The organism is Microbacterium sp. RURRCA19A, from assembly GCF_900156455.1.
Taxonomy (GTDB): Bacteria; Actinomycetota; Actinomycetes; order Actinomycetales; family Microbacteriaceae; genus Microbacterium.
The window spans coordinates 514,002-571,357 of sequence record NZ_FTNQ01000002.1 but is presented as its reverse complement, the minus strand read 5'-3'; the positions used below and the strand labels follow the sequence as shown (position 1 = coordinate 571,357).

Sequence of the window (57,356 nt, the reverse complement as noted above, 5' to 3'; positions counted from 1 at the left end):
GGGAATCCCTCTCGGGACCCCCGCCCTTCGCGGTGGTGCGGGTGCTTACCAGCTCGACTTGGTCACGCCGGGCAGCTCGCCACGGTGGGCCATGTCGCGGAAGCGGACGCGCGAGACGCCGAACTTCGTGAGGACGCCACGGGGGCGGCCGTCGATGACGTCGCGGCTGCGCACGCGGGCGGGCGACGCGTTGCGGGGCAGCTTCTGCAGGCCCACGCGGGCGGCCTCGCGGGCCTCGTCGGTCGCGTTGGGGTCGACCAGGGTCTTCTTCAGCTCGGCGCGCTTCGCGGCGTAGCGCTCGACGACGACCTTGCGCTGCTCGTTGCGCGCGATCTTGCTCTTCTTAGCCATGTGCTTAGCGCTCCTCTCGGAAGTCGACGTGCTTGCGGACCACGGGGTCGTACTTCTTCAGCACGATGCGGTCGGGGTTGTTGCGGCGGTTCTTGCGCGTCACGTAGGTGTACCCCGTGCCGGCGGTCGAACGCAGCTTGATGATCGGACGGACGTCCTGAGCCTTCTTCGCCATTACAGCTTCACGCCCTTCGCCTGCAGGTCACGGACGACGGCCTCGATACCGCGGGCGTCGATGACCTTGATGCCCTTCGCCGAAACGTTGAGCTTGATGTTGCGACCCAGCGACGGAACGAAGTAGGTCTTCTTCTGCACGTTCGGGTCGAAGCGGCGCTTCGTCCGGCGGTGCGAGTGCGAGATGTTGTGACCGAAGCCGGGAACCGCTCCAGTCACCTGGCACACTGCTGCCATGGTGATGTCTCCTTCTGTACCGTGACACCGGACGGTGTCACCCAAGATCCCTTGTCTGCACCCCGTTCCGGGCACAGCGCGAGGCCGGGATCGGAAGAAGGGGTACGTACTGCGTGCTGGAGTGCGCGCAGACAAGCGTTCAGTCTAGCACGCCCGGCGTGTCGCCTTGACGGGCGGCGGCTTCCGCCGCTCCCCGCCCCCATCGGAAGGTCGACACCGTCGGGTCGCCGCCGATCCAGAACCGCCACGGGAAGGCATCCGTCCCCGCGACCCCGGCCACGCCCACCCGTGGTCCCGTCGTCGGCGCCGCGGGTTCGTCGGGGAGGAACAGCCGCGCGCGGGCACCCGCCCGTTCGGCGCCCGTGACGGCGTCGATCCCGTCGTGGATCGGATGCCGCAGGCCCACGGCATCCCCCAGGCGTCCCGGTCCGCGGGCGAGGTCGCGCGGCGTCCGGACGACGCCTCCGCGCTCACGCCGACGTCGGTCGGCGACGTCGACGCCCTGGATCACCTCGCCGCCGCGCAGCAGCACACCGCCGGCGACGCCGTCGGGGCCGCACACGACGTTGACGCAGGAATGGATGCCATGGCTCAGGTACACGTAGAGGTGACCGGGTTCGCCCCACATCGTCGCGTTGCGCGCCGTGGGACCGCTGCGCGCGTGCGAGCCGGGATCGGAGCGGTCCCCCGTCCCGAGCCCGTGGTACGCCTCGACCTCGCTGATGCGCAGCAGAACGGTCTCGCCGTCGACGACGGTCTCGAGACGGGCGCCGAGCAGCGACGGCGCGACCTCGACCGGAAGCCCCGCGAGATCGTCGCGCGTGGCGGGTCGCGTCATCCGGGCGGCACCTGGCACCACGACAGGTCGAACCCCTGCAGGGCCGCGACCTCCTGACCCGAGTCGATCTCGACCAGGTGGGTCTGCAGCCGCCCGGGCAGGGGCAGCTGATAGCGGTCGAAGGGATTGTCGACGGCCTTCGGCGCGACCAGCACCGCGGCGTAGCGTCCGCTCGGCGACACGCACGTCTGCAGCACCGTGTCGGTGCCGGGAACCTCGAGCAACGGTCGCACGGTGCCGTCGGTGTCGACGTGCCCGATCGTCGTGGCGCGGTAGGCGCCGTCGGAGCCGATGTCGGCGAACGACCGGATCGTGCCAGCGCCCGTCCCCGGGACCGGCGTCGCCCGACCCGGCATCCCCGGCGGGTCGACGGGGTCTTCGAGCGGCTGCTCGGAACCGTCGGTCAGGTTGATCTCGCGGATGCCCTCGAGCCGCTCGACGATCGCGACCGAGGATCCTCGCGCGATGCCGTCGATCGACAGGGCGCTCCCCAGCGGGGCGGCGTTCCCGCCCTGCGCGTCGGTGAGCAGCAGTCGCGAGTCGAACGTCAGCACGAGCATGCTGTCGGTGTCGGGCACGAACCGCCAGTCGCCCACGCGCACGTCACCGCCGTTGAGACCGATCTCCACCGGCGGCGCATCGTCCGCGGCCGACGCCGTGAACAGCTTGCTCTCGCGCCCCCCGGCGGTGCCCAGGGTGGCATCCGAGAAGGTGAACCCGATGCGCTCGCCACGGTCGGCCGACTGCAGGTTCGAGACGAACCCGGGCCCCGGCAGGGCGATGTCGCGGGCGTTCTGTCCGTCGAGGTCCGTCACGATGACCCGCGCACGGTCGCCCTCGCGCACCGAGATGACGAGGTGGTTCGCGGTGGCCCGGAAGTCTTCGATGTGCTCGTGGGTGAACACCGGCAACCCGGCATCGCCCCGGAGGTCGGTGCGGAAGATCGTGTCGCCGTCGGCCGTGCCCCGCTGCATGAGGAACGCCGACAGCGGAGGAGTGCGGAAGGTCTCGGTCAACGTCGAGGCGGGCCCCGCGCCGAGGCCCTTCACGCCGTTCACGGTCACGGTGTAGTCGGAGTCGTCACGCAGGGGCAGCGTGAAGCGGATCCCGACGCTCCGGCCGGACGTGTCGACGGTGAACGGCGTCGCCGGCTCGACCTGGACCTGGGAGACGTCGATCTTCTCGAGCGACTGGGTCGTGGTGAGGATGACGCGGGCCCCGGATGCCGCGACGGCGGCGGCGGGATCGACCTGCACGTCCGTCACCCGCGGGCCCTGCGCCACCGAGACGACGCCGCCCACGCCGCCCACGAGGACGAGGGCGCCGATCACCGCGGCGAAGGCGAGCAGGTATCCGCGACCGCGACGTCGGCGCGTGCGGGCACGACGAGAGTCAGTACTCATACGGATCCGCCGGCTCGTCGATCGCGGCGACCTGGTCGGCGTGCACCTCGAGCGCGCCGTCGCCGGTGGACCGGACGGTTCCGGTCACCGTCACCCACTGCCCGGTCGACGGAGCGGACCCCGTCGCGGTGATCGGCAGCCGCGCCGTCTGGGCGTCGATGACGCAGTGCGTGATGACCAGGCGCGTGAGGTCGAAGCTCGCGCCGTCCTGCCCGGGGGTGATGAACCCGGTCAGGGTCACGGGCTTGCCGTCGAAGGTCTCGGGATTGGTCGCGTGCGCGAAGACCGCCGACCAGTCGCCGATGCCGAACTTCGAGGTGTCGCCCGACGCGGCGAGGGTCACCACGTCCGAGCCGACGAACAGCGGCGGAGCCCCGACGTCGCGCGAGACGGCGAGCTCGGCCGACAGCGAGGCGGGCGGGGTCAGCAGCACGGCCACCACCACTCCGGACGCGATGAGGCCGCCGCTGAATGCCGCGAGACCGGCCACCGTGAGGCGGGGCCGCGCGGCGAGGTGATCGTGGGCGGCGGCGTCGTGGGCGTCGGGGGCATCGCCGTGGTCGTGGTCCGCGTGCGCGAAGGCCTCGCGGCGCGCGCGGGCGGGCGCGACGGAATGCCCGTGCTCGTGATCGTGGCCGTGGTCGGCCTCCGCCCCGAGCGGGAGCGCGAACGTCGCGATCGCGCCGAGCAGGGCGACGACCGACATCCCGACGGCGAACCAGGCCGAGTCGGGGTTGACGTACAGCGAGATGCGACCCGTGATCCACAGCGCGATCGTGGTGACCGCGAGACACGCGGTCAGCCCCACGCCGAGCCACCGGGTGGCCAGAGCGCCCGTTCTAGACAAGGAGGTTCACCACCGTTCCCAGGGCGAAGGCCGACAGCACGACGATCGCCGTCAGCCCGACGAGCACGCGGGTGGTGAAGGTCGTGCGCAGCAGCGCGTACATCTTGAGGTCGACCACCGGGCCGACGACCAGGAACGCCACGATCGAGCCCGGCGTGAAGGTCGAGGCGAACGACAGGGCGAAGAACGCGTCCACGTTCGAGCACAGCGACACCACGACAGCCAGCACCATCATCGCCGCGATCGACAGGGCGGGGTCGGAGCCGATCGCCAGCAGCGCGCTGCGCGGGATCAGCACCTGCACGGCGCCCGCGATCATCGAGCCGATGATGAGGGCCGGCATGACCGAGCGGAGCTCGACGACGAGCTGCGCGAGCGACCGGCGCCCCCGGCCGCCGCGCTCCTGGACCACGATCTCGCACGTCTCGAGGAAGCGCTCGGTGAGGAGCTTGTCGGGATCGGGATGCCGGCTGTACAGCCAGCCGATGAGGTTCGCGACGAGGAACCCGCCGACCAGGCGTGCCACGAGGATGCCGTCGCTGAATCCGAACGCGGCGTGCGTGCTGATGATGACGATCGGGTTCACGATCGGCGCGGCCACGAGGAACGTCAGCGTGTCCGACACCCGGAAGCCGCGCATGAGCAGCCCGCGCGCGAACGGGACGTTGCCGCACTCGCACACCGGGATGAGCATGCCGAGCAACGACAGCACCGCCCGGCGCGCCCACGCTGCGCGTGGCATCCACCGTTCGATCGCCCCTGGCGGCACCCACACCTGCACGATGATCGACAGCAGCACGCCCAGCACCACGAAGGGCAACGACTCGATCAGGACGCTGAGCGCGAGGGTCAGTCCGTCTTGCGCGCGGGTGGGCAGGGGGGCGGTGAAGAACGTCGGGGCGAACGCGTCGATGAGGAAGAGCGCGGCAACGACGACCGCGCCCACGCCGAAGCCGACGAGGGTGCGCGTGACGCCGGAACGCGGGGGTGCCGACGCGACGATGCGACTACTCGTCGCCACGCTCACGGGCGCGCGCGAGCGCGCAGTCGGCGCAGACACCGAAGATGTCGACCACGTGCTCGGCCTGGGAGAAACCGTGCTGGGCGGCGGTGCGCTGCGCCCACTCCTCGACGGCGTCGGCCTCGATCTCGACGGCGACGCCGCACGAGCGGCAGATCAGGTGGTGGTGGTGTCCGCGGGTCTCGCACGCGCGGAAGAGGTTCTCGCCCTCGGGGCTCTGCAGCGAATCGGCGTCGCCCTGGGCCGCGAGTCCCGCGAGCGCACGGTACACGGTGGCCAGCCCGATGCCGGTGTTCTCGTCGCGCAGGGTCGCGTGCAGCGACTGGGCGCTGACGAAGCCGCCCGCACCCGCGAGCGCTTCGCGCACGCGCTCGCGCTGCCACGTGTTGCGCTGGACCATGCGGTCGAGTCTACCGAGGCCCGATGGTGAATCGGCTGGGGACTACGCCGCCCGGGTGGTGCGGTCGCGACGCGCCCCGATCACCCGGCAGACGAGGTAGATCAGGAACGAGATCGTGGTGATGTACGGGCTCACCGGAAGGGTTCCCGCCACGGCCAGGAGCACGCCGCCGACCGCGGAGACGAAGCCGAACGACGCCGCCAGCAGCGGCACCGACAGGGGACCGGATGCCACCCGCATCGCCGCCGCGGCGGGCGTGACCAGCAACGCCATCACGAGCAGGGCGCCGATGATGTGGACCGCGACGGCGACGATGAGCCCGAGCAGCAGCATGAACCCGAGCGACACGGCCGTCGTCGGGACGCCGCGCGCGGCGGCGGACTGCGGGTCGAGCGAGTCGAAGCGCAGCGGGCGCCAGATCATCAGCAGCGCCAGCAGCACGATCAGCCCGATGACGACGAGCCAGCCGAGCTGGGCGCTCTGCACCGACACGATCTGCCCGGTGAGCAGGCTGAACCGGGTGGCGCTGCGGCCGTTGTAGAGCGACAGGCACAGGATGCCGACACCCAGACCGAACGGCATGAGCACGCCGATGATCGAGTTGCGGTCGCGGGCGCGCGCTCCGAGCAGCCCGATGATCGCCGCCGCGATGAGCGACCCCACGATCGAGCCGGAGACGACGTCGACCCCGATGAGGAGCGCCACCGCCGCGCCGGCGAAGGAGAGCTCGCTGATGCCGTGCACCGCGAAGGCCATGTCGCGCTGCATCACGAACACGCCGATGAGTCCCCCGACCAGGCCGAGCACGGCGCCCGCGTAGACGGAGTTCTGCACCAGTTCGAGGATCGCGCCGTACTGGCTCACCCCGCCGAACAGGGCGTTTCCGACGTCGGACCAGTTCATGCGTCTTCCTCGTCGTGATGGTGGTGCTCATCGTCGGCGTCCGGAGCTCCGACGACGACGAGTCGTCCCCCGGCGCGGGTCACGAAGACGGGCGCGCCGTACAGCGCGGTCAACGTCTCGGATGTCAGGACCTCTTCGGGGGTGCCGAGCGTGAAGCGGCCGTGAGCGATGTAGAGGATGCGGTCGACGTGGGCGAGCACGGGATTGACGTCGTGGGTGACCAGCAGGACGGCCGCGTCCCGCTCGCGACGGTGGCGGTCGATCAGCCGCACGACGGCCTGCTGATTGGCCAGGTCGAGGCTCGTCAGCGGCTCGTCGCACAGCAGCAGCCGCGGGTCGTCGGCGAGGGCCTGCCCCACGCGGAGCCGCTGCTGCTCCCCGCCGGAGAGCAGCCCGACCGGACGGTCGGCGAACGCGGTCGCCCCGACGGCCTCGAGCAGTCCGTCGATGCGCGCACGGTCCTTGCGCCGCGAGAGAGGCAGACCGAATCGGTGCCCGTCGACGCCGAGACCGACGATGTCGCGTCCGCGCAGCGGCGTCTCGCGCGGCAACGGCCGCTGCTGCGGGACATAGCCGATGCGGCGGTTGCCGGCGCGGCGGACCGGCGAGCCGAGCGCCTCGATGGTGCCGCCGCTCAGCCGCTCGAGCCCGAGGATGGCGCGCAGCAGCGTCGTCTTGCCCGAGCCGCTGGGCCCGAGCACCGCAACGAGCTCGCCGGGCCCGACCTCGAGGTCGAGCCCGGACCACAGCTCACGCCCGCCCCGCTCGAGGGCGGCACCGCGGATACGCAGGGGGGCGGTGTCGCTCACGCCGCCAGGGCGTCCGACAGCGCGGTGATGTTGCTCTGCATCCACGAGAGGTAAGTCTGGCCCTCGGGGAGGGTCTCGGTGAACTCCAGCACCGGAATGCTCTTGGCCTTCGCCTCGTCCATGACCTGCGTGGTCTCGGCGCCACCGGTCTGCGGGTTGACGATCATGACCTTGATCTGGCCGGAGTCGATCAGCTGCAGCGACTCCAGCAGGGTCGCGGGCGGCACGTCCTGGCCCTCTTCGACCGACTCGCTGAACTCGTTGGGAGTCGCGTTCACCAGGCCCGCGGCTTCGATGAGGTAGACGGGCACGGGCTCGGTGACGAAGACCTTCGCGCCGGCATCCTTGGCCTCGATCTGACCGAGCGAGTCCTCGAGGCCGGCCACTTGCTGCACGAACGCGTCGGCGTTCGCGGTGAAGTCAGCCGCGTGGTCGGGCGCGAGCTCGCCGAGGTGCTCGGCGATCGCCTTCGCGAGGTCTTCGACCGTGTGCGGGTCGTACCAGACGTGCTCGTTGAAGCCCTCGATGTGGTCGTGACCGTCGCCCTCGGCGTGGGCGTGGTCGTCGGCGCTCTCGCTGGGCGCGGCGCTGGCATCGTCGTGCGACTCGGCACCGGGGTAGTCGTGGTTGTACTCCACGGCGGTGAGCACCTCGGCGGACGATCCGCTCGCGTCGATGAGCGATTCCATGAACGCGTCGTAGCCGGCGCCGTTCTCGATGACCAGCTGCGCCCCCTTGAGGGTGAGCTGGTCCTGCGCGCTCGCCTCGTACTCGTGCGGGTCCTGCGTCGGCGACGTGATGATCGACGTCACGTCGACGAAGTCGCCTCCGATGGACTCGGCGATCGACCCGTAGACGTCCGTGGATGCCACCACAGAGACCTTGCCGGATGCGTCGGTCGCGCCACCGGCCGACGGGGCGGTGCCGGCGCAGCCGGCGAGGGCGAGCACGGAGGCCGCGCCGAGGACGAGAGGGGCGAGGAGGCGTCGGGTCATGACCCCCACTGTATCGTTAGTGATAACCGTTCTCAAACTCAGGAGCTGACGGCTCTCTCCGTCACGCGCCGACGACGACCCCCACCGACGCCGCGAACTCGTGCAGGCCCGACGCCACCTCGAATCGCCGGCCGTCCGGAAGGTCGACCACACCGGTCACCCCCGTCGGCACGCGCACCTCGACCGTCAGCTCACCGTCGGCGACGCGCCACGCGATCGCGGCGCGTCCGTACGGCGTCTCGTGCTCCGCCGACGCGTGGGTCAGCCCACCCCCCGGACGCGGCGCGAAGACGATCCGCCGGTATCCGGGCTCGAGCGGCGCCAGTCCGCCGACGGTGCGGTGGATCCAGTCAGCCACCGCGCCGAGCGCGAAATGATTGAACGACGTCATGCCGCCGGGGTTGACCGTGCCGTCGGGGAGCAGGCTGTCCCAGCGTTCCCACGTGGTCGTGCCGCCCGAGAGCACCGTGTACATCCACGACGGGCACTCCTTCTCGAGCAGGAGGTCGTACGCGGTGTCGACGTGCCCCGACCGCGTGAGCGCGTCGGTGATCAGCGGGGTCCCCGCGAAGCCCGTCGCGATGCGGTTGCCGCCGGCGCGGACGAGCTCGGCCAGGCGTGCACCCCAGACATCGCGTTCCGCCGTGTCCGCGTACAGCTCGAACTCGATGGCCAGGGCGTACGCGGTCTGCGCGTCGCTGGAGAGGAGTCCCGACGCCGTCACGTACTCGCGGCGGAACGCCTCGCGCACCTCGTCCGCGAGCTGTGCGTAGATCGCCGCGTCGTCCGCGCGGCCGAGCACCTCCGCCGTCTTCGCGAGGTGACGGCTCGACCAGGCGAAGTACGCCGTCGCGACGAGGTACCGATCGGTCGTGGCATCCGCGGGATCGTGCGGCGGAGCCGCCGGGTCGAGCCAGTCACCCAGCTGGAAGCCGGTGTTCCACAGGCGTGCGGGCCCCGCGAGCCGGGAGACCAGATCGACCCACTTGCGCGCCGAGTCGTACTGGTCGCGGAGGATCCGCGCATCACCGAACTGCCGGTAGAGCGTCCACGGAGTCAGGACCGCCACGTCGCCCCACGCGGCGCCCGGGCGGATCGGCGTCCACTCCTCGCCGCCGGGGATGACCGGCACGTACCAGGGCACGGTGCCGTCCGGCAGCTGCTCGACGGCGACGTCGCGCAGCCACGAGCGGAGCATTCCGGAACAGTCGTAGAGGAAGGATGCCGCGGGCGCGAACACCTGGAGGTCGCCGGTCCACCCCAGTCGCTCGTCGCGCTGCGGGCAGTCGGTGGGGATGTCGACGAAGTTGTCGCGCATCGACCACCGCACGTTCTCATGCAGGCGGTTCAGCAGCGGATCCGACGACGAGAACCATCCGGTCCGCTCCATGTCGGTGTGGTAGACCCGCGCGGTGATCGCACCGGGCGCGATGTCGCCCGGCCAGCCCGTGACCTCGGCGTAGCGGAAGCCGTGGATCGTGAAACGCGGCTCCCACTCCAGGGCCCCGCCACCGTGCACGAGGACGTCGGTGGCATCGGCCCCGCGGAGGGGCCGGGTGTACAGCTCGCCATCCTGGAGCACCTCGGCATGACGGAGGGTGATGACGTGTCCCGGCTCGGCATCCACCGACAGGCGCAGGCGTCCCGAGATGTTCTGACCGAAGTCGAGGACCCATGCCCCCGTCGACGACCGCGTCACCTCGACCGGAGCGAGTTCCTCGGTGCACCGCACGGGCGGGCCCTCGGGCGCCACGAGCGTCGCGTGATCGACCGGGAGGAGCCGCGCGGGCGTCCACGCCGGGTCCTCGACCGTGGCCCAGTCCGGGGCGTCCCGTCGCGCGTCGAAGTGCTCGCCCTCGTACAGGCCGGTCGACACGATCGGGCTCGGTGCCGCCTCCCATTCGGCATCCGTCGCCACGACCGACCGTGTGCCGTCGACGTGCTCGATCTCGAGCTGCGCGATGAGACCGATGTCGCTGCCGTAGAGGTTCGGATAGCCGCCATGGAACCCCAGGCGCCCGCGGTACCAGCCGTCGGCAAGCCATGAGCCGATCGCGTTCGCTCCCGCGCGGAGGTGCTCGGTCACGTCGTACGTGTAATACCGGAGCCTCTCGCCGTAGACCGTCCAGCCCGGGGAGAGCGCGTCATCGCCCACGCGGCGGCCGTTGATCTCGACCTCGTACAGACCGTGCGCCGAGACGTACAGGCGCGCGCGCCGGACCTCCGACCCGACCTCGAACGCGCGACGGACGCGAGGCGGATGCCGCAGCTCCTCGGGATCCTCGTCCCACGCGGGCCCGACGACCCCGGCGACCCAGTCCGCGGCATCCAGCAGTCCCGCCTCCACCCGCGACGGCGGAGACCACGCCGACGCCACGTCGTCGTCGCCGAAGAGACGCACGCGGAGGATCGCGCCCTCGCGCGAGGCGAGCGGAGCGAAGGGCCAGTCGACCAGCACCGACTCGGCGCTGCGCACGGGACCGGACGTCTCGACGCCGCGCGCGGTCGTGATCTCGAGCTCGTAGCCGGTCTGCCGCCACCCGGCGGGGGCGGTGGTCTTCCAGGACACGCGCGGGGCAGCCACGCCGATGCCGAGGGCATCGCGGAGGTGTTCGAACGTGAGGGGGGATACGTCTACGGTCATGCGGTGGTCATCTCATCCTGCTGCGGGTGAACCATGGGCTTGAGGGCGGCGCGATCGCGCCCGGGGAGAAGAAGGGCATCGTGCACGGCGCCGAGGGGGTGCACGCTCGTCACGAGGCGGCGCAGATCCACCCGTCCGCTCGCGGCGAGCGCGATGGCATCCGGGTACTGGTTCGCGTAGCGGAACGTGCCGGTCAGTGAGATCTCGCGCGACTGGAGCACATCGAGCGGGAGCGTGACCTCGCCGTCCGCGGCCATGCCCACCAGCACGGCGCGACCGGCCGGCGCCAGCGCCGCGATCCCGGCGCGGATGGCCGCGGCGACTCCCGAGCACTCGATGAGCACCGTGCGGTCCGCGGGCAGCGGGTCGCTACGCGGGTCGACGGTCGTCGACGCGCCCAGGTCCGCGGCCACTGCGAGACGCTCCGCGGCCACGTCGCTCACGCACACCTCGGCACCCGCCGCGAGCGCCACCTGCAGCACGAGCAGACCGACGGGCCCCGCGCCACTGACGAGGACGCGGTCGCCGATCCCGATCCCCGCCTTCCGCGCGGCCCACAGCGCGACCGCGAGCGGCTCGATGAGTGCCGCCTCGTCGTCGTCGAGGGCATCGGGGACGTCGTGGGCGAAGTCCGAGGAGAGGGCGACGTGGGTCGCGAACGCCCCGTCCACGGGCGGGGTCGCGAAGAAGCGCACGTCAGGGCACAGGTTGTAACGCCCCGATCGGCACTGACCGCACCGCCCGCACGGCACGCCGGGCTCGAGCGCGACACGGTGCCCCACACGGGAGTCCCGCACTTCGGCGCCGACCGCGACGATGACCCCGGATGCCTCGTGCCCGAGCACGAGCGGATCCTCGACCCGTGTCGACCCGATGCGTCCGTCGCGGTACCAGTGCACGTCCGAGCCGCAGACGCCCACGGACCGGACCTCGACGAGCACCTCGTGCGGGGCGAGCGCGGGAACGGGCCGGGTCTCGACGACGGTCGTGTCGACCGCCGTCATCACTGCCGCGCGAAGGAACGGTGGGGCCGTCATCCCTTCACCGCGCCGCTGGCCAGGCCCGCCATGATGCGCTGGTTGAGCACGAGATAGATCGCCAGGATGCCGAACACGTTGATGCAGATCGCCGCGAACAGCGGGCCGTACTGCGTCGCACCGAACTGTCCGGTGAAATTGAGCAGTCCCACCTGGACCGTCCGCAGCTGCGACGAGTTGGTGAACGTCAGGGCGATGAGCAGGTCGTTCCAGAAGAAGAAGAACTGCACGAGACCGACGGTGACGATCGAGTTGCGGGCCATGGGCAGCGCGACCGAGAAGAAGGACCGGAAGATCGACGCCCCGTCCAGCGTCGACGCCTCGAACACCTCCCGGGGGATCGCCCGGAAGTACGTGGCCATCATGAACACCGTGAGGGGCAGACCCGTCGCCGTGTAGGTGATGATGAGCGGCCACAGTGACCCGGTGATGCCCGCCTGGAAGTACACCGAGAAGAGCGGGAGCAGGATCATCTGGCCGGGCACCATGATGCCCGCGAGGAAGAGCAGCAGGATGCCGCCCCGCCCGCGGAACACCATCACCTCGAGCACGAACCCGGCGGCGACGCCGAGCAGCAGCATGAGCGCCAGCGCGGGGAACACCGCGACGACGCTGTTGCCGAGGTACTGGCCGATGTTGCCGGTGACCCAGGCATCGACGTAGTTCTGCAGGTTCAGCTCGCGCGGGAGCGCCCAGGTGGGGGCGTTGAGGAACTCGTCTTGGCTCTTGAAGGAGTTCATGAGCAGCCAGAGCAACGGGAGCACCTCGATCGCCACCAGCAGGACGATGAGGACGGTGCCGGGGATGCGGCGGACCGAGCCCGCGCGCGAAGCCGGGCGGCGTCGAGGACGCAGCTGTTCGGAGGAGGTCGGAAGGGTGGCGGTGGACATGGCGGATCAGCCCTTCGTGACGTCGCGACGAGACGACCGGAAGATGAAGACGGTCACGATCAGGCACAGGATCGTCAGCAGCAGCGCGATCGAGGCGCCGTAGCCGTATTCGCCGTAGCTGAACGAGGTCTGGAACATGTAGAGGGTCAGCGGAGTGGTCGCCGTTCCCGGGCCTCCGTTGGTCAGGGCCACGATCGAGTCGAAGACCTTGAGGGTGCCGTTGATCGAGAAGATGATCGACGACAGCAGGACCGGCAGCGACAGCGGAAGCACGATGCTGCGCACCATGCGCCAGCCGTTCGCGCCGTCCAGGCGCGCGGACTCCATGATGTCGTCGGGGATGTCGAGCAGGCCCGTGTAGAGCAGGACCGCGTAGAAGCCCATCGACCGCCAGAGATCCATGATCACCAGGACGACGATCGCGCTGACGGGGCTGCCGAACCAGTCGATGGATGCCACCCCGAAGACGTTCAGCAGGGCGTTCACCGGGCCGGTCTGCGGCGCCACCTCGAAGAGCTTCTGGAACATGAGGGCGACGGCGACGGTGGGGATGATGACGGGGAAGAACACCAGGGTCCGGACGACGCTGCCGCGGTTGCGGAGGACGAAGACGTAGAAGAGCGCGAGCAGGTACCCGAGCAGCACCTGCCCCGCGGTGATGATCACCGCGTAGAGCAGCGTGAAGCGCAGGGCCTCGGCGACGCGCGGGTCCGTGAACAGGCGCACGAGGTTGTCGGTGCCGACGAACTCGAATCCCGAGATCGCGTTGCCCTCGAAGAGCGTGTACCCGAGCGACCACACCACCGGGATGAGCATGACGAGGGTGTAGACGAGGAGCGCCGGCCCGAGCAGCAGCGCGATCGCGCGGCGGTCGCCGAGGACTTTGTTCATGGGGATTCCTTCGGAGGGGAGGGGAGGCGGGGGCAAGGCTGGTCGCCCCCGCCTCGGAGGACACGTCAGCCCAGGTCGGCCTGCACCAGGCTCATGAAGTCCTGGGGAGAGGTCGCGCCGGTGAGCAGCTGCGCCGCGTTCTTCTGGCTCGTCTCGGTGGCCTTGGCGCTGAACAGCGCCTCGAACCACAGCACCGATTCCTTGGTGGAGGAGATCTGGTCCTGCACGAGCTTGGTCAGGTCGTCGACCTGGACGTCACCGTCGACGGTGAAGCCTGAGATGGTGTCGGCCTTCGACAGGGACTCGGCGCCGTAGTTGTTCGCGATGCAGGTGAGCCACTTGCCGGTGTTGTCGTTGTAGGCCTTGGCCGACAGCGCCATGGGCAGACCCACGTTCGCCGGCGTCTGGCTGGCGTCGCCCTTGCCGCCGGTGACGCTGGGGAAGGGCAGGAACCCGATGTTGTCCGAGCCGATCTGGTTCGCCGTCTCGTCGGCGAAGTTCGCCAGCGCCCAGCTGCCCATGTAGAAGAAGGCGGCCTTACCGGTGAGGAAGGTGTTGAACGCCGTGTCGTAGTCGATCGAGCCCACGCCCTGACCGAAGTAGCCGGCGGTGCCGAGGTCGGCGACGGCCTGGGCTGCGGCGACGTACTCCGGGTCGGTGAGCTTGGCTTCGCCGTCGGCGACCTTCTGCAGCGCATCGGGACCGAGGTCGCGGAAGATGTAGCCGCTGATCAGACGGGTGATCGGCCAGCCCTGCTCGCCCGAGGCGGAGAACGGCTGGACGCCCGCGCCCTGGAGCTTCGCGGCGGCTGCGGTGAGCTGGTCCCACGTCTCGGGAACCTGGATGCCGTTGTCGCTGAGGAGCTTCTTGTTGTACCAGATGCCCTCGATGTTGTACTGGTACGGCAGGACGTTGAAGCCGCCGTAGAGCTGCTCGATGGTGGAGATGGCGGCGGGCTGGATCTTGTCGATGACGCCCAGATCCGTGAGGGTCTTCTTCAGATCGAGGACCTGGCCGCCCTTGGCGAGCTCCTTCGTGAGGGCCGGGGCGTTGCCCGCCGCGTACTGCGTGGGCAGCGCGTTCTGGCCGGCGAGCAGCTGGAGTTTCTGGTCGAGCTGCGTCTGGGGGACCGTCTCGACCTCGAGCGGCTGCGCGTCGTTCTCGGCCTTGCACTGATCGGTGCTGAGGCTCGTCAAGAGATCGGGGATCGTGGTGTTCTCCTGGTTCACCAGGAACGAGAACTTCGACCCTCCGGCGGCGTTCCCGCCGCCACCGGCGCAGGCGGTGAGGGCCAGGAGCGCGGCGGCACCTGTCGCGACGATGGCGACCGTCCGGCGCGACCGCATGAATGCTGTGGACACTTTTCCTCCTCGAAAACGCGCCTCCGTCATTGAAGCGCTTCAAGAGGATTATGCAAGCCCCTCGCAGGTGAGTCAAGGATTTTTTGAAACGCTTCAGAGATCGGGGTTCGCGGCGGTCCGACGACCGACCGTGCTCTCCCGAACGACGAGTTCGGGCTGGAGCACCGTGGTGACGTGAACGTGATCCGCCCCGTCCTCGATCTCGGCCATCAGCAGCCGGACGGCTTCGCGGCCCATGTCGAGACCCTGCATCTGGACCGATGTCAGCGGGATCATGCCGCCCCATGCGGCCGAGTTGTGGTCGCATCCCATCACGGCCACGTCGCCCGGCACCTCGATGCTGTGCGCGTTGAACACCTGGATGATCGCCATCCCGAGGAGGTCGGTGACCGCGATGACCCCGTCGAGACGCCCGGCGCGCACCTCCCCCGCGAGCTCTTCCCCTGCCCGCAGACCGCCGGGAGGGTCGAGGTTCTCCGTCGGGACCTCCTGCAACGAGACCCTCCCACCCTCCTCCTCGACCGCACGCCGCACGCCGCGCCGGCGCAGCGCCACCGGCTGCAGGTAGTCGCGGCCGCCGACGAAGGCCAGACGGGTGCGTCCCATGTCGATGAGGTGGCGCGCGGCCAGGTACCCGACCTCCTCGTTGTCGATCAGCACCTGGCAGCAGTCGGCCTTGCCCGAGTCGTAGTTGAGGACGACGGTCGGTCGACCGTGGCTCCGGATGCGCGCGACGTCGTCACTGGCATCCTCCATCGGAGCCAACAGGATGCCGCTCACGCGGGCCTCGTCGAAGAAGTCCAGGTCGGCGCGCTGCTGATCCGCGCGATTGTCACTGTTGGCGACGAGAACGTTCATCCCCAGCTCGGCCGCGAATCGCTGGGCACCCCGCGCGATGTCGACGAACAGCGAGTTGCTGATGTCGATGACGACCAGACCGATGCTGCTCGAACGTCCCGCCGCGAGCTGCTGGGCGTTGGAGTTGCGGACGAAGCCGAGCTCGGCGATCGCCCCTTGCACTTTGGCGAGCGTGGCCGGCGAGACCTTGGCGGGGTGGTTCAGCACGTTCGAGACGGTGCCCAGGGCCACCCCCGCGACGCGCGCCACGTCCGCCATGCTCGGCGTGCGCATCCCGTTCGACACCCGCGCCCCCTTCGTCCGCCTCGACCGTCTGCTTCGGATGCTAGCTGATCCGGGGAGGGGGTTGATGCGTTTCAATGTCGGGCGGACCAGCGGGGATGCCGGCCCTCGAACCGGGCGGGACGGATAGCCTGGAACCGATGTCACGGGACGAGAACGCGCGCAGAAGACTGTCCCGGAGCACCCCGAACGGCGCGGTGGTCGCCGTGCTGGCCGTCGCGGGCCTGTGCTCGTCGTTCCTGTTCACCCTCGTGGTGCCGATCCAGGCGAAGCTGCCCGAGCTCCTGAACGCCTCGAGGGACGACACCGCCTGGGTCGTGACGTCCACGCTGCTCGCAGCCGCCGTCATCACGCCGATCGCCGGACGCCTCGGCGACATGTACGGCAAGCGACGCATCGTGCTCGTTCTGCTGGCCGTGATGATCGCCGGGTCGGTGATCGCGGCGCTCTCGCCCGGCATCGTCGGGTTGATCGTGGGGCGTGCCCTGCAGGGCGCGGTGGTCGGCGTCGTCCCCCTCGGCATCTCGATCATGCGCGATGTCCTCCACGAGAACCGGGTCGACAGCGCGGTCGCCCTCATGAGCGCCACCCTCGGCGTCGGCGGCGCCGTGGGCCTCCCCATCAGCGCGCTCGTCGCGGAGAGCACGGACTGGCACTGGCTGTTCTGGATCGCCGCCGCCCTCGGCGCCGTCGTGTTCGTCCTGGTGCTGTGGATCGTGCCGGTGAGCGTGCTGCGCACCGCCGGGCGCTTCGACTACGTCGGAGCGGCGGGACTCGCGGTCGGCCTGATCGGCGTGCTCCTCGCGGTGTCGCGCGGCAACTCGTGGGGGTGGACGTCGCCGCTCACCCTCGGCCTGGCCGCCGGCGGCATCCTGGTCCTGCTGGCGTGGGGCTGGTACGAACTCCGCATCGACGAGCCGCTCCTCGACCTGCGCGTCGCCGCCCGGCGTCCCGTGCTGCTCACCAACCTCGCCTCGATCGCGATGGGCTTCGCCCTGTTCACCTCGAACGTGTCGCACCCGCAGATCCTCGAGCTCCCGACCGCCACGGGGGTCGGTCTCGGCCTGTCCCTGTTCATCGCGAGCCTGGTGGTCATGCCCTCGGGTCTGGTGATGATGGTGCTCTCGCCACTGTCGGGCGCCCTCGCCCGGACCATCGGTCCACGGGTGCTCCTCGTCGCCGGTTCGGTGTCGCTGATCCTCGCCTACGGCTTCAGCCTGCTATTCGCGACCGAGGTGTGGCACTTCGTCGTGGCGAACATCCTCATCGGCTTCGGGATCGGCTTCGGCTACGCCGCGATGCCCATGCTCATCATGCGTTCGGTGCCGCCGAGCGAGACGGGCGCGTCGAACGGCCTCAACGCCCTCGCGCGCTCCCTGGGCACGAGCACGTCGGCGGCCGTGGTCGGTGTCGTCCTGGCCACGCTGTCGACGGGCGAGGGCGAGGCCCGCGTGCCGACGGCCCAGGCCTTCGACGTCTCGTTCGCCCTCGGTCTCGGCGCGGCGATCGTCGCGCTCGTCCTGGCGCTGCTCATTCCGGCGCGTCAGGCACCGAGCGAGAGGCATCCCGCGCTTCCCGAGTGACGTAGCCCGCCCGCGCTCCCCTTGCGTCCGACCATGAGTGACTGTACAGTCACTCACATGTCCACCACCACTCTCTCCACCGCCGAGGCGCGGCGCCCCCTCGTCACCGCGGCCGCACTGCGGACCTTCGCGAAAGGCGGCTTCCACGGCACCACGGTGGCGGACGTCGCACGCGAGGCGGGGATCTCCCCCGCCTACGTCTTCAAGCTGTTCCCCAGCAAGGAGACCCTCTTCGCCTCCGCCCTCGAGTCGTGCTTCGCACAGGTCTCGAAAGCCCTGGCGCGGGGGGCGGACGCGTCGGACGACCAGTCGCCGACAGGAATCCTGGATGCCATGGGCGGCGCCTACGCGGAACTCCTCCGCGACCGCGCCCTCCTGATGCTCCAGGTCCACGCCCTGTCCGTCGCCGAAGTGGAGGAGATCGGCGCCGCCCTTCGCGCCGGCATCGCGAAGGTGACGATGTTCGCCAAGGACCGCTCGCACGCCCCGGATGCCGACGTGCAGCGGTTCATCGCCTTCGGGCAGCTCTGCCACCTCATCGCGACCACCCACTCCGACGACGAGACCGCCGAATGGGCGCGGATCGTGGGTTCCGGCATCCGCCACCCGTCCTGATCGCCGCAGACCGCCGATCTCGGACTTTCATTTCTCCGTTAGTGAGTGATTGCACACTCACATCATCATCGAAAGGTCGCCTCCATGTCTCCCTCCCCCTCTCTCACCTCCCCCTCGACGGCGAGCGCGCGCAGCGCCCGCCCGTGGTGGGCCCTCACGGTCCTCGCGCTCGCTCAGTTCCTCGTGGTCCTGGACGCCTCGATCGTCAACATCGCACTCCCCGTCCTGGGTGAGCAGATGCACATGGACACCGCCGCCCTCGCCTGGGTCATCACCGCGTACGTGCTCGCGTTCGGTGGGCTCCTCCTCCTCGGCGGACGACTCGCCGACCGCTTCGGTCATCGCCGGATCTTCCTCGTCGGAATCGCCGGTTTCGTGGCATCCTCGACCCTGGCCGGACTGTCGATCACGAGCGGGATGCTGCTCACGGCGCGGGCCCTCCAGGGCGCGTCGGCGGCGCTGCTCGCGCCCGCTGCACTCGCCCTCCTGACCCACGTCTTCCCGGACCGCGGCGAGCGCACGCGCGCCCTCGGAGTGTGGGGCGCGGTCGCCGGCATCGGGTCGGCCGCGGGCGTCCTGCTCGGCGGTGTGCTGACCGCGACGCTCGGCTGGCAGTCGGTGTTCTTCGTGAACGTGCCGGTGGGAGTGCTGGTGCTCGTCGCGCTTCCGCTGCTCGTGGACCGCGACACCGCGGGCAGCACCACTCGCCTGGACGTCCCGGGGGCGGTGACCATCACCGCTGCCCTCGTCTCCATCGTGGGGGCGCTCTCCGCCGCGGAGCGCCTCGGCTTCGCCCACCCGCTGGCCCTCGGCCTCGCGGCTGTCGCGGTGGCGCTCGGCATCCTGTTCGTGGTCATCGAGCGCCGGACCGCCGAGCCGCTCGTACCCCTGACCTTCTTCCGCAGCCGCACCCTCCGCGCGGGCAACATCGTGATGCTCCTCGTGGGCGGAGCCACCGTCGCGCTCTTCTTCGCCCTGTCGGTGTACATGCAGGCGGTTCTGGGGGATGACGCCTTCGTGACGGGCATCAGTCAGCTCCCGCTCGCGGGCGCCCTGGTCGTCGTCGCGGGGATCGCACCCACCGTCATGGCGCGGATCGGCGCGCGGCCCACCCTGATCGGATCCCTCGTCGTGCTGGCATCCGGACTGATCTGGCTCTCGGCCGCACCGGCGGACGCGTCGTTCGCCGTCCACCTGCTCGGCCCCACACTCCTCGTCGGCGTCGGCCTCGGCGGCGCGTTCGTCACCGCGACGCACCTCGCGGTCGACGGCGTCACCGAGAGCGAGTCGGGCCTCGCCGGAGGGCTCGTGAACACCAGCCAGCAGATCGGCGGTGCGCTCGGCCTCGCCGCCCTGTCCACGCTCGCCGCAGCCCGCACGACCGATCTGCTGGGCGCGGGCGCCGCTCGACCGGAGGCGTTGACGGGTGGGTTCTCCTGGCTCTTCCTCGCCGCCGCGGGGGTCTCCCTGCTCGCCGCCGTCGCCGCCTCAGGCGCACGGGCAGAACGGCACTGACACGCTCGGGCCGCTCCCCCCCCATATGACAGTGGCGCCACCCCGGAGGGTGGCGCCACTGAGCGGGTCCACCCAGGAGGGTGGCGCCACTGAGCGGGTGCAGAGGTCAGCGGAGGATGCCGCCGAGGTCGAGCGCACCGTCGACCACGTCATCGACGCCCGAGGTGACGCCACCGACGACGTCGTTCACCGAGCCGGAGATGTCGCCGACCGACGCGCCGTTGTCGCCCGTGGAGACGCCGGCGTCACCGGTGGACACGCCGGTGTCGTTGCCCGAACCGACGGGGGCGTCGACCGGGGCGGTGACGTCGTTGCCCGAACCGATCTCGTTGCCGGAGCCGAGGTCGTTGCCCGAGCCGATCGGTGCGGTGGTGTCGTTGCCCGAACCCACGGGGGCCGTGGTGTCGTTGCCCGACACGACGGGGGTCTGGTTGCCCGACGCGACGTCGCCGTTGAGCGAGTCGCTGACGAGCGGACCCTGCACCAGCGGTCCGATTTTCGCGATGTCGCCCACCGCGGTCTGGGGGCTGGCGGTGAAGTCGCCGCTGTCGATGAGGTCACTGACCCACGTGTAGAACGGGTCGGACGCGTCGACGAACTGCGTCGCGGTCGTGGAGGCATCCGTCGAGGTGACGTTGTCGTCGGCCGAGGCCGGCAGTGCGAGTCCGGCGACGGCGAGAGCCGCAGCTCCGGTGCCGGCCGCAGCGATCATGCCGATTCGGGTCTTCGTGTTGTACGTACGCATCAGGTTTCCCTTTCCGTTTCCGTCTGCGGCGCTTCCGCCGCACGAAGGGTCATCCGGGGGCGATGCGGAATCGGATGGGCGGGATGCCGGCGGGAGGCCCTTCCTCCGGCGTTCGGGCGCGACGGGATCCGCGTCACGACGGCGATCGCGGGAAACCCTGGCAGAAACCTGGCAATGCCGATCCGGCACGGCATCCTTCGCTCGCGAGAGGGCTCGTCGCCACGGTACCGGCGGCGCCCGGCCCGCCTGTCGCTCACGCCGTGGCGGCCGGTGCGACCTCCGCGGAGAACCGGTGGTCGCCGGCTCCGACTTCCTCGGCGATGTCGCCGACACGGATCTCGGCCACGACGCCCTCGGGCACGGTGGCCACGAGGTGCACGACGGTTCCCTCCCGATGCCAGGACACCGCCACCCGCCCGTGCCGGCTGTCGAACGCGGTCTGCGCGTGATCGACGCCGTCGATCGGGTGAGGGGCGATCCGGACGCGCGAGTATCCGGGCTTCACGGGCGTCAGCCCTCCCAGGACGCGGTGCATCCAGTCGGCCACCGCGCCGAGCGCGTAGTGGTTGAACGAGGTCATCTCGCCCGGGTTGATGCTGCCGTCGGGCAGCATCGAGTCCCACCGTTCCCAGATCGTCGTCGCGCCCATCGTGACCGGGTAGAGCCACGAAGGGCACTCCCGCTGGAGCAGCAGCCGTCCGGCGACGTCGACATGTCCGGTACCGCTCAGGGCATCCAGGATGTACGGCGTGCCGGCGAAGCCGGTCGAGATGCGGTGACCGGATGCCACGACCAGGTCGGCGAGATTCGCACCGGCCCACGTCCGCTCGTCGTCGTCGAGCAGCCCGAAGACGATCGCGAGGGCGTAGGAGGTCTCGCAGTGGTTGCGCAACCGGCGTGCACCGCGATCGACGTAGGCATCGCGGAACGCCGCGCGGGTGCGGTCCCGCAGAACGCCGAGCTCGTCCCGCACCTCCGTGCGACCGAGCACACCGGCGATGCGGAACGTCAGGTCCGCAGAACGGTAGAGGCTGGCGGTCGCGACGAGGCCGCGGTCGGCTTTGGCATCCGCCGGGTCGTCCGGGGGCGCGTCGGGGTCGAGCCAGTCGCCGAACTGGAATCCGCGGTCCCAGAGACCGGATGCCGAGACCAACGCGTCGACGTGGCGCAGGTGTGCCAGCATCCCCTCGAAGTTCTCGACGAGCACACGAGTGTCTCCAGATGCCATCCACACCGCCCACGGCACCCAGACGATGGCGTCGCTCCACACGGCGGTCGAATCGACCGGGGCGATGTCCGCGGGCACGCCGACGTGCTTCAGGACGTCCGGCACCACGTACGGAACGACGCCGCCCTGGTGCTCCTGCTCGACGACGACATCACGCAGCCAGTCGCGGAGGAAGTCCTGGACGTCGAAGAGGTAGGCACTCGTCGCCGCGAAGACGGCGATGTCGCCCGTCCACCCCAGTCGCTCGTCGCGCTGCGGGCAGTCCGTGGGCAGGTCGACGAAGTTGCCGAGCGTGCTGTTGACGACGTTCTGGTGCAGCCGGTCCAGGAGCGGCTCCGAGCTGGAGAACGTCCCGGTCCGCCGCAACCGCGACCCGATCCGCACGGCCTCGAGTCCGCCGCGGCGCACGGCGTCCAGCCCGCCGGGCCACCCGTCGACCTCGACGTAGCGGAACCCGTGGAACGTGAATCGCGGCTCGAACACGTCGTCGCCGCCGGACAGGATGAACCGGTCGGTGGCGCGGGCCGAGCGGAGGGGACGGACGCCGATCTCCCCGTCCTCGAGGACCTCGGCGTGACGCAGCGTCACGATGTCGCCCGAGTCACCCGACACCCGCGCGCGCACCCAGCCGACGAGGTTCTCGCCGAAGTCGACGATGACCTTGCCGGATGGCGACAGCCAGGCGGCCCGCACGGGAAGCGTCTCGAGGGGCACGACGGGAGGGCCGACGTACGCCTCGAATCGCTCGCGCGGCTCTTCGACGACCCGGACATCGACCTCGTCCGATGTCGCCTGCCGGCGCCGGGCGTCGATGGTCTGCCCGTGGTAGAGGTCGTCCCGGACGGTGTCGCTGACACGGGCGGTCCACGTCTCGTCCGTTCCCCACAGCTGGACATGTCCGTCCTCGAACTCGAGGCGCACCTCGGCGATCGCGGCCAGGTCCTCGCCGTAGACGGCAGTGGCCCCCATCCAGGTCAGGGCTCCCCGGTACCACCCGTTCCCCAGGGTCAGCTCGAGCGTGGATTCCTGCTCCACGAGCGGGGTCACGTCGGTCTCGGCGACGCGCACCCGCCACTCATAGCTCGACCATCCGGGGGTGAGCAGGTCCTCCGACACGCGGGAACCGTTCATCACGGCATCCACGATCCCGAGGGCGGAGTAACGGAGCGCGGCCCGGGCGACACGACCGTGGCCCTCGTCGAGGGTGAGTCGGCCGACGAGGGTGGGAGCGCCGTCGACGGGTGCGGTCGGCGCGATCAGCCGAGAGATCGTGAACATGGGTCAGCCCTGGGTCGCCGTGTGTAGACCGATCTACATAACCGGGTGGAGGAGACGATAATCGACGGAGAAGAGCTTCGTCAACCGATCTACACCGGGGGCGAACAGACGGAAGGAGATCGATGCGCGATCCCGCCCCCTCCCCTGCGTCGGCGATCCGGGCGGCGACCATCGACGACGTCGCCCGCCACGCAGGCGTGTCCCGGGCTGCCGTCTCGAAGGTCATCCGCGACGCCTACGGGGTGAGCGACCGGATGCGCGAACGCGTGACCGCCTCGATCGAGGCCCTCGGCTATCGGCCGCGGGTGGCCGCCCGTGCCATGCGCGGGTCCACGTCGACGATCGGTGTTCAGCTGCCGCGCATGGACAACGGCTTCTTCACGCGCATCCTGACGGGCGTCGTGGACTCCCTGCGCGAGTCGGACTACCAGCTCATCATCGCCCCCATGACCGATGCGGTCAGCGGCACGACGGCACTCGAGAGCCTGTACGACCGACAGGTCGACGGGATCATCGCCGTGGCTCCCGGCATACCGCAGGCCTGGCTCGAAGACCTGGGGCAGCGCGTGCCCCTCGTCCAGGTCGGCCAGCACGACCACCCCCGCCACTACGACGTCGTCGTCGGAGACGATGACGAAGGGGCCCGTCTGGTGATGGAGCACCTCTTCGCCGCCGGTCATACGCGGATCGCGCACGTCACGAACGACGAACGGGTCCTCATCGAGCCCCGCACCGACCCGCACCCCCGACGCCTGCAGGTGTACGAACAGCTCATGCGGGAACGCGGACTCCCACCCGAAGTCATCCGCATCCACCCCGCCGAGGGTGACGCGCGCGACGCCGTCGCGGGTCTGCTCGATCGGGCGGTGCGTCCGACGGCTGTCTTCGCGGGGCACGATTCGCTCGCGCTGGCAGCGCTGGAGGTCGTCGCGAACCGGGGGCTCGGCTCCGCCGATGTCGCCGTGGTCGGCTACGACGACGTACCGATCGCCGCGCACCCGCTGGTCGGGCTGACGACGGTCGACCAGCACGGGAAGGAGATGGGGGCGACGGCCGCAGACCTGCTGCTCGAACGCATCCGCGGACGGGTGACCGTCGAGCGGAGGGTGTTCATGCCCGAACTACGCGTGCGGGCCACGAGCGGCCCCTCGCCCACCGCGGCGCAGTGAGGCCCCGTCAGTCCAGCAGCAGCGCCGGCTCTTCCAGAACGGATGCCACGTCCGCGATGAACCGCGAGATGCCGTCGCCGTCGACCACGCGGTGATCGAACGAACCCGACACCGTGGTCACCCAGCGGGGGCGCACCTCGCCGTCCACGACCCACGGCTTCTGCCGGATCGCGCCGAGGGCGATGATGCCGGCCTCGCCGGGGTTGATGATCGGGGTACCGGCATCCACTCCGAACACGCCGATGTTGGTGATGGTGAACGTGCCGCCGACCTGATCGGCGGGGCTCGTCTTGCCGTCGCGTGCGGTGAGCGTGAGGTTCTCCAGTGCCTTCGCCAGCTCGCGCGTGTTCATCGCCTGCGCGTCCTTGATGTTCGGCACGAGCAGCCCCCGCGGGGTCGCCGCGGCGATGCCGAGGTTCACGTAGTGGCGCACACGGATCTGCGCGCCGTCCTCGGTGTCGACCCAGGCGGCGTTGATCATCGGGGTGCGGCGCAGCGCCCAGATCACGGCGCGCGCCATGATCAGCAGCGGCGAGATCTTCACGTCGGCGAAGTCCGGCGAGGCCTTCAGGCGCTTGACGAGCTCCATCGTGCGCGACGCGTCGACGTCGACCCACACGGAGACGTGCGGGGCGGAGTAGGCGCTCGAGGTCATCGCGTTCGCGGTGGCCTTGCGGACGCCCCGCACCGGGATCGACTCCTCGCGCGCGTCGTCGACCGGCGCGGGCGCGGCGGGGGCTGCGACCGGGATGGTCTCCTCGCGCACGGTGCCCCATTCGGGCGTCTCGATGTTGCGGAAGACGCTCGCCTGCTCGGCGTGCTTCACGACGTCGTCGCGCGTGACCTCACCGGCGGGGCCGCTCGGCGTCACGGCCGACAGGTCGACGCCCAGGTCGCGGGCGAGCTTGCGGATCGGCGGCTTCGCAACCACCCCGACGGATGCCTTGACCGGCCGCTCCGCGGGCTTGCGACGCCGCGACGACACCGCGCCACCCGTGCCGTAGCCGACCAGGACGGCGCCGCCGGCGTCGTCGGGTTCGGGCACGCTCACCGGTTCGGCGGGCGCCGGGCCACCGGCATCCGTCGATCCGATCGTGATGATCGGCGCACCGACCTCGACGGTGGATCCTTCGGATGCCAGCAACTCGCCGACCGTGCCGGAGTACGGCGACGGCAGCTCGACGAGCGACTTGGCGGTCTCGATCTCGACGAGCACGTCGTTGACGGCCACCTCGTCGCCGGGCGCGACGCGCCACTGGACGATCTCGGCCTCGGTGAGTCCTTCACCGACGTCGGGGAGGACGAAGGTCTGCTCGGTCACGGTGATGTCCTTTGCTCGCGAGACTTCAGCTCACCGACGAGGCTGCGGCGCGATGTCGCGGTCTCGCCGGTGCGATGAAGTCTCGCGGTTCATGGCGGAGAGAGGAAGAGCGGGTCAGTACGCGAGGGACCGGTCGACGGCCTCGAGGATGCGGTCGGCGTCGGGGAGGTACGTGCCCTCGAGCTTCGCGGGAGGGAATGGCACGTCGAAGCCCGACACGCGCAGCACCGGCGCCTCGAGCGCGAAGAACGCCCGCTCCATGACGGTGGCGGCGATCTCGGAACCGAGGGAGGTGAAGCCCGGCGCCTCCTGCGCGTAGACCATACGGCCGGTGCGGCGGATCGAGTCCAGCAGCGGGCCGTAGTCGACCGGTGAGAGCGAACGCAGGTCGATGACCTCGCAGCTCGTGCCCTCGCTCTCGGCGAGCGCCGCGGCCTGCAGAAGGGTCGTGACCATGGCGCCGTGTCCGACGAGGGTGACGTCGGTGCCGCGACGGACGATGCGGCTCGCGTGCAGCGGCAGCGCCGGGGCTTCGGTGTCGACCTCGCCCTTCTGCCAGTACTTCGCCTTCGGCTCGAGGAAGATCACGGGATCGGGCGACTCGATCGCCTGCTGGATCATCCAGTACGCGTCGTTCGCCGTCGACGGGCTGACCACGCGCAGACCCGCGGTGTGCGTGAAGTACGCCTCGGGGCTCTCCTGGTGGTGCTCGACCGCGCCGATGTGCCCGCCGTACGGGATGCGGATGACGACGGGCATCTGCACGCCGCCCTCGTGGCGGTTCGTGATCTTCGCGAGCTGCGAGGTGATCTGGTCGAACGCGGGGAAGACGAAGCCGTCGAACTGGATCTCGAGCACGGGGCGGAAACCGCCCATCGCGAGGCCGATCGCAGTGCCGACGATGCCGGACTCCGCCAGCGGGGAGTCGATCACGCGACGCGGCCCGAAGTCGTTCTGCAGACCCTCGGTCACGCGGAAGACCCCGCCGAGCGGGCCGATGTCCTCGCCCATGAGCAGGACGCGGTCGTTGGTCTCCAGCGCACGGCGGAGACCGGCGTTGAGGGCGCGGCTGATCGGGAGGTTCTCGGTCACTTCGTTCCCCCGTCCATCGCGGCCTCGTAGTCGTCGAGCCAGCGCTGCTCTTCCTGCACGAGCGCGTGCACCTCGGAGTAGACGCTCTCGAACATGTGGACGCGCGGGATCGTACCGAGCTCGTTCGTGCGCACGCGCACGTCGTCGGCGAGCGCGCGACCCTCGGCATCCGCGTCGTCGAAGAACTGCTGCGAGGCGCCGCGGGCCTCGAGGTAGGCGCGCATACGGGCGATCGGGTCACGACCGGCCCACGACTCTTCTTCGGCGGAGGTGCGGTACTTCGTCGGGTCGTCGCTCGTGGTGTGCGCGCCACGGCGGTAGGTCATCGCCTCGATCGCGCGGGGGCCACCGCCCGCGCGGGCCTCGTCGAGCGCGAGCTTCGACACCGCGTAGCTGGCGAGCACGTCGTTGCCGTCGACCTGGACACTCGGGATGCCATACCCCGCCGCCCGCTGGTACAGCGGGGTGCGCGACTGGGTGGCGACCGGGACGGAGATGGCCCACTGGTTGTTCTGCAGGAAGAACACCTCGGGCGTCTGGAAGCTCGCGGCGAACACCATCGCCTCGTGCACGTCGCCCTGGCTGGACGCACCGTCGCCGTAGTAGACGATCACCGCCTCGTCGCGCTCGGGGTCGCCGGTGCCGCACTTTCCGTCGAACACCAGGCCCATGCCGAGGCCCGTGGCGTGCAGCGTCTGCGCGCCGAGCACGAGCGTGTAGATGTGGGTGTTGCCGTTCTTCGGGTCGGACGGGTCCCATCCGCCGTGCGTGAGCCCGCGCATGAGCCGGATGATGTCGAGCGGGTCGACACCGCGGATGCGGGTGACCACGTGCTCGCGGTACGAGGGGAAGATGTGGTCCTGCGCGCGGGCGGCGCGGGCCGAGCCGACCTGCGCGGCCTCCTGCCCGAACGACGGCGGCCACAGAGCCAATTGCCCCTGCCGCTGCAGGTTGGTCGCCTGCACGTCGAAGGCGCGGATCGAGACCATGTCGCGGTAGAAGGTCTCGAGTTCGGCGTCGGTGAGGGCTTCGATCAGCGGCAGATAGCGCTCGGCCTCAGGGGTGGGCGCGAGCGTGCCGTCGGCCGCCAGAACGCGCACGAGAGCCGGGTCGTCGAGCGGGGTCATGTCCCTACGCTAACGGTCGCGTCATGCCCTGCACCGCATGAGGTGCACAACGGATGCCGCTATCCGGCGTTGGATTCCGACAAGGCGCGGGGTCATTCCTCGCCGAGCGGCACGTAGCGCACGCTCACGACCCGCGCCGGCGTCGACCCGAGGGCGCGCAGCCCGAGGGTGCGGCCGGTGAACCCGCCCGCGACCTCTGTGGAGAGGTAGCGGCCGTCGAGCGATGCGATCCACCGCTCGCCGTCCGCGTCGACCAGGCCGAACCGCAGGTCGTCGGGGCCGTCGTGGGTGGCATCCGTCGCCTCGACGACGAGCGTCACGGCGTCGCCGACCGCGCGGGCGGAACCCGGGGATGCCTCGAGCGGACCGATGCGCGCCCGCACCTCGGCCGCGCCGCCCTCGAGCGCGACCTCGCACCAGTGCCGCTCATCGAGTCGGACCCGCAGGGCCACACCCGCCGAGGTGTCGACGCGCGCCTCGTATCGCCAGCGCAGATCGCGCACACGCACCGACAGCGCTGCGGGCGCACCGTTCACGGCATCCCGACGATCGAGCTGGAGCCCGCCGTCGGGATTGGGACGCGCGAACGCGGCGAGCGCCGCGCCGGGCGACACCCACCGCGGGTGCAGCACCGGGGCGGAGAAGTCATCGACGAACGCGATGTCGGGCCGGGCGGGCAGCTCGACGTCGGTGTGCACCACCGGCCAGTCGTCGACCCAGGCGATGCGGGCGAGGAAGGTCTCGCGACCCACGACGTGGAACCCCGGGGTGAAACCGCGCGGACGGACGCCGAGGTACACCATCGCCCACTCCCCGTCGGGGCGCTCGACGAGGTCGGCGTGCCCGGTGTTCTGCACGGGGTGGCCGGTGCTGCGACGGCTGAAGATCGGGTTCGACGGCGCCGGCTCGAACGGACCGTCGATCGCCCGCGACCGCGCCACGCACACCGCGTGTCCGCGCTCGGTGCCGCCTTCGGCGGTGAGCAGGTACCACCACTCCCCGCGCCGGTACAGGTGCGGGCCCTCGGGGTGCGCGAGGCCGCTCCCCCGCCAGATCACCCGCGGCTCTTCGAGACGGATGCCGCGCTCGAGGTCGACGCGCACCTGCGCGATCACCGGCAGTGTGCCGCCCGCGGGCCGCAGCGTCTCGTCGAGGGCGCAGTAGGTGAGAAAGCATCGGTCGTCCTCGTCCCACGTCAGGTCGGGGTCGATGCCGCCCAGTCCCGGGAACACGATCGGCTCCGACCAGGGCCCGGCGGGATCCGCGGCCGCGACGACGAACTGCTCGCCGCCGTGCTCGACGTTCGTGCCGACGACGAAGAACGTGCCGTCGAGGTGGCGGATCGTGGGTGCGTAGATCCCCCTACTCGCCCCCGACTCCCCGGCCGGGAACTGGCTCTCGCGCGTCAGCACGTTCCCGAGCTGCGTCCACGTCCGCAGGTCACGACTGAGGTGGATCGGGATGCCGGGCGCGTACTCGAACGACGAGTTGACCAGGTAATAGTCCTCGCCCACGCGGCACACCGAGGGGTCGGGGAAGAACCCGGGGATGACGGGGGTGGTCGCGGCATCCCGGATGCCGACGGCCGACGACTCGGTCACCGGCGGTCTCAGCGCGGGACGACGGAGGCGGCGACCTCGATCACGCGGTCGATCGACTCCTCCTCGCCGACCGAGATGCGGACCCCGTCGCCGGCGAACGGTCGCACGATGAGCCCGGCCTCCTCGAACACCGCGGCGATCTCCAGCGCACGCTCGCCCGCGGGGAGCCACACGAAGTTGCCCTGCGCCTGGGGCACGTCCCAGCCGCTCGCGCGGAGGCCGGCGGCCAGGCGGTCGCGCCGCTCGGCGAGGACGGCGACACGGTGCAGCAGCTCGCTCTCGGCATCCAGGCTCGCCAAGGCCGCCTCCTCGGCCGCCGCCGTGACGGCCAGCGGGATCGCGGTGCTGCGGGCCGCATCGAGCACGCGCGTGTGCCCGATCGCGTAACCGACGCGCAGGCCCGCGAGGCCGTACGCCTTCGAGAACGTGCGCAGCACGACGATGTTGGGACGTGCGAGCAGCGCGCGCACGCGGTGCCCCTCGACAGCGTCCGGGTCGGTGACGAACTCGGCGTACGCCTCGTCAAGCAGCACGAGCACGTCCGAGGGCACCGCCTCGACGAAAGCGGCGAACTCATCGAAGCCGACCGTGGGACCGGTGGGATTGTTGGGGCTGCACACCACGATCACGCGCGTGCGGTCGGTGACGGCGGCCGCCATCGCCGGAAGATCGTGACGCGCGTCCGCCGTGAGCGGCACCTGCACGCTGGTCGCACCGGTGACTGCGACGAGCGACGGGTACGCCTCGAACGAGCGCCACGCGTAGACGACCTCGTCACCGGGGCCCGCCGCCGCCGAGAGCAGCTGCGCGAGCAGCGACACGCTGCCCGCGCCGATGTGCACCTCGTCGGGCGACACCCCGTAGCGCGCGCCGAGGCGTGCACGCAGCCGGGCGGCCGTGGCATCCGGGTACCGATTGATCGACGTCGCGGCCTGAACGGCCTCGACCACCCCCGGAAGAGGACCGAACGGGTTCTCGTTGCTCGACAGCTTGAACGCGTCGGGGCTCGCCTGCTTGCCCTGCCGGTACGCGGGCAACGCGGCGATCTCGGGACGGATACGGGGGAGGACCGGCTCTTCACTCACATCGCGAGCCTAACCGCGACCCTCGTGCGCATGTCAGACCCCCGTGCCACGATGGCCTCATGCGCTTCGTCGTCCGCGTGGCCGTCAACGCCTTCGCCATCTGGATCGTCACCCTGCTCCCGGCCCTGCAGGTGACGCTCATCCCCTTCGCCCCCGGCGAGGGACTGCAGGTGGCGCTCACCCTGCTGCTGGTCGGGCTGATCTTCGCCCTGGTCAACACCATCGTCGGCACGGTCGTGAAGATCGTCGCCTTCCCCCTCTACATCCTCACGCTCGGGCTCATCTCGCTCGTGATCAACGGCTTCCTGCTGTGGCTCACCGCCGTGATCACCGCCAACTGGGACTGGGGGCTGCGCACCGGCGAGTTCTGGCTCACCGTCGTCGCGGCGCTGCTGATCGGCATCATCAACGCGATCCTCGGCGGCCTCCTGCGTCCGCGGAACGAGGAGCGCGCACGCCGCTGATGCGCTCGCGCCCGGTCCCCGCCATGATGGAGGGATGACCGCGAGTGCCGACGCGCCCTTCCGCGTCGTCTTCGTCTGCAGCGGCAACATCTGCCGGTCGCCGATGGCCGACGTGGTGTTCCGACGTATGGCGGAAGAGGCGGGCCTCGGTTCCCGCGTCGTCTCGACCTCGGCCGGCACGGGAGACTGGCACGTCGGCGAGCGCGCCGACCACCGGACCCTCGCCGCCCTCGAACGTCTCGGCTACGACGGTGCCGCGCACCGCGCGCGACAGTTCACGTTCGCCGACTTCGCGCACAACGACCTCGTCGTCGCCCTCGACCGCAGCCACGAGCGCGTACTGCGCGGCTGGGCCCGTCACGACGACGACGCCGACAAGATCGCGCTGCTGCTGTCCTTCCTCCCGGATGCCGAGACCCTCGACGTCCCCGACCCCTACTACGCCGGCCCTCCGATGTTCGACGAGGTGCTCGGTATGATCGAACGCGCCAGCCGAGCCCTGTTCCGGCAGCTCGAGCCCGCCATCCGTTCCGCGGGCTGACTTCTTCGCGCGACCCCCGGGAGACCCGTGTCCGCTCTGCCCCCGCAGCCCCTCAGCCCGCTCGACGGTCGCTATTTCGCCACCGTCTCGGAGCTCGGCGACTACCTGTCGGAGGCGGGCCTGAACCGCGCCCGCGTCGAGGTCGAGGTCGAGTGGCTCCTGGCCCTCACCGACCGGTCGCTCTTCGGCACCTCGCCCGTCTCGGACGCCGACCGCGCGCGTCTGCGCGCGCTGTACGAGGACTTCGGCGCCGACGAGATCGCCTGGCTGAAAGAGAAAGAGGCGGTCACCCGCCACGACGTCAAGGCCGTCGAGTACCTCGTGCGCGACCGTCTCGACAGCCTGGGCCTCACCGCCCTCGCCGAGCTCACGCACTTCGCGTGCACGAGCGAGGACATCAACTCCACTGCCTACGCCCTCACGGTGCAGCGCGCGGTGCAGCGCGTGTGGCTCCCGAAGCTCCGTGCCGTCACCGCCGCCCTCGCCGAGCTGGCCGTCGAGCACCGGGATGCCGCGATGCTCTCCCGCACGCACGGCCAGCCCGCGACGCCCACCACGATGGGCAAGGAGATCGGCGTCTTCGCGTGGCGCCTGGAGCGCGTCATCCGTCAGCTGGATGCCGGGGAGTACCTCGCGAAGTTCTCCGGTGCCACGGGAACCTGGTCGGCGCACGTCGCCGCCGAGCCCGACGTCGACTGGCCCGAGCTCACGCGCACGTTCATCGAGTCGCTGGGCCTGGAGTTCAACCCGGTCACGACGCAGATCGAGTCGCACGACTGGCAGGTCGAGCTGTACGACCGCGCGCGGCACGCGGGTGGCATCCTGCACAACCTCGCCACCGACATCTGGACGTACATCTCGCTCGGGTACTTCACGCAGATCCCCGTCGCGGGGGCGACCGGCTCGTCGACGATGCCGCACAAGATCAACCCGATCCGGTTCGAGAACGCCGAGGCGAACCTCGAGATCGCCGGCGGACTGTTCTCCACGCTGGCATCCACGCTCGTCACGAGCCGGATGCAGCGCGACCTCACCGACTCCACGACGCAGCGCAACATCGGCGTCGCCCTCGGCCACTCGCTGCTCGCGCTCGACAACCTGCAGCGCGGTCTCACCGAGATCTCGCTCGCCGAGAACGTGCTCCTCGCCGACCTCGACGCGAACTGGGAGGTGCTCGCCGAGGCGATCCAGACCGTGGTGCGCGCCGAGATCGCCGCGGGCCGCTCGAAGATCACCGACCCGTACGCGCTGCTGAAGGACCTCACGCGCGGACGCCGGGTCGGCGGCCCCGAGCTCGCCGAGTTCGTCCGCGGTCTCGACATCGGGGATGCCGCGAAGGAGCGCCTGCTCGCGCTCACCCCGGCGACCTACGCGGGTCTCGCGTCACGGGTGGTCGACGCGCTCTGAGGCCGGGCGGGTTCCCGCCGGCGCTTCGCCCTGCGGCGTCGGGTGCGGCTGCACCGTCCTGCGGCGGGTGCGGCTGTACCGCCCCGCGGAGAACGGCCGCGACACACGGACAGGCGGCATCCCCGATCGGCGTGTCCCCCACGAACTCCGCACGACGGAGCGGCACGGGACGGCGGCGGCGGCGAGCCGCGGTGAGCGGGTGGATGCCGCCGCCTCGACTGCATTCCGTAAACGGCATGTGATCGAACAGTGGACGCGCGGGCGCCTCGCACCCTACGGTGTTGACGTCAACATCCCCTCGCGACCCTGGGTCGCCCATGCGTCGCGACGTCGCGACGCGGAACGGAACCGACGCGATGACGCATCGACGCGCCCTCTCCCCCCGCCGACTCCTCGCGGCCGCCACGGTAGCCGTGCTGGCCGGAGCGCTGGCATCCCCTCTCTCCGCCGTCGCCCTCGACACCGACCCGAATGACGGGGTGCCGCGGGTGGATCCCCCGGTCACGTACACGTCCTTCGAGCCCCTCGCCGACCCCGGGCTCGGCGCCGCCGACTACTTCCAGCCGAAGTGGTACGACACCGACGGGCGCCACATCCAGGCGCACGGCGGGCAGATCGTCACGACCCAGGAGAACGGGCAGACCGTCTACTACTGGTACGGCGAAGACCGCACGAACGGCTACTGGAACAGCCCCGGGGTCGCGGTCTACCGGTCGACGGATGCCATGAACTGGACCAACCTCGGCGACGCGCTCCGCAGCATCACGACCCGTGACGATCTGCTGACGCCGTACTTCGAGAACCTGTACGACACCGTCGACGACAACGGTCAGCCTCGCAACGAGAAGATCGACGCCCTCGCGTACCACCTGAACTCGCAGCGGTCGGCGGACTACACCGCGATCTTCGAACGCCCCAAGGTGCTGCACAACGACAAGACCGGGCAGTGGGTCATGTGGTGGCACGCCGACGGCCGTACCGAGCCCGGCGGCAGCACGTACGCGCGTTCGATGGCGGCCGTGGCCGTCTCGGATTCGCCGGCCGGACCCTTCCGCATGGTCGGCGCGTTCCGGATGCCGAACCGGACGGACTATCAGGCCTGCACCCCCTACGCCGTGCCGGGCCAGGCGCGCGACATGACCGTGTTCCAGGACGACGACGGCAAGGCCTACATCTCGTACTCGTCGGAGGAGAACTACTCGCTGTACGTCGCCGAGCTCGACGACACGTACACGAACGTCACCCACACGACCGATCGCGACACCCTCGACGTGCACCAGTACTCGGAGGACGGCCGATTCCCGTACGTGTTCGCCGACGGCAGCGCCGGGGCCCCGGTGCGCGGCGAGGACTTCCAGATCGTGAAGGAGTGCGGCCACCTCGAAGCGCCCGCCATCTTCGAACGCGACGGCACGTACACCGTGCTCGCCTCGGGCGCGACCGGCTGGGCCCCCAACCCGCAGACCTACTACACCGCGAAGAGCCTGATGGGCACCTGGGTCCGCGGTGTCCAGGCGGGCGACGCGAACGAGACCGTGAACTACGCGAGCATCCCCGACGGCGGCGACGGGCTGCTCTCGGTCGGCGACACGAACCGGTCGACCTTCGGCTCGCAGACGACGAACGTGTTCGAGATCGAGCCGGGCAAGTTCGTCTACATGGGCGACCGGTGGAACGAGGGTCAGTCGGACTCGACCTACGTCTGGCTGCCCCTGACGATCGGCGAGAACGGTCGTCTCGAGATGCACAACCCCGCCGCCGAGGACCCCGCGCGCTACGGCGACGGCTGGGACACCTCCTACTGGGACGACAAGGGCTTCGGCCACGGCACCTGGTCGCTCACCCCGAACGCGGTGCCCGAGACCGTCCGGCGCGGAACCGCCCCGAACCTACCCGCGACGGTGAACGTCGACTCGGACGGCACGGTCGGACCGGTGGCCGTGACCTGGTCGACGCTGGACACGAGCGTCCTCGGACCGCAGACCGTGACCGGCACCCTGGCCGCCGACGCCCACTTCACCGCCGGGCGCACCTTCCAGCGCACCATCACCGTGACCTCTCCCGGTCTCGCCGACATCGCCCCCGAGGCGACGGTCACGGCATCCAGCCGCAACACCCTCGTCGGCACGATCGTCGACGGCAACCCCACGGGCAAGGGATGGGACGACTGGACCGGCAACGGATACCCGCGTGACAGCTGGCTCGCGTTCGATTGGGGCACGGTCCGCACGTTCGACTCGATCGTCGTGCACACCTATAAGGACGGCCCCACGGCGACCTGGCCCTCGCGGATCCAGGCGCAGTACCGCGATGGGTCCGGCGCGTGGGTCGACACCGAGGTCGGCGCGACACTCGCTCAGGATGCCTCGAGCCCCGCGCCCGTCGCCGTCCTCGACGCGCGTTCGCTCCCGGCCTCCAGCGCACTGCGGCTGCGGCTGACCAGCGAGGCGAACACGTGGCAGTCGATCGCCGAGGTCGACGTGTGGGGGAACGCCTCGGTGCCGAACGTCTGCCGCGGGGGCGACGCCATGGTGTCGGCATCCTTCCACCAGACGAAGTGGGCCACGATGCCCGCCGGGAACGCGTGCGACGGCAAGCAGAACACGCAGTGGTCGACCTGGACGGACGCGGGATTCCAGGACACCGCGACCTTCACTGTCGAGACGATGGAGATCCACCGCCTCGACAGCGTGTCGTTCACCAACACCGAGGGCACGGTGACCGGCGTCACGGCGGAGTACCGCACCCCGGCGGGTGAATGGAAGCCGGTGGAGCCCACCGGAGGCGCCCCGACGGTGACCAACGGGACCGAGACGACCCTGTCCTTCACGAAGGTCCTCGCCACGGGCCTCCGCCTCACCTTCGCCACGCCGGGTTCGTACCTCAAGATCCCCGAGATCGTGGTTCCCGAGGCCGGCGGCATCGCCGCGATCACGCCGATGCTGGGCGCCGAGCCCAACTCGGCCGGGTGGTTCGACGCCCCGGTGACGGTCCAGCTCTCGCACGACGGTGGCGCCGACGTCATCGTGCAGCACCGCATCGACGACGGCGAGTGGGTCGACGGCACCGATTTCCCCGTCGACACCGACGGTGCGCACACGGTCGCGTACCGCGCTCTCGTCGACGAGGTCGAGCAGGAGGACGTCTCCGGCTCGCTGACCGTGCGCATCGACACGGTCGCACCGGTCACGACGGCGACCACCGGTTCCGCCTCCGACGCGCTGCGCACCCTGGCGGTGCCCGCGGTGGCCGCGACCGTACCGAGCACCGGGACCGCGACGTTCACGGCGACGGATGCCACCTCGGGCGTCGAGCGCACGGAGTACTCGCTGGACGGCGGGCAGACCTGGCTCACCGGGGCGGCGGTCACGGTGACGGATGCCGGCTCCCACGACGTGCAGTACCGCTCCGTCGATGTGGCCGGGAACGTCGAGGGCGCGCGGACGGTCACCCTCCGAGGGGACGAGGGTGGAACGGATCCGGGCACGGACCCCGGCACGGATCCCGGAACGGGCACCGGGAACGGCGACGGATCGGGCACGGTCCCGGTGACCTCGGAGACCACCCCGCGCACCGGCGGTCTCGCCGCGACCGGAACGGAGCTTCCGATCGGGCTGGGGATGGTGGGGCTGCTCGCCCTCGCCGTGGGCGCACTGCTGACGGCGCGGCGACGCCGGGCCTGATCCGCGAACGCGAGAGGGGGTGTGCCGTCCTGTGGCACACCCCCTCTCGATCATTCGGTGACGGTCACCCGATGGACCACACCTGCACGGCCGCACCGGCCGGGGTCTGCTGCACGAGCAGGGCTCCGTTCGTCGCGCTCGCAGCCGAGAGCAGGAGACCGGACGACGCCGACCGGATCGTGTACCCCGCACCCGCGGTCTCGACGATCCAGCGCTGGTTCGCGCTGGTGGAGCAGGTCCATTGGATGATCTTGCCGCCGGCCGCCGTCGAGTTGTCGGCGACGTCGAGGCAGAGGTTCGACTCGCGCCCCTTGATCTGGTAGCTGCCGTCTGCGTTGCGGGTGAACGCGAACGACTGGTTCAGGCCGCCGGACGGGCTCCACAGAGCGAGCTGCTTCCCGGTCGTCGTGCTGTGGTCGGGGACGTCCACGGCCTTGCCGCCGGAGGTGATCGTGCGGTTGCCGCTGAGATCCGCGGACACCGGCGCGGTCCCCACCGCGGTGAGCGTCAACGCCTGCTGCGCGGCGGTGCGGCCGGCGCCGACGGTCGAGCCCGAGGCATCCGTCCAGGCCCGCACGGGTGCGGTCTCCGCGGTGCGGGAGGCCGTCGACGTGAGGTTGAGCGCGAGGCCGCTGTAGCGGTTGATGAGGCGCAGGGCACCGGTGGGCTGGTTGGTGCTCGCCGAGCGCTCACGCACCACCCACCACTGCTGGCCGACCGCGCCGGACGCACCGACGGGCAGCGTCGTCGTGGGCACGGTCCCCCAGGCTCGCGTGGAGGTCGCCGCCGCCGAGACCCCCAGGCGGGTGCCGCTGGTCGCGTTGGTGATCGTGTACGACCCGTCGCCCACCGGGGTGAAGTACCACTCGGTGCCGGACGTCGTCCCCGACGCCACCGAAACGGCCGTGGTCCCCGCGGCATCCTGGCTCAGCAGGCGTCCGCCCGCTCCCGCGATGCGATAGGTCTTCGACGCGTCGAGCGGAGCATCCGCCCCCGCCGACGGCGAGATCGACACCGGTACGTACTGGCTGCCGCTCCCGCTCTGGCACGAGATGTAGCAGTAGGCGCGGAAGTCCTTACCGACGATCAGGTTGCTGGTCTTGTTCGCGGGATCGAGGAAGAAGCGGTACCAGCTCGACGTCGTGTACGAGCCGGTGTCGCCGAGCAGAGTCCACTTCTGCGTCGTGAGGTCGGTGGTGCCGTAGAACTGCTGCGGCGCGTTCCCGCTCTGGTCGACCGCCTGCGGCTCGCCGATGTACATGCCGAGGTACGCGTTCCACGCGATGTCCATCACGAACAGGGGCGAGGTCGGGGCCAGCGTGCCGGCGGCGATCTGCTGTGCCGACGTCCCCGTCGCGCTCGGCTTGTACTCCAGCGCCGTGGGCAGGTAGCCGGTCTGGTCCGAGGACGTCACGGGGGTCAGGCTGCTCTCGCGGCCCCCCACGCCCGGCTCGGTCCAGGCACCGTTGTACCACTTGCGCCACGAGCTCGGTGCCATCTTGTCGGCGATGGGAGCCCGCGCGACGTGCGACTGGAACGACGTCCATCCGCCGGTCTTGTTGATCACGCGCGAGCCGTAATAGACGTAGAAGTAGCCGCTGGCGGCATCGACGAAGAGGCGCTGGTCGCCGTCGCCGTAGTAATACGTCTGGTTCGGGAAGGCGGTGGAGTCTCCCCGCGTCGTGCTGAAGGGCGAGGTCAGCGCGTGGTCGCGGATCGTCCACGTCTTGCCCTGGTCGGAGGACACCGCGTAGTCGATCGCGTCGAAGTGCGAGCCGTCGCCGAACGGGCTCCCGGTGAACTCGTTGTGGACGAGGCCGTACCAGTCGCCGCTGTCGGGGTCGACCCAGACGCCGGCGAGGTCGCAGAAGTTCTTCTGGGAGTAGGAGTCACCCGCGACGTCGGTGGCCGTGAGACCTGTCGGGCTGTTGTTGCACCGCCAGGTCGTGTCGTTGTTGCGATCGAGGCTGTTCGCCGGGTTGACGGCATCGCTGATCGCGGTGGAGCGCGTCGCGGTCTCGAGGTTGGTACCGCTGTAGAAGTCCCACTTGCGGACTTCGTCGGCGCCGTAGAGGGCGGCGGACTGCTGGTGGTAGTACGTGCCGTCCTTGTCGATGTAGGGATAGGCGGGCGTGTCCGTCGCCGCGGGCCCGGACGCGGGCGTGCCGACCGTGACGGAGAAGGTGGGACCGCCAACGAGCGCCGCCTGGGCGCCGGTGGCGGAAAGCGCGGCGACGGCGATGGCGGCGAGGCCCGTCGTCGCGACCATGAGGGAAACCCTACGAGGGGGATGAAGCACCGTTTCGGCTCCTTTGCTCGGTCGGCACACACGGCGCCGATCCGCCCCGATGGCGGATGGCGACACGGTATTGAGCATCCGGGTATTAGCGCAAGTGATTTTTTTAGGCTTTAATGATCACTAACAATCACTCCTCATCGAAGCGGACCGCCCATGACCCTCGCCCCCACGCTCTACTGGTCGAGCAACCGCTTCTGGCGGAACGGCCTCCCGACGCGGGTGATCGCCGGGTCGATGCACTACTTCCGGGTGCATCCCGGGCAGTGGGCGGACCGCCTGCAGCGTCTCGCGGATCTCGGCGTGACCTCGGTCGACACCTACGTCGCGTGGAACTTCCACCAGCCGTCCGCCGCGGCGGAACCCGACTTCTCGGGGTGGCGCGACATCGAGCACTTCCTGTCACTCGCGGCATCCGCGGGACTGGACGCGATCGTGCGCCCGGGCCCGTACATCTGCGCCGAGTGGAGCAACGGCGGCTACCCCGTGTGGTTCACCGCGGGCGCCCGCGGCCTGCGGACCGGCCGACCCGACTACCTCGATGAGGTCGCACGGTGGTTCGACGTGCTTCTGCCCCGACTCGTCCCCCTCCAGGCCGCGCACGGCGGGCCGATCATCGCCTTCCAGGCGGAGAACGAATTCGGCAGCTTCGGCGACGACCCGCGAGCGGTCGCCGCGATCGCGACCCTGCTGCGGGAGCGCGGGGTCACGGAGCTGATCTACACCGCCGACGGACCGACGCCGGGAATGCTCGATGCCGGCGCCGTCGACGGCATCCTCACCGCCCTCACCCTCGGCTCCCGCGCCGCGGACGCCCGCGCCCTCGCCCGGACCCGCCGCCCGGAAGAGCCGTTCTTCGCGGCCGAGTACTGGAGCGGATGGTTCGACCACTGGGGCGAGAACCACCACGTCCGCTCCCCCGAGAGCGCCGCCGGTACGCTCGCGGACATCCTCGCCGACCACGGCAGCGTGAGCATCTACATGGCCCACGGAGGCACGAACTTCGGGACCTGGGCCGGAGCGAACGTCGTGGACGGCGTGCTCGCCCCCACCGTCACGAGCTACGACTCCGACGCCCCGATCGCGGAGGACGGCACGCTCACCCCGAAGTTCCATGCCCTGCGCGCGGTGCTCGGCGTGGACCGCACGATCGAGTCGGTCGTCCCGACCTTCCTCCCGCCGAGCGAGTCGCCGCTCGCCCCCACGGCCGGAACCCTCGCCACGGCCCGATCGCTCGCGGGCGACGCCGTGCCCGCCGGCGCGGTGCTGTCGTTCGACGAAGCCGGGATGCCGGGCGCGCTCGGCCTGTACGAAGCCGACGTGCGCACAAGCGAGGATTCCTGGACCCTCACCGTCACGCGCGTCGCGGATCGCGGCTCCGTCTACCTGGACGGCATCCCCGTCGGCGACGTCGAGGGCGAGGGAACGCTGACACTCTCGACCCCGCCGGGCACGCACCGCCTCAGCATCCTCGTGGAGAACGTCGGCCGCGTGAACTACGGCCCCCTGATCGGCGCGGCCAAGGGACTGCTCGGCCCCGTCCTGGTGGACCGTCGACAGGTCCAGGGCTGGGATCTGCGCGAGGTCCGCATCGAAGCGACGGATGCCGAGACCCTGGCATCCGTGTCCGACGGACGCCCCGACCGGTCGGGACTGGCCGTCGCCACGCTCGACGTGGAGACACCGGCCGACGCGCATCTGCGCATCCCCGGGGCGCGGCGCGCGCTCGTGTGGGTCAACGACCTCTTCCTCGGCCGCCTCGACGAGCGCGGCCCGCAACACACCCTGTACGTCCCCGCCCCGGCGTTCCGCGCCGGCCGCAACACCGTCGCGGTGTGGGACCTCGTCGGTCGCCCGAAAACGGTCGTCGTCTCCCGGGAGGCCGAACTCGGCCCGCCCGAGGAGTACATCGAGACGTTCTGACGCCCGCTCGCACCCGCCCCGCGCACTCCATCGGAAGGACACCATGACCGCCACATTCGTCGAAGAAGAGATCGCCTCGCAGCCCCGCCTCTGGCGCCACGTCGCCGAACTCGCGCCCGGCTTCGCCTCCGCGCTGCCCGCGCGCGGCGAGCGCGTCGCGGTCGTCGGCTGCGGAACGAGCTGGTTCATCGCCCAGAGCTACGCGCGGCTGCGGGAAGCCGGCGGACACGGGTGGACCGATGCGTTCGCGGCATCCGAGTTCCCCGACGACCGCTCCTACGACCGCGTCATCGCGATCTCGCGCTCGGGAACCACCACCGAGGTCATCGATCTCCTGCGGCGCACGACCACGCCGACGGTCCTGCTCACGGCCGTCACCGCCACACCGGGGGCCGAGGCGGCGGATCAGACCATCGACCTCGGATTCGCGGATGAGCGCTCCGTCGTGCAGACCCGCTTCGCCACCACCGTGCTGATGCTGCTGCGCGCGCACCTGGGCGAGGACCTCACCCGGGCGATCGCGGATGCCGAGACGGCCCTCGACCTCCCCCTCGACACCCTCGTCGGCGCGGAGCAGGTCACGTTCCTGGGTCAGGACTGGACGGTCGGCCTCGCCGACGAAGCGGCCCTCAAGACCCGCGAGGCCGCGCAGTTCTGGGCCGAGTCGTACCCCGCGATGGACTACCGCCACGGTCCGCTCGCCATCGCTCAGCCGGGGCGTCTGGTGTGGGCCTTCGGGGCCGTGCCCGTCGGCCTCGCGGACGAGGTCGCGGGCACGGGTGCGACGTTCGTATGGCATCCGCTCGATCCGGTCGCCGCGCTCGTCGTGGCGCAGCGCTTCGCGGTCGCCCTCGCTCACGGCCGGGGCCTGGACCCCGACCGCCCGCGATCGCTGACCCGCTCGGTCGTCCTCGCCACCGCGGAATGACCGCGTCCGTCCTGGGGCCCGGCCCCGCCGTCGCAGCGGTCGACATCGGCGGCACGGCGATCAAGCTCGCCCTCGTCGACGCCGAGGGGCGGCCGGGTCCGGTGCTGCGCATCCCCACGCCGCGGGCGGAGCCGGAGCACATCGCGCTCGCGGTGCTCCGCGCCGCCGCGGACGGCCTACGCACCCTCTCCGGCTTCGCGACCGTGACGTCGGTGGGGATCGGCGCCCCGGGACTGGTGGACGATTCGGGGCACGCGGTGTTCTCGGAGAACCTCGGGTGGCGCGACGCGCCCCTCGCCCGGCTCGCCGCGGACGAGCTCTCACTTCCGGTGACGGTGGTGCACGACGTCCGGGCCGCGGGCGAGGCCGAGCGGCGCCTGGGTGCGGGACGCGGGCTCACGGACGTGGCCGTCGTCACGGTGGGCACCGGCATCGCCTCGGCCGTGTTCGTCGGGGGTGTCGCGCACACCGCCGGCGGCTACGCCGGGGAGATCGGCCATGCGGTCGTCCGCCCCGGCGGCGAGCCGTGCGTGTGCGGCAACCGCGGATGCCTCGAGGCCACCGCCTCGTCCGCCGCCCTCGCGCGACGGTACGCGGCCCGCACGGGCACCCCGGTCTCCGGCTCGGCCGACGTGCTGCGCCGCGCGCGCCAGGGCGACCCGGTCGCGGGGGAGTTGTGGGACGACGCCGTCGACGCCCTGGGACTCGGGCTGTCCCACGTGGCGGCCCTCCTCGCCCCCGAGGCGATCATCGTCGGCGGCGGTCTCGCGCAGGCGGGAGACGACCTGTTCGTCCCACTCCAGCAGCGGCTCGACGACTACCACCGGCTCCGCCCTGTCCCCCTCCTCCCGGCCCGGCTCGGCGAGGACGCGGGCGTGCTCGGCGCGGCACTGGCCGCGCGGGACGCGGGAGAACGGGCGTGATCGTCACCGCGACACCGAATCCCGCGGTCGATCTCACCCTGTCGGTCCGCGACCTCGACCGCGGCGGGTCGCAGAGCGTCCCCCCGGCGCAGCGACGACTCGGCGGCAAGGCCGTGAACGTCGCCCGGGTGGCCGCGCAGCAGGGCATCGATGTCACGGCCGTGCTCCTCGGGAGCGTCCCGGACGACCTCCGCGCGGCGGGGATCCCCGGCGTCGAGCTGGTCGTGGTACGCACCCGGACCGGCATCCGGTCGACCTACGCCATCGCCGAACCCGAGACGGGCGCGGTGACGATGCTGAACGAGACGGGCGCCCCGCGCCTCCCCCGCGAATGGGAATCGTTCGTGGATGCCGTGGCCCGGGCGCGCGACACGGCCTCCTGCCTCGTCGTGTCGGGTTCGCTGCCCCCGGACGCGGACCTGGCCCACGTCCGCGCGCTCGTCGGTGGGGCGCGAGCCGCGGGAGTACCCGTGATCGCGGATCTCGTCGGCGACGCACTGTGGGCCGCGGCCGCGGCCGGTGCCGACGTCGTGAAGCCCAATCGCGCGGAACTCCAGCGCACGGTCGGATACGACGACCCCGAAGCCGGCGCCCGGGCGCTGCAGCACAGCGGCGCCGGAATGGTGATCGTCTCGCTCGGCGAGGAGGGGCTCATCGTGGTCCCGCCCGCCGGCGCGCCCGTCCACGCCGCCCTGGACCGCGCCCTGCGCGGCAACCCGACCGGCGCCGGCGACGCGGCCGTGGCCTCCGTCGCCGCCCGGATCGATCGCGGCGAGCCGCTCGACGCGACCGCGGTCGCCACCGCCGCCGTCGCGTGGTCGGCGGCCGCCGTCCTCTCCCCCGTCGCCGGCACCCTCGACGACCGCCTCCCCGATCTCGTCGCGCGCGTCCGCGTGCGATGACCCGCTCCAGCTGAAGGACCCCGAATGCCCTGCGAGCCCACTGCCGCCCTGCTCTCCCACGCGGCGCGGACCCGAAGCGCCATCGGCGCGTTCAACATCGTCCACCTCGAGACGGCCGAGGGTCTCGCCCGCGCGGCCGAGGCGGCCGACGCTCCGCTGATCCTCCAGATCTCCGAGAACTGCGTCGCGTTCCACGGCGGGTTGGAGCCCCTGGCGCGCGCCACCGCGGCCATCGCCGCGCGGTCCTCGGCGCCCCTCGCGCTGCACCTCGACCACGCGGAGGACGTCGAGCTCGCCCTCGAGGCGGTGGACCTCGGCTTCGGATCCGTCATGTACGACGGTGCGAAGCTCCCCTATGCCGAGAACGTCGCGAACACCCGACGTGTCGTCGACTACGCGCACGCCGCGGGCGCCATCGTCGAGGCGGAGCTGGGGGAGATCGGCGGCAAGGACGGCGCCCACGCCCCCGGGGTGCGCACCGACCCGGACGAGGCGGAACGCTTCGTCGACGAGACGGGTGTCGACGCCCTGGCCGTCGCGGTGGGTTCGTCGCACGCCATGACGGATCGCAGCGCGACCCTCGATTTCGCGTTGATCACCCGGCTGCGGGACGCCGTCCCGGTCCCTCTCGTCCTGCACGGTTCGTCCGGGGTCTCCGACCGCGACCTGCAGATCGCGGTCGCCTCCGGCATCGCCAAGGTCAACGTCTCCACCCACCTCACGAACGTCTTCACGCGACGCGTGCGCGAGACCCTGGCATCCGATGTCCGGCTGGTCGATTCGCGCAAGTACATCGCTCCGGCGCGGGATGCCATGTCGGTGGAGGCCGCTCGCCTTCTCCGCGTGCTGTCGGGCGCCCCCCTAGACTGACCAGCGACCCGGACGGCCCGCGCCCGCAGGCCGCCGCAGCGAGAGGGAATGTCGATGGAGCGCGAGCGCCGACTGTCCGACCTCGTGGACTACATCGTCGAACGGGGGAGCGTCCGTCTCGAGGAAGTCCTCGAGCGCTTCGACGTGTCTCCGGCGACGGCCCGACGCGACCTCGACGCCCTCGCCGACCAGCAGCTCGTCACCCGGACCCGGGGCGGAGCGATCGCCAACGGCTCGTCGGGCGACGTGCCCCTGCGGTATCGCACCGTCCGCCAGGGGCGGCAGAAGGGCGCGATCAGCCTCGCCGTCGCCGACTCCATCGAGCCGGGCAGCGTCATCGCCTTCAACGGCGGGACGACCACCACCATGGCCGCTTACGAGGTGGGCGTGCGGTCCTCGGCCGACGAGGCCCTGAGCCACGCCCCGCTGACCGTGGTGACGAACGCGATCAACATCGCCAACGACCTCATCGTCCGCCCCCAGCTGCGCGTCGTCGTCCTCGGCGGGGCCGCACGCATGCGATCGTACGAGCTCATCGGCCCGCTGGCGTCGCTGATCCTCCCCGCGATCTCGATCGACACCCTCTACCTCGGCGTCAGCGCGATCGATCTGGACCGCGGTCTGTTCACGCACGACGAGGGCGAGGCCGCGGTCAACGCCGCGCTCGTCGAGGCCGCGCGCCGGGTCGTCGTGGTGGCCGACTCCACGAAACTCGCGACGACCGCGTTCGCGCGGATCTGCGGTTTCGATGCCGTGGACGCCCTGATCACCGACGACGGCCTCAGCGACGCCGATGCCGCGCGCCTGGCCGAGCGGGGCCTGGACGTGACGCGCGCCGGGACCACGGCATCCTGAGCCCCGAGGCGGGCCTCAGCCCTTGACCGCGCCGGCCGCGAGCCCCGACTGCCAGAAACGCTGCAGGCCGAAGAACAGCACGATCAGCGGAAGCACACCGAGCAGGGCTCCGAGCATGACCGCGCCCTTGTCCGGCGCGAAGTAGGTCATCATCCCGTACAGGCCCAGGGTGACGGGCTTCAGTTCGGGCGACGAGATCATCAGCAGCGGCAGGAGGAAGTTGTTCCAGGTCGCGACGAAGATGAAGAGGAAGATCGTCACCATCGCCGGCGCGAGGAGGCGCAGGACCACCGTGAAGAACGTGCGGACCTCGCTGGCCCCGTCGATGCGAGCGGCCTCGAGCAGCTCGTCGGGCACCGAGCTCTGGGCGTACACGATGCCGAGGAAGACGCCGAAGGGCGACACCGACGACGGGATGATGACGGCCCAGACGGTGTTCGTCAGGCCGAGCGCGTGGAATTCCAGGTACAGCGGCACCGTCAACAGCGCGATGGGCAGCAGGAGCCCGGCGAGGATGATCCCCACGGCGACCTTCTTGCCGGGGAAGTCGAACTTGGCGATCGCGTATCCGGCCATGACGGAGAGAAGCGTGCCGACCGCACCGGCCACCGCCGAGTAGACGACCGAGTTGAGCACCCATCGCCAGAACAGGCCCTGGGTCCACTGCATCAAGCTGTCGTAGTTGGTGCCGAGATTCCAGTCGGCGAACCAGAAGCCGAAGCTCGAGGTGAGGTCGGCGTTGCTCTTCGTCGAGGCCACGAGCAGCCAGAAGACCGGCACAAGGAAGTACAGACACCCGACCACGAGCGCGATCACGCCGAGCGTGCGCGCGGTGCGTCCGGGCCGCAGCGCCGCGGGGATGGCATCCGCTTCAGCGGCGCGACGCGGCCGTCGGCGCCGGGGAAGGACGAGCCGCGCGGTGTCCGCCACAACGACCGGGCGGGGGGAGGTGAGGGTCATCGTTGGGCCTTCCCGCGCTGGAGGAGCGCGTAGATCGCGGCGAGGACGCCCGCGACGATCGCCATGAGGAGAGACAGAGCGGATGCCGGACCCTCACCGGACGGCGAGACCACGCCGACGAGAGAGTTGTAGGTCAGCATCATGGGGGTGTAGTCGGCCCCCATCCAGGGGTTCACCGTCGCCAGGATCACGGGCTCGTTGAAGAGCTGGATGGTGCCGATGATCGAGAGCAGGACGGCCAGCAGGGCCGCTCCGCGCACCATGGGGATCTTGATGGACCACGCCGTGCGGAAGCCGCTCGCCCCGTCGATCGTCGCGGCCTCGTAGAGCTCGCGCGGAATCGCCGAGAGCGCCGCGAGGAAGATCAGCATGTTGTAGCCGGTGTACGTCCACGTCGTCATGTTGGCCATCGACAGCAGGACCGTCCCCGGCGCCATGAAGTCGGTGCCCTCCGGCAGGTAGCGGAGGAACGGCGACAGCGCCGGGGTGTACAGGTACACCCACACCATCGCCGCGATGATCCCGGGGATCGCGTAGGGGAGGAAGAAGGCCAGGCGGAAGAACGCGATCCGACGCACGAGGAAGGCATCCAGGAGGAGCGCCAGGACCAGGGCGAGCACGATCATCACCGGGATCTGGATACCCGCGTACAGCACGACCCGTCCGAGACCCGCCCAGAACCGTTCGTTCGCGAGCGCGGCGCCGAAGTTCTCGAAGCCCGCGAACCGCTCGACCATGCCGCCGCCGCCGTACAGCCCCGACTCCGCCGGGGCCTGGACGAAGAACGCCGACCGGATCGACACGATGATCGGAACCACGAACACCGCCACGAAGAGCACCGCGAACGGTGCCAGGAAGCCCCATCCGGTCACGGCGGCCCGGCGCGCGGCGCGGCCGCGGCGCGGCTTCACGACGCGAGCGGCAGGGGCGGGTCCGGGGTGCGCGAGCCCGGCGGCGGAGGTACGGGGAAGTGTGCTGGTCATCGACATCTCTTCCGGAACGGGCCGTCGGCCGGGGGCGTTCACCCCCGGCCGACGGCGGGATCACTTCGCGACGGGCAGTCCGAGGTCCTCGAGGGTGGACACCGCCGTGGTCTGCGCGTTGTCGAAGACGTCGATCACCTTGCCGGATCCGTCTCCGGCCGCGGCCGCGACCTCGTTCATGCTCGACAGCGCGGGGAACCCGGGGATGTAGGCGAAGTCGGGGTTCAGGTTCTCGGTCGCCTTCGAGAGTTCGGCGGCGACGTCCTGGCCACCGAACTGCGCGAGGGCCTTCGCGCTGGTCTTCGGCGTTCCCTTCGCCGCGACCACGAGCCCCTGGGACGTGAGGTCGTCGATCTGGGTGTTCAGCCAGTCGTTGAACTCCATCGCCTGCTCGGGGTGTGCGCACCCCTTCATCACGGCGACGCCCGAACCGCCGTCGGGGCCGGTCATCGCGCCACCGCCGAAGTCGGGGATCTGCGCGACGCGCCACTGGCCCGCCGCGGGGGTGCCGTCGAGCGGGTCGAGCAGGAAGCCCGCCTCCCAGGCCGCACCGATGTGACCGATGAGCTGGCCGTCAACGAGCGCCTTCGTGAACTCGTCGCTCCACCGGCCGCCGACGAAGGCCTCTTTCTTGTCGAGGATGTCCTGCCACACGGCGGCGACCTTCTTCGAGCCCGCGCCCGTGGTGTCCACGTTCCACTGGTCATCGGCGGCACGGAACCACACGTCGCCCGAGGCGGCCGCCTGGCCGGTGAGCCAGTTCTGCGCCTCGTCGGGCGTGAACGCCACGGCGTACTTGCCGGCCGCGGTGGCCGTGGCCGCGACGGACTCGAGGTCGGCGGCGGTGGTCGGCGGGGTGATGCCGAGCCGCTGGAATTCCGCGGCGTTGTAGTAGTAGACGAGCGGTCCCACGTCCTGCGGCAGGCCGACGATCGCGTTCCCGATCTTCATCCCGGCCAGCGCCCCGGTGGAGTAGTGGTCGGCGTAGCCCGCGGCCTCGCTCGAGACGTCCGCGAGGAGCCCCTTCGTGTAGAGCTGCGGCACCTCGCCGTATCCGACCTGCGCGAGGCACGGCGCGGTTCCCGCCTTGGCATCCGTCTCGAGCTTCAGGATCATTTCGGTGGATTTGCCGTCGAACTTCGTGGCGTTGACCTGGATGTCGGGGTGAGCGCTGTTCCACTTGGCGACGATGTCCTTCACGAGGGTCATGCCCTCACCGTCGGGAAGCCGGTGCAGGTAGTCGATCGTCACGACGCCGTCGCCGTCGCCGCCCGCGGCGGGGGTTCCGGTCGATCCGCAGGCGGAGAGGGCGAGCGCCGCCACGCCGGTCAGGGCGACGGCGGCGATGCGTGTCGCGCGGGGGCTGAAGGTCACGGGAACTCCTCGGTGAGCACGAGCCGCGATCGCGGCGATGGGTGAGCTGGTGATGACACCTTACGACGCGTTTAAGCGGTTTTCAATCACGCTCAATCATTATTTCGCAAACTCCCCGTTCTTCACGACCCGACGCTCACCCCCGTCGAGATCGAGCACGATGTCCGCGGACGCCCCCGGCGTCAACGGGTCGGGGAGCCGCAGCAGCCGCGACGCGGTGCGCGAGGAGACCGCCGCGACCTCGTCGATCGACGGGGCGAAGAGCGAGACGAAGCGGTCGACCGCGTCGCCGAGCGGCGTGGTGCTGCCCGCGAGGGAGCCGTCGGTCACGGCGCGCGCGATCCCGCCGGCCACCTCGACCTCGGAACCGGCCACCTCGTACCGGCCGTCGGCGCATCCCGTGGCCGACATCGCGTCCGACACCAGCGCGAGCCGGCCGGGGGCCAGGCGCCGGACCAGCTCGACGATCTCGTCGGCGACGTGATGACCGTCGAGGATGAGCTCGAGCACCACCCGCTCGTCGGCCAGCGCGACGGCGAGGGGACCCGGGTCGCGGTGGTGCAGGGGCCGCATGCCGTTGAAGGCGTGCGTGACCAGCCGGACCCCGGCCTCGACGGCGGCGCGCATCTCCTCGGCGGTGGCGTCGGTGTGGCCGGCGGCGGCGACCGCGCCCGCCGCGACGATGTCCGGGATCGCGTCGATCGCCCCGGGCAGCTCGGGCGCGATCGTGACGACGCGCACCGCGCCCTCGCCCGCGTCGAGGAGGTCGCGGATCTCCGCTCGCTCGGGAACGCGGAGCAGCGACGGCGCGTGTGCCCCGCGACGCCGCTCGGACAGGTACGGACCTTCGAGATGGATGCCGGCGAGCACGCCCTCCGCGACGAGAGCCCGCAACCTCACGATCGCGGCGCGCATCTCCGCGAGGGGCGCCGTCGCCACCGACGCCACGACCGCGGTCGCACCCCGCTCGAGATGGAAGTCGGCCGCGGCGCGCGCCTCGTCGACGGAGCACGAGCCGAAGTCGAAGCCGAGCGCGCCGTGGCAGTGGAGGTCGACGAACCCCGGCAGGGCCCGAGCCGCGGGAACGACCTCGCCCTCTCCGTCGTCGTCGACGACGACGGCATCCCGGACGGCGATCCGGTGTCCGCCCGGGGCGACACGGGCGTCGATGACGAAACGGCTCATGGGAGCTCCAAGGCGTCGGGGGCACGGGCGCGTCGAGTCTAGGGGCGCAGCAGAAGGCCGCCGCGCGCGCGGGCGAGAATGGATGCCGTGCGCGCGATGATCATGGATGCCCTGGCCCAGCCCCTCGAGGTGCGGGAGGCGCCCGCACCGGCCGCGCCGGCGGGCGGGGTCGTGGTCGAGGTGCACGCGACCGGGCTGTGCAAGAGCGACTGGCACGCGTGGGTCGGGCACGACGACGTCACCCTCCCCCACGTCCCCGGGCACGAGTTCGCGGGCGTCGTCGTCGAGCTCGGCGAGGGCGTTCACGACTGGAACCTCGGCGACCGGGTCACGGTCCCCTTCGTCATGGGCTGCGGCGAGTGCGAGTGGTGCCGCGGCGGCAACGCGCAGGTCTGCCCGCGCCAGGAGCAGCCGGGCTTCACGCAGTGGGGCTCGTTCGCCGAGCGCGTGGTCGTGCGGGCGGCCGACACCAACCTCGTCGCCGTTCCGGACGGGGTGTCCTTCGAGGCCGCGGCGGCACTGGGATGCCGCTTCGCCACCGCCTTCCGGGCCCTCACCGGCCGCGCGCGCGTGCGGGCCGGCGAATGGGTCACCGTCGTCGGGGCCGGGGGTGTGGGGTTGAGCGCCGTGATGATCGGCGCCGCCCTGGGCGCCCGCGTGATCGCCGTCGACCGGACGCCCGCCGCGCTCGAGGTGGCCCGGCGTCTCGGCGCGGAGCACACGATCCTCGCCGACGGCGTCGATGTCCCGGCATCCGTGTCCGCGCTCACGGACGGCGGGAGCCACGTCTCGATCGACGCCGTAGGCAGCGCGCAGACCGCGCGCGATGCCGTGCTGGGCCTGCGCCGGCGCGGTCGGCACGTGCAGATCGGCCTGCTGCCCACCGCCGACGGCCAGACGCCGATGCCGATGGCCCGCATCATCGCGTGGGAGCTCGACCTGCTCGGCAGCCACGGCATGGCGGCCGCGGACTACCCCGAGATGCTCGACCTCATCGCGCGCGGAGCGCTGCGTCCGCAGGACCTGATCGAACGGGTCGTGGGGCTCGGCGAGGCCGCCGAGATGCTGCCGCGCATGGACACCGCGACTCCCGCGGGTATGACGATGATCGACCCCCGGCGGGCCTGAGCGTCCGCTCGGCCCGTTCGGGGTCGCCTAGCCCGGGCCGTCACGCGGAGAACGTCGGAGACACGCCGAGCCATGGCATCCTCAACCGGTGTGTCGGCCATCGACTCCGCCGTACGGCACATCACACCGACGCCCCACGGGGGCGCTCGAGGATCAGGACCGGGGGGCCTCGGGGCCGTCGTTCGTCTCGGGAGCCGCGGTCTTGTCGTCGTCCTTGGGCAGGAGGAGCGGCCGATCGACCTGCTTCGTGACCTGCGCCGGGTCGACGGCCAGCAGCAGCAGGGCGACGCTGACGAGCACGACGATGAACGTGACGCCCGCGGCGACGGCCCCGACGACGAGCGCGCGCTGGATCTCGTCCGCGGGGCGGGCCTGGAAGGCTCCCATCGACACGAGGGTCACGACACCGGCGAAGATCGCCGCGCCGAACGCCAGCCCGAGCAGCTGGACGGGCTTCATGAGATCGCGGCGGGTGGGCTTGTGGTCGGTCATGATGCGGCCTCCTCGGCGGGTACGGCCGGAACCGGCTCCGGGCGGCGCGGCGAGAACCCGGCGATCGCCAGGTACACGGCGATGATCGCCGCGTAGCCGCCGAAGATGCCCACCGCGATGGTGATCCCCGTGAGGGTGAAGGTGCCGGCGCCCTCGATCGTGTAGTCGTAGGAGAACGCCGGGCTGGTGAAGAGGAATCCGACCGCCAGGATCAGCGTGATGATCCCCACCGTGAGCCCGTCGCGGGAGTCGGGGCGTCCCGCGCGGCGATCGCGCAGGGCGCCGATGATCTCGATCGCCCCGGAGACGACGGCCCACACGATCACCAGGACGAAGAAGAAGGTCGTCGTCCGCCATGCGCCGATGCTGGTAGCGAGCCCGGCGAGACCGGTGACCGCCGCGAGCAGGACGGGCGTCATCCGCTGACCGTTCGGGTACACGAGCCAGACCGACAGCGCGAGGACGAGGGCCGTGGCCAGCGCGAAACCGCTGAACACGCTCGATCCGACGGCGGCCGAATGATCCGAAGAGAACGTGACCATGACGGCGGCGACGGCGGCGAAGAGCGCGCGCGCCAACTGCACGTGGCGCACATCGAAGGAGCGCACAGGAGAAGGAGTGGTCACGGAGGGTCCCGGTGAGACGGAGTCGATGGCATCCAGTCTATTCCCCGCCGGCTGAGCGCCCTCCGTGTGCACCGACGTCGAGATATCGCGCTCAGCCCGCGGGCGTCGCGACGTCCTCCTTCTCGGCGAGGGAACGGGCCACGGCCGCGGCGACGCGCGCGTCCTCAGCCTCCTGACGACGGCGACGGCGCGCGCGCAGCCAGCGCGGGCCGAAGACCGCCGCCGCGACGAGCAGCAGGACGACGACGAGGATCGGCCACGGCACTGCCCAGCCCATCGCCGACGCGGACACCGTGTCGAGGTCGGTCGTCGAGCCGGAGGCATCCGTCACGGTCGGGATGGCGGTGACCGAGGCCCACACCAGACCCATCGCGGCGACCGCGGGCACGCGGACGTCCCGTTGCCACGACTCCCCGGGGAGCAGCACCGGAGCCGCCTCGCCGGGCGCGGCCTGAACCTCTCCCCACCCGAACGGGCCCGCGACGGCGTCGGTGTCGTCGGCCGAGAGCGAGACGTTGCCGGTGTTGTGCAGGCTGTAGTGCACCGTCGCGTCGCCGAAGAGGAAGGGCACGAGGCCGCCGTCCCAGTCGACGCTCACTCCCTCGACGGACAGCGCGGGCGCGAGGTCGCCCCCGACCCGGATGCCGGTACGGATGCCGAGACGACGGTCGACGGTGACGTTCGCGGTCTGATCGGCGACGGTGAGCGAGGTCACGACACCACCGGCATAGTCACCGGGGGTCGCGTCGGACGGGATGTCGACGGCGAAGGGGACCTCGACGGTCTGACCCGCGGGCACCGAGACGTGGTGCTGCGGCACGACGATCCACTTGCCGACGCCGACCGGCGCCTCGGCGGCGAGGCGGAGGTCGAGGGCGCCGGTCGAGGTCGTGTAGCCGTCGGCGGCGTAGACGTCGAGCTCGACGGGCTCGGTGCCCCGATTGGCGACCACGAGGGCGTCGTCGAGGTGCGCGCCCGGGTTGAGCGTGTACGAGAAGTTCGTGCGGTCGGCACCCAGCGAGTTCGACGCGGTGCGCACGGTCCACGTGACGTCGTCGGTGGCCGCGGATGCCGTCGCGGGGACGCCGACCAGAGCGGCGGCGGCGGCGAGGAGCGGCGCGAGGGTCGCGGCGAGGAAGCGGGGAGAGATGTTCATGAGGGTCCTTCGAGAAGGACCGGCGGGGAGGGTCGCTCCCCGCCGGTCCGGTTCGCTGATCAGCCGGCCAGCGCGGTGAGGGTCAGGGTCGCGCGGTAGCTGCCCTTGTCGATCGTGTTCGGGATCTTCAGGTCGAGGTCGGCACCGACGACACCGGCACCACGGTCGTGGCCCAGGGGCGCCGAGCTCAGCGAGCGCGAGGTCGACAGACCGTCACCCCCGTCGTAGCCCGAGCCCACCGCGGCACCCGCGACGGCACCGGCACCCGGCGTGACGACCTTGGGCGTCCAGCCGAGGTACTTGGCCTCGAACGTCTTCTGGCCGTCGACGAAGTCGCCGACCGACGCGGAGATCGACCACGCGGCCTTGCTGGCGCGGGTGTCGGTGACCGTGATCGGGTTGATCTCACCGGTGGCCTCGAAGTACTGGAGGTTCTTCTCCTCCGCCGTGCCGAGGTCGACGAGACCGTTGTGGCCGTTGATCGTCCAGCCGAACTCACCCGGAGCCGTCGTGGGGACGTCGACCTGGATGTCCTGGCCGTCGCCGTGGTTCGGGTGGATCTTCACCTCGTCCTGGATCGAACCGATGGCCTCGGCCGGCTGGGTGCCGTTCTCCGGACCGCACCACAGGACCTTGCCGAGCTCGACGGCCGCGTTGGGGGCGGCGCAGTCGCCGGAGCGGATGTTCTGCACGACGAGCTGGTCCTTCTGGACCTGCACCTTGACGTACGTGCGGACGTGCTCCTGGTTCTGCACGGAGTTGTACCAGTAGTTCGCCGGGTTCAGCGGGTCGGCACCGTTTCCGGCACCGCTCGTGCCGCTGTTGTCCGGCGTCGTGATGTCGTAGTACTTCGAGCCCGAGGCCGAGTTCGCCGTGACGTAGACCACGCCGCCGGGACCCTCGAACACCTCGTCCTGGCCGGGCTGCTCGTCCGCGTTGGCCTTGGCGCCGTTCTTGATCTCGTACGAACGCGAGTAGCTGTGGTCGTGACCCTGGAGGACCAGGTCGACGCCGAGCTTCGAGAACGTCGTCGGGAAGTCGACGCGACGGACCTTGTTGTCGCCGTCCTTCGCGTGGTCGGCCGGCGAGTAGATCGCGTGGTGGTAGACGAGCACCGTGTACTTCGCCTGCGCACCGTGCTTGTTCACGACGTCGGTGACGTACGCCACGTGCGCGTCGTCGCCGCCGCCGCCCTGCGAGGTGGCGTAGCTGTTGCTGTTGAGGTCGATGAACAGCGTGTCCTTGTAGATGAACCAGTAGTCACCGCCGGACTCGGTGCCGATGCTCGAGGCGCCCTTGCGGTAGTACGCGGCCGAGCGGTCGGTGTTCGGGGTGAAGAAGTGCTGCTCGTACGACGTGCCGCCCACGTCGTGGTTGCCGATCGTCGCGGCCCAGGGGTACTGGCGCAGCTGGTCGGGAGCGAGGAACGCGTTCCACTGGTCCTCGTTGTTCGCGGCGTCGACCTGGTCGCCGCCCGAGACGAGCAGTTCGGCGTTCGGGTTGGCGTTCAGGGCGACGTTCATCGTGTCCACCCAGCCGGCCTGGTCCTTGGGGATGTTGCCCGACGAACCGATCTGCGGGTCACCGAAGAACAGGAAGTCGTAGTCGCCCTCGAACGACTGCGTCGTGAACGAGTACGTGGTCGACCAGTTGCCGTCGGAGCCCACGCGGTACGAGTAGGCCGTGTTCTCGGCGAGGCCCGTGATCGTCGTGTGACGGTTGAAGCCGGTCGTCGAGGTGTTGGCGGCGCCGGATGCCGAGAACGTCGTCGCCGTGGCGGGGAACTGCCCGTTCACGAGCGTCGACGTCGGGGCGACCTGAACGGTCTGCGCCGTGTCCGCCGAGGAGTACCAGCTGACGTTGCGCTGCGACTCGTCGGCTCCGACGCCGAGGATGACGCCGGAGAGGGTGGCCGTGGTGTCGGCCAGGGCGGCCGGAGCGGTCGCGGCGCCCGAGAGCACGAGCGACGCGCCGACGGCGGCCGTTGCGATCCACGAGACACGGCGACGCGTACGCGCCCCGTGCGACGTCGATGCTGTGAGGAGCATGGCTGTCCATTTCTGTAGGTGAGGGGCCCGCGGTCGGGCGGGCCTTCCCACGCTCTGCCCGCTCGGTGACCATCGCGTGAATGGTTGACCGAGCACATCTATCGATCAGGGCAACGTCACTCGATCCCGAGGATGCGCTGCACGAACCAGATCAGGCCGGCGACGGTCACGACGACGGCGAGCAGGCCGCTCGCCCACATCCCGATGCGGGGGAACCGGCGGCGCAGCAGGACCAGCAGCGGGAACACGACGACGATGATGCCGATCTGCACCGCTTCGATGCCGATGTTGAACACCAGCAGCGACCACAGGAGCGTCCACGACCACGGCTCGTCGATGCCGAGCGCCGAGGCGAACCCCAAGCCGTGCACGAGGCCGAACAGGAACACCACGCCCACCCGCAGCCAGCCCGCGCGGTCGAGGCGGAGGAACCCGTGCGCGTGGGAGAGGTCCTGATCGACCTTGCCGCCGCGCCACAGGCGCCACAGATACCAGGCGCCGACGACGGCGATGGACAACGCGATCGTGGGTTCGACGATCTCCGCGGGGGCGGCGACGAGACCCGTCGCGGCCAGGATGAAGGTCACCGAGTGCGCCAGGGTGAACGTCGTCGCGGCGATCACGACCTCGCGGAGTCGACGCGAGCCGACGATCAGTGCGAGGAGGAACAGGATGTGGTCGATCCCGGTGAGCAGGTGCTCGGCGCCGAGGCGGAAGAACTCCCAGAACCGTTCGAGGGTCGTCTGCGCCGTGGTGAACGACGGGTGCTCGGCATCCAGGACCGTGCTTCCGTCGTGGATGTCGAGGGCGTAGGTCAGGATCGTCTTGGTGCCGGTGACGAAGCCCTCGTCGTCGGGGAAGAGGGTCGAGACGACGGCGTGCCCGTTCTCGGACGGCGGGCAGGCGTAGTCGAACTCCAGGACTGCGTAGGGGACGCCGTCCTGGGCCGTCATCGTGATCGGGTCGGCGAGCGTGGGGGTGCAGTCCGCGCCCCCCGCGTCGATCCGGAAGTGCTGCGCGACGTACCCCGTCACGTCGCCGCGGTACTGCTCCAGGGCGGCGGCCTGCTGCGCCGCGTCCCTCTCTTCGAACGCGGCCGTCCCCGCCTGGAAGAACGCGTCGTCCTGCGCGGCGTCGGCAGCGGAGACGACGAGGAGGTCGTACTCGAGCTGGAGCTTCGCCCGCACGACCCCCGTCCCGCCGCTCGACAGGTCGGCGTAGGCCACCGACGACATCCCGTGGGCCTGGGCCGGGGTGGCCGAGAAGAGGAGCGCGAGGATTCCCGCGCCGAGGAGGAGGACGCGCGTCGCGCGCCGGATCACTGCAGACATGAAGGCCTTTCCGCGTCGAGGGTGCCCGGCGGGCGTGAACGTTTGTGCCCGACGTGGGGAACGGAAACGGAACGTGCGCCTCGTGTTCTCCCGCGCGCCACCCGCATCGCGCAGGGTGGAGCGGTGATGCGCAGGACGACGATGGTGGCCGTGATCGTGGCAGCGATGATGCTGACGGGCTGCTCCTCGGCATCCGGCTGGAGCGAGATGCGTGCGCACCCGGCCGCGGTCGGAACCCCCGGCGCGGGGTTCGCCCCGAAGGAACCTCTCGCCCCCGAAGCGACGTACGCGCCCGAGGCCGGGTCGTGGGATGCCGTGAAGGCCCCCGCCGGGTACCGCGTGGTGCTGCTGACGGTCGGCGACGATGCCCCCACCGCCACGCTCGTCACCGCCGTGGAGGACTGGGCTGCCGAGACCGGCGCGGACCTCCGCGTGGTGCACGCGGATGCCGACATGATCGACGGCGCCGTCGAGGCGATGCGGATGAACCCCGACCTCATCATCAGCGCCGGGGACGCCCTCGTCGACCCGCTCGCGACGGTGACCGCCAATCACCTGGACCGACAGTTCCTCATCATCGGCGCGGAGCTGGCCGAGCCGACCGAGAACGTCACCGCCGCCGACTGGACCGGCGCCGCCTACCGCGGCGAGGGCCTCGGCACAGCCTCCGCGTACGACCCGGCGTCGTTCACACCCGAGCGCGCCGCGGCCGCCGTGCGCGCCGGCGTGGCCTCGGTGCTGACCGGCCAGCGCGGCATCGTGCTCTGGCTGGACTGAGCGCTCACGCGGCGGGGCGTCGACGCCGTCGGACCAGGATGCCGGCCACGAGCGCCGCGACGCCGAGCACCACCGCGGCCACTGACGCAGCGGCGTCCCACCCCGTCGCCGGGAGGTCGGACCGGGGGCCGGCGGACGGTGCCGGGCTGGGCGCCGCCGCGGAGGGGGTCGGGGTCTGACGCGCGCTCGCGGGCACCTCGACGA

The 57,356-nt window shown here is 70.9% G+C and carries 51 protein-coding genes (1 of these 51 only partly in view); 16 read left to right on the top strand and 35 right to left on the bottom strand.

Features of this window, described 5'->3' with window-relative positions; translation table 11 throughout:
- Positions 1-45 precede the first annotated feature (45 nt).
- The 17 genes from rpsN to BW982_RS10525 form a co-directional block, all read right to left on the bottom strand.
- Positions 46-351 carry a 30S ribosomal protein S14 gene (gene rpsN, locus BW982_RS10605; RefSeq protein WP_022878196.1) on the bottom strand — a complete coding sequence of 102 codons (306 nt, stop codon included), beginning with the start codon at positions 349-351 and terminating at the stop codon, positions 46-48.
- Positions 352-355: 4 nt separating this feature from the next.
- Complete coding sequence (rpmG, locus tag BW982_RS10600; protein WP_013584775.1) at positions 356-526, bottom strand: 50S ribosomal protein L33; 171 nt, start codon at positions 524-526, stop codon at positions 356-358.
- Positions 526-762: a 50S ribosomal protein L28 gene (rpmB, locus tag BW982_RS10595; RefSeq protein WP_013584774.1), complete on the bottom strand. Its 237-nt coding sequence runs from the start codon at positions 760-762 to the stop codon at positions 526-528. The genes rpmG and rpmB overlap by 1 nt, the downstream gene beginning before the upstream one ends.
- A 139-nt stretch (positions 763-901) precedes the next feature.
- Positions 902-1,600, bottom strand: coding sequence for a DNA-3-methyladenine glycosylase (locus BW982_RS10590; RefSeq protein ID WP_076493040.1), 699 nt, complete (start codon positions 1,598-1,600; stop codon positions 902-904).
- Positions 1,597-3,003, bottom strand: coding sequence for a hypothetical protein (locus tag BW982_RS10585; RefSeq protein ID WP_076493038.1), 1,407 nt, complete (start codon positions 3,001-3,003; stop codon positions 1,597-1,599). The genes BW982_RS10590 and BW982_RS10585 overlap by 4 nt, the downstream gene beginning before the upstream one ends.
- Complete coding sequence (locus BW982_RS10580) at positions 2,993-3,850, bottom strand: TIGR03943 family putative permease subunit (protein ID WP_083696638.1); 858 nt, start codon at positions 3,848-3,850, stop codon at positions 2,993-2,995. Before BW982_RS10580 ends, BW982_RS10585 begins: the two co-directional genes overlap by 11 nt.
- Entirely contained in the window at positions 3,843-4,853 is a 1,011-nt protein-coding gene (locus BW982_RS10575; RefSeq protein ID WP_076493681.1) for a permease, read from the bottom strand. Before BW982_RS10575 ends, BW982_RS10580 begins: the two co-directional genes overlap by 8 nt.
- A 4-nt stretch (positions 4,854-4,857) precedes the next feature.
- Positions 4,858-5,271 carry a Fur family transcriptional regulator gene (locus BW982_RS10570; protein ID WP_076493036.1) on the bottom strand — a complete coding sequence of 138 codons (414 nt, stop codon included), beginning with the start codon at positions 5,269-5,271 and terminating at the stop codon, positions 4,858-4,860.
- 42 nt (positions 5,272-5,313) lie between these two features.
- Complete coding sequence (locus tag BW982_RS10565; RefSeq protein ID WP_076493034.1) at positions 5,314-6,174, bottom strand: metal ABC transporter permease; 861 nt, start codon at positions 6,172-6,174, stop codon at positions 5,314-5,316.
- Entirely contained in the window at positions 6,171-6,983 is an 813-nt protein-coding gene (locus BW982_RS10560) for a metal ABC transporter ATP-binding protein (RefSeq protein WP_076493032.1), read from the bottom strand. The genes BW982_RS10565 and BW982_RS10560 overlap by 4 nt, the downstream gene beginning before the upstream one ends.
- Positions 6,980-7,978 carry a metal ABC transporter solute-binding protein, Zn/Mn family gene (locus BW982_RS10555; RefSeq protein WP_076493030.1) on the bottom strand — a complete coding sequence of 333 codons (999 nt, stop codon included), beginning with the start codon at positions 7,976-7,978 and terminating at the stop codon, positions 6,980-6,982. Before BW982_RS10555 ends, BW982_RS10560 begins: the two co-directional genes overlap by 4 nt.
- 61 nt (positions 7,979-8,039) lie before the next feature.
- Positions 8,040-10,622: a glycoside hydrolase family 78 protein gene (locus tag BW982_RS10550; RefSeq protein WP_076493029.1), complete on the bottom strand. Its 2,583-nt coding sequence runs from the start codon at positions 10,620-10,622 to the stop codon at positions 8,040-8,042.
- Positions 10,619-11,659, bottom strand: a complete 1,041-nt coding sequence (locus BW982_RS10545) for an NAD(P)-dependent alcohol dehydrogenase (RefSeq protein ID WP_076493027.1) — start codon at positions 11,657-11,659, stop codon at positions 10,619-10,621. The genes BW982_RS10550 and BW982_RS10545 overlap by 4 nt, the downstream gene beginning before the upstream one ends.
- Positions 11,656-12,549: a carbohydrate ABC transporter permease gene (locus BW982_RS10540; protein WP_076493025.1), complete on the bottom strand. Its 894-nt coding sequence runs from the start codon at positions 12,547-12,549 to the stop codon at positions 11,656-11,658. The genes BW982_RS10545 and BW982_RS10540 overlap by 4 nt, the downstream gene beginning before the upstream one ends.
- 6 nt (positions 12,550-12,555) lie before the next feature.
- Entirely contained in the window at positions 12,556-13,440 is an 885-nt protein-coding gene (locus BW982_RS10535; RefSeq protein ID WP_076493024.1) for a carbohydrate ABC transporter permease, read from the bottom strand.
- 65 nt (positions 13,441-13,505) lie between these two features.
- Entirely contained in the window at positions 13,506-14,801 is a 1,296-nt protein-coding gene (locus BW982_RS10530) for an ABC transporter substrate-binding protein (RefSeq protein ID WP_254845576.1), read from the bottom strand.
- 93 nt (positions 14,802-14,894) lie between these two features.
- Positions 14,895-15,944 (bottom strand): LacI family DNA-binding transcriptional regulator, encoded by a 1,050-nt coding sequence (locus tag BW982_RS10525; RefSeq protein ID WP_217693679.1) that lies wholly within the window; start codon positions 15,942-15,944, stop codon positions 14,895-14,897.
- 137 nt (positions 15,945-16,081) lie between these two features.
- Between BW982_RS10525 and BW982_RS10520 the strand changes: the two genes are divergently transcribed.
- The 3 genes from BW982_RS10520 to BW982_RS10510 all read left to right on the top strand — a co-directional run bounded on the left by BW982_RS10520 (position 16,082) and on the right by BW982_RS10510 (position 19,654).
- Positions 16,082-17,524, top strand: a complete 1,443-nt coding sequence (locus BW982_RS10520; protein WP_076493019.1) for an MFS transporter — start codon at positions 16,082-16,084, stop codon at positions 17,522-17,524.
- Positions 17,525-17,581: 57 nt separating this feature from the next.
- Positions 17,582-18,139: a TetR/AcrR family transcriptional regulator gene (locus BW982_RS10515; RefSeq protein ID WP_076493017.1), complete on the top strand. Its 558-nt coding sequence runs from the start codon at positions 17,582-17,584 to the stop codon at positions 18,137-18,139.
- A gap of 84 nt (positions 18,140-18,223) precedes the next feature.
- Positions 18,224-19,654, top strand: coding sequence for an MFS transporter (locus BW982_RS10510; RefSeq protein ID WP_076493015.1), 1,431 nt, complete (start codon positions 18,224-18,226; stop codon positions 19,652-19,654).
- Positions 19,655-19,760: 106 nt separating this feature from the next.
- Here the strand turns inward: BW982_RS10510 and BW982_RS10505 are convergent, their stop codons facing one another.
- Complete coding sequence (locus BW982_RS10505) at positions 19,761-20,399, bottom strand: hypothetical protein (protein WP_076493013.1); 639 nt, start codon at positions 20,397-20,399, stop codon at positions 19,761-19,763.
- 253 nt (positions 20,400-20,652) lie between these two features.
- On the bottom strand, positions 20,653-22,905 hold the full coding sequence (locus BW982_RS10500; RefSeq protein ID WP_076493010.1) for an alpha-L-rhamnosidase: 2,253 nt from the start codon (positions 22,903-22,905) through the stop codon (positions 20,653-20,655).
- Between the two features lie 122 nt (positions 22,906-23,027).
- Here BW982_RS10500 and BW982_RS10495 point away from each other — a divergent pair, with 122 nt between their 5' ends.
- Positions 23,028-24,074 carry a LacI family DNA-binding transcriptional regulator gene (locus BW982_RS10495; protein WP_076493008.1) on the top strand — a complete coding sequence of 349 codons (1,047 nt, stop codon included), beginning with the start codon at positions 23,028-23,030 and terminating at the stop codon, positions 24,072-24,074.
- 7 nt (positions 24,075-24,081) lie between these two features.
- Here BW982_RS10495 and BW982_RS10490 read toward each other — a convergent pair whose 3' ends face one another.
- From BW982_RS10490 to BW982_RS10470, 5 genes are all read right to left on the bottom strand, one after another.
- Positions 24,082-25,395, bottom strand: coding sequence for a dihydrolipoamide acetyltransferase family protein (locus BW982_RS10490; RefSeq protein ID WP_076493006.1), 1,314 nt, complete (start codon positions 25,393-25,395; stop codon positions 24,082-24,084).
- A gap of 114 nt (positions 25,396-25,509) precedes the next feature.
- Positions 25,510-26,487 (bottom strand): alpha-ketoacid dehydrogenase subunit beta, encoded by a 978-nt coding sequence (locus BW982_RS10485; protein WP_076493004.1) that lies wholly within the window; start codon positions 26,485-26,487, stop codon positions 25,510-25,512.
- Entirely contained in the window at positions 26,484-27,614 is a 1,131-nt protein-coding gene (locus BW982_RS10480) for a thiamine pyrophosphate-dependent dehydrogenase E1 component subunit alpha (RefSeq protein ID WP_076493002.1), read from the bottom strand. Before BW982_RS10480 ends, BW982_RS10485 begins: the two co-directional genes overlap by 4 nt.
- 92 nt (positions 27,615-27,706) lie before the next feature.
- Positions 27,707-29,215 carry a glycoside hydrolase family 43 protein gene (locus BW982_RS10475; RefSeq protein WP_217693678.1) on the bottom strand — a complete coding sequence of 503 codons (1,509 nt, stop codon included), beginning with the start codon at positions 29,213-29,215 and terminating at the stop codon, positions 27,707-27,709.
- Between the two features lie 8 nt (positions 29,216-29,223).
- The gene (locus tag BW982_RS10470; RefSeq protein ID WP_076492999.1) at positions 29,224-30,300 is read right to left on the bottom strand and encodes a histidinol-phosphate transaminase; all 1,077 of its coding nucleotides are present in this window, start codon (positions 30,298-30,300) and stop codon (positions 29,224-29,226) included.
- 59 nt (positions 30,301-30,359) lie between these two features.
- On the opposite strand from BW982_RS10470, the gene BW982_RS10465 reads away from it, so the two are divergent.
- From BW982_RS10465 to BW982_RS10450, 4 genes are all read left to right on the top strand, one after another.
- Positions 30,360-30,764 carry a phage holin family protein gene (locus BW982_RS10465; protein ID WP_076492997.1) on the top strand — a complete coding sequence of 135 codons (405 nt, stop codon included), beginning with the start codon at positions 30,360-30,362 and terminating at the stop codon, positions 30,762-30,764.
- A gap of 34 nt (positions 30,765-30,798) precedes the next feature.
- The gene (locus tag BW982_RS10460; RefSeq protein ID WP_076492996.1) at positions 30,799-31,305 is read left to right on the top strand and encodes a low molecular weight protein-tyrosine-phosphatase; all 507 of its coding nucleotides are present in this window, start codon (positions 30,799-30,801) and stop codon (positions 31,303-31,305) included.
- A 27-nt stretch (positions 31,306-31,332) separates the two neighbouring features.
- The gene (purB, locus tag BW982_RS10455) at positions 31,333-32,712 is read left to right on the top strand and encodes an adenylosuccinate lyase (RefSeq protein WP_076492994.1); all 1,380 of its coding nucleotides are present in this window, start codon (positions 31,333-31,335) and stop codon (positions 32,710-32,712) included.
- A 317-nt stretch (positions 32,713-33,029) separates the two neighbouring features.
- The gene (locus BW982_RS10450; protein WP_254845575.1) at positions 33,030-36,395 is read left to right on the top strand and encodes an OmpL47-type beta-barrel domain-containing protein; all 3,366 of its coding nucleotides are present in this window, start codon (positions 33,030-33,032) and stop codon (positions 36,393-36,395) included.
- 64 nt (positions 36,396-36,459) lie between these two features.
- On the opposite strand, the gene BW982_RS10445 is transcribed toward BW982_RS10450, so the two are convergent.
- Entirely contained in the window at positions 36,460-38,664 is a 2,205-nt protein-coding gene (locus BW982_RS10445; protein ID WP_076492992.1) for an RICIN domain-containing protein, read from the bottom strand.
- Positions 38,665-38,847: 183 nt separating this feature from the next.
- Here BW982_RS10445 and BW982_RS10440 point away from each other — a divergent pair, with 183 nt between their 5' ends.
- Genes BW982_RS10440 through BW982_RS10415 form a run of 6 tightly spaced genes read left to right on the top strand, consistent with a single transcriptional unit; the run spans position 38,848 to position 45,092 of the window.
- Positions 38,848-40,614, top strand: a complete 1,767-nt coding sequence (locus tag BW982_RS10440; RefSeq protein WP_076492990.1) for a beta-galactosidase — start codon at positions 38,848-38,850, stop codon at positions 40,612-40,614.
- A 43-nt stretch (positions 40,615-40,657) separates the two neighbouring features.
- Positions 40,658-41,542, top strand: coding sequence for an SIS domain-containing protein (locus BW982_RS10435; protein WP_076492987.1), 885 nt, complete (start codon positions 40,658-40,660; stop codon positions 41,540-41,542).
- Complete coding sequence (locus tag BW982_RS10430) at positions 41,539-42,465, top strand: ROK family protein (RefSeq protein ID WP_076492986.1); 927 nt, start codon at positions 41,539-41,541, stop codon at positions 42,463-42,465. The genes BW982_RS10435 and BW982_RS10430 overlap by 4 nt, the downstream gene beginning before the upstream one ends.
- Positions 42,462-43,367 (top strand): 1-phosphofructokinase family hexose kinase, encoded by a 906-nt coding sequence (locus BW982_RS10425; protein WP_076492984.1) that lies wholly within the window; start codon positions 42,462-42,464, stop codon positions 43,365-43,367. Before BW982_RS10430 ends, BW982_RS10425 begins: the two co-directional genes overlap by 4 nt.
- A gap of 24 nt (positions 43,368-43,391) precedes the next feature.
- Positions 43,392-44,237, top strand: coding sequence for a class II fructose-bisphosphate aldolase (locus BW982_RS10420; protein ID WP_076492982.1), 846 nt, complete (start codon positions 43,392-43,394; stop codon positions 44,235-44,237).
- 54 nt (positions 44,238-44,291) lie between these two features.
- Entirely contained in the window at positions 44,292-45,092 is an 801-nt protein-coding gene (locus tag BW982_RS10415; protein WP_076492980.1) for a DeoR/GlpR family DNA-binding transcription regulator, read from the top strand.
- Positions 45,093-45,107: 15 nt separating this feature from the next.
- On the opposite strand, the gene BW982_RS10410 is transcribed toward BW982_RS10415, so the two are convergent.
- From BW982_RS10410 to BW982_RS10395, 4 genes are all read right to left on the bottom strand, one after another.
- On the bottom strand, positions 45,108-46,052 hold the full coding sequence (locus BW982_RS10410; RefSeq protein ID WP_083696635.1) for a carbohydrate ABC transporter permease: 945 nt from the start codon (positions 46,050-46,052) through the stop codon (positions 45,108-45,110).
- Positions 46,049-47,035 (bottom strand): carbohydrate ABC transporter permease, encoded by a 987-nt coding sequence (locus BW982_RS10405; RefSeq protein ID WP_083696677.1) that lies wholly within the window; start codon positions 47,033-47,035, stop codon positions 46,049-46,051. The genes BW982_RS10410 and BW982_RS10405 overlap by 4 nt, the downstream gene beginning before the upstream one ends.
- Before the next feature lie 60 nt (positions 47,036-47,095).
- A complete protein-coding gene (locus BW982_RS10400) occupies positions 47,096-48,409 on the bottom strand; it encodes an ABC transporter substrate-binding protein (RefSeq protein ID WP_139327410.1) in 1,314 nt (437 codons plus the stop codon).
- Positions 48,410-48,508: 99 nt separating this feature from the next.
- A complete protein-coding gene (locus tag BW982_RS10395; protein ID WP_076492978.1) occupies positions 48,509-49,594 on the bottom strand; it encodes an N-acetylglucosamine-6-phosphate deacetylase in 1,086 nt (361 codons plus the stop codon).
- An 87-nt stretch (positions 49,595-49,681) separates the two neighbouring features.
- Here BW982_RS10395 and BW982_RS10390 point away from each other — a divergent pair, with 87 nt between their 5' ends.
- On the top strand, positions 49,682-50,722 hold the full coding sequence (locus tag BW982_RS10390; RefSeq protein ID WP_076493665.1) for an alcohol dehydrogenase catalytic domain-containing protein: 1,041 nt from the start codon (positions 49,682-49,684) through the stop codon (positions 50,720-50,722).
- A 153-nt stretch (positions 50,723-50,875) separates the two neighbouring features.
- Here BW982_RS10390 and BW982_RS10385 read toward each other — a convergent pair whose 3' ends face one another.
- The 5 genes from BW982_RS10385 to BW982_RS10365 all read right to left on the bottom strand — a co-directional run bounded on the left by BW982_RS10385 (position 50,876) and on the right by BW982_RS10365 (position 56,375).
- Positions 50,876-51,214 carry an amino acid transporter gene (locus tag BW982_RS10385; protein ID WP_076492976.1) on the bottom strand — a complete coding sequence of 113 codons (339 nt, stop codon included), beginning with the start codon at positions 51,212-51,214 and terminating at the stop codon, positions 50,876-50,878.
- Positions 51,211-51,840 carry an acyl-CoA synthetase gene (locus BW982_RS10380; RefSeq protein WP_076492974.1) on the bottom strand — a complete coding sequence of 210 codons (630 nt, stop codon included), beginning with the start codon at positions 51,838-51,840 and terminating at the stop codon, positions 51,211-51,213. The genes BW982_RS10385 and BW982_RS10380 overlap by 4 nt, the downstream gene beginning before the upstream one ends.
- Positions 51,841-51,931: 91 nt before the next feature.
- Positions 51,932-52,996: an NEW3 domain-containing protein gene (locus BW982_RS10375; RefSeq protein WP_076492972.1), complete on the bottom strand. Its 1,065-nt coding sequence runs from the start codon at positions 52,994-52,996 to the stop codon at positions 51,932-51,934.
- 59 nt (positions 52,997-53,055) lie between these two features.
- The gene (locus tag BW982_RS10370) at positions 53,056-55,044 is read right to left on the bottom strand and encodes a purple acid phosphatase family protein (protein ID WP_076492970.1); all 1,989 of its coding nucleotides are present in this window, start codon (positions 55,042-55,044) and stop codon (positions 53,056-53,058) included.
- Positions 55,045-55,160: 116 nt separating this feature from the next.
- Entirely contained in the window at positions 55,161-56,375 is a 1,215-nt protein-coding gene (locus BW982_RS10365) for a HupE/UreJ family protein (protein WP_076492968.1), read from the bottom strand.
- Positions 56,376-56,501: 126 nt separating this feature from the next.
- Here BW982_RS10365 and BW982_RS10360 point away from each other — a divergent pair, with 126 nt between their 5' ends.
- Positions 56,502-57,152 (top strand): type 1 periplasmic-binding domain-containing protein, encoded by a 651-nt coding sequence (locus tag BW982_RS10360; RefSeq protein ID WP_076492966.1) that lies wholly within the window; start codon positions 56,502-56,504, stop codon positions 57,150-57,152.
- 4 nt (positions 57,153-57,156) lie between these two features.
- Here the strand turns inward: BW982_RS10360 and BW982_RS10355 are convergent, their stop codons facing one another.
- Positions 57,157-57,356: the 3' portion of an LPXTG cell wall anchor domain-containing protein gene (locus BW982_RS10355; protein WP_254845586.1), read on the bottom strand. It continues 88 nt past the right edge of the window; only the last 200 of its 288 coding nucleotides appear in the window; its start codon lies beyond the right edge, outside the window; the stop codon is at positions 57,157-57,159.

What these genes read in the sequence shown, in the direction of transcription:
- rpsN (WP_022878196.1), bottom strand. Translation starts at nt 351, where the DNA reads ATGGCTAAGAAGAGCAAGATCGCGCGCAACGAGCAGCGCAAGGTCGTC.
- rpmG (WP_013584775.1), bottom strand. Translation starts at nt 526, where the DNA reads ATGGCGAAGAAGGCTCAGGACGTCCGTCCGATCATCAAGCTGCGTTCG.
- rpmB (WP_013584774.1), bottom strand. Translation starts at nt 762, where the DNA reads ATGGCAGCAGTGTGCCAGGTGACTGGAGCGGTTCCCGGCTTCGGTCAC.
- BW982_RS10590 (WP_076493040.1), bottom strand. Translation starts at nt 1,600, where the DNA reads ATGACGCGACCCGCCACGCGCGACGATCTCGCGGGGCTTCCGGTCGAG.
- BW982_RS10585 (WP_076493038.1), bottom strand. Translation starts at nt 3,003, where the DNA reads ATGAGTACTGACTCTCGTCGTGCCCGCACGCGCCGACGTCGCGGTCGC.
- BW982_RS10570 (WP_076493036.1), bottom strand. Translation starts at nt 5,271, where the DNA reads ATGGTCCAGCGCAACACGTGGCAGCGCGAGCGCGTGCGCGAAGCGCTC.
- BW982_RS10565 (WP_076493034.1), bottom strand. Translation starts at nt 6,174, where the DNA reads ATGAACTGGTCCGACGTCGGAAACGCCCTGTTCGGCGGGGTGAGCCAG.
- BW982_RS10555 (WP_076493030.1), bottom strand. Translation starts at nt 7,978, where the DNA reads ATGACCCGACGCCTCCTCGCCCCTCTCGTCCTCGGCGCGGCCTCCGTG.
- BW982_RS10550 (WP_076493029.1), bottom strand. Translation starts at nt 10,622, where the DNA reads ATGACCGTAGACGTATCCCCCCTCACGTTCGAACACCTCCGCGATGCC.
- BW982_RS10545 (WP_076493027.1), bottom strand. Translation starts at nt 11,659, where the DNA reads ATGACGGCCCCACCGTTCCTTCGCGCGGCAGTGATGACGGCGGTCGAC.
- BW982_RS10540 (WP_076493025.1), bottom strand. Translation starts at nt 12,549, where the DNA reads ATGTCCACCGCCACCCTTCCGACCTCCTCCGAACAGCTGCGTCCTCGA.
- BW982_RS10535 (WP_076493024.1), bottom strand. Translation starts at nt 13,440, where the DNA reads ATGAACAAAGTCCTCGGCGACCGCCGCGCGATCGCGCTGCTGCTCGGG.
- BW982_RS10520 (WP_076493019.1), top strand. Translation starts at nt 16,082, where the DNA reads ATGTCACGGGACGAGAACGCGCGCAGAAGACTGTCCCGGAGCACCCCG.
- BW982_RS10515 (WP_076493017.1), top strand. Translation starts at nt 17,582, where the DNA reads ATGTCCACCACCACTCTCTCCACCGCCGAGGCGCGGCGCCCCCTCGTC.
- BW982_RS10510 (WP_076493015.1), top strand. Translation starts at nt 18,224, where the DNA reads ATGTCTCCCTCCCCCTCTCTCACCTCCCCCTCGACGGCGAGCGCGCGC.
- BW982_RS10505 (WP_076493013.1), bottom strand. Translation starts at nt 20,399, where the DNA reads ATGCGTACGTACAACACGAAGACCCGAATCGGCATGATCGCTGCGGCC.
- BW982_RS10500 (WP_076493010.1), bottom strand. Translation starts at nt 22,905, where the DNA reads ATGTTCACGATCTCTCGGCTGATCGCGCCGACCGCACCCGTCGACGGC.
- BW982_RS10495 (WP_076493008.1), top strand. Translation starts at nt 23,028, where the DNA reads ATGCGCGATCCCGCCCCCTCCCCTGCGTCGGCGATCCGGGCGGCGACC.
- BW982_RS10480 (WP_076493002.1), bottom strand. Translation starts at nt 27,614, where the DNA reads ATGACCCCGCTCGACGACCCGGCTCTCGTGCGCGTTCTGGCGGCCGAC.
- BW982_RS10465 (WP_076492997.1), top strand. Translation starts at nt 30,360, where the DNA reads ATGCGCTTCGTCGTCCGCGTGGCCGTCAACGCCTTCGCCATCTGGATC.
- BW982_RS10460 (WP_076492996.1), top strand. Translation starts at nt 30,799, where the DNA reads ATGACCGCGAGTGCCGACGCGCCCTTCCGCGTCGTCTTCGTCTGCAGC.
- BW982_RS10450 (WP_254845575.1), top strand. Translation starts at nt 33,030, where the DNA reads ATGCGTCGCGACGTCGCGACGCGGAACGGAACCGACGCGATGACGCAT.
- BW982_RS10445 (WP_076492992.1), bottom strand. Translation starts at nt 38,664, where the DNA reads ATGGTCGCGACGACGGGCCTCGCCGCCATCGCCGTCGCCGCGCTTTCC.
- BW982_RS10440 (WP_076492990.1), top strand. Translation starts at nt 38,848, where the DNA reads ATGACCCTCGCCCCCACGCTCTACTGGTCGAGCAACCGCTTCTGGCGG.
- BW982_RS10435 (WP_076492987.1), top strand. Translation starts at nt 40,658, where the DNA reads ATGACCGCCACATTCGTCGAAGAAGAGATCGCCTCGCAGCCCCGCCTC.
- BW982_RS10430 (WP_076492986.1), top strand. Translation starts at nt 41,539, where the DNA reads ATGACCGCGTCCGTCCTGGGGCCCGGCCCCGCCGTCGCAGCGGTCGAC.
- BW982_RS10420 (WP_076492982.1), top strand. Translation starts at nt 43,392, where the DNA reads ATGCCCTGCGAGCCCACTGCCGCCCTGCTCTCCCACGCGGCGCGGACC.
- BW982_RS10415 (WP_076492980.1), top strand. Translation starts at nt 44,292, where the DNA reads ATGGAGCGCGAGCGCCGACTGTCCGACCTCGTGGACTACATCGTCGAA.
- BW982_RS10410 (WP_083696635.1), bottom strand. Translation starts at nt 46,052, where the DNA reads ATGACCCTCACCTCCCCCCGCCCGGTCGTTGTGGCGGACACCGCGCGG.
- BW982_RS10405 (WP_083696677.1), bottom strand. Translation starts at nt 47,035, where the DNA reads ATGACCAGCACACTTCCCCGTACCTCCGCCGCCGGGCTCGCGCACCCC.
- BW982_RS10395 (WP_076492978.1), bottom strand. Translation starts at nt 49,594, where the DNA reads ATGAGCCGTTTCGTCATCGACGCCCGTGTCGCCCCGGGCGGACACCGG.
- BW982_RS10385 (WP_076492976.1), bottom strand. Translation starts at nt 51,214, where the DNA reads ATGACCGACCACAAGCCCACCCGCCGCGATCTCATGAAGCCCGTCCAG.
- BW982_RS10375 (WP_076492972.1), bottom strand. Translation starts at nt 52,996, where the DNA reads ATGAACATCTCTCCCCGCTTCCTCGCCGCGACCCTCGCGCCGCTCCTC.
- BW982_RS10370 (WP_076492970.1), bottom strand. Translation starts at nt 55,044, where the DNA reads ATGCTCCTCACAGCATCGACGTCGCACGGGGCGCGTACGCGTCGCCGT.
- BW982_RS10365 (WP_076492968.1), bottom strand. Translation starts at nt 56,375, where the DNA reads ATGTCTGCAGTGATCCGGCGCGCGACGCGCGTCCTCCTCCTCGGCGCG.
- BW982_RS10360 (WP_076492966.1), top strand. Translation starts at nt 56,502, where the DNA reads ATGCGCAGGACGACGATGGTGGCCGTGATCGTGGCAGCGATGATGCTG.